This window comes from Bacillus bruguierae (assembly GCF_037104725.1).
Classification (GTDB): domain Bacteria; phylum Bacillota; class Bacilli; order Bacillales; family Bacillaceae_G; genus Bacillus_A; species Bacillus_A bruguierae.
In genome coordinates this window covers 1-57,422 of record NZ_JBAWSX010000024.1, presented here as the reverse complement: position 1 = coordinate 57,422, position 57,422 = coordinate 1, and the positions used below count along the sequence as shown (strand labels likewise).

Genomic DNA, 57,422 nt, shown 5'->3' with positions numbered 1-57,422 from the left:
ACAGTACAAATCTAAGAAAAAAGGAAAATATTACATCGTTGCGGATAAGTATTTTGCATCGAGTAAATTATGCAGTGAGTGTAATCACAAAAAAGGGAAGTTAAAATTATCTGAAAGAATCTATACGTGCGATAATTGTGGCACGAAAATCGATAGAGATTACAATGCGGGTCGTAATCTAAAATATTATGGCATTCGTATTCTGTACGAACAAAGTATAATCGCGTAGTTTGTATCGATTTTATTAGCGGTAGGGACGCCGCGAATTCAAGGCTTTGGACATGAGCCGCTAGGCTTGTGGATGAATTAGCAATAAAAGAGAAAGTCTTTTGACTTTTGAAGCCCCCACTTCAAACAGACAGTAAGGTCGTTAAGTGGTGGGTAGTTCACTAGTATCCTGACCTATATTCTTTTGGGCTATATTGTAAGCCCGACATAAATTTTTCTTGAATGATTTTTTAAAATCCATATTTAGTAAGTAAATGGATTTGACGATCCAGTAGGAAATAATGGTCTGAGTTCCAGCGTGTTCGTAAAGAGATTACAGCAAGCATTAAGTATTTTGCCGAAATAGGAAAATAGAAATTGATATAAAACATAATGTTAAAAGAAACTTCCTATCACCATGAGGAAGTCTCTTTTTATTTGAAAATAAAATAGCATTAGCTACCTTTGAAATGGATTGTGAAATATATTCTTCATATTGGCGAATAGCTGGCCATTAAACATAGCTATGATTTTAGTCTATTTTTCATAAAAATGGGAAAACGCATCTTTACAGCGTAACAGTGTTATGTTACATTGAATGAAAAGAAGGGAGAGCAAAATTTTGAGTCAGGACTTAATTTCGAAAAAAGATTTGCTAGATCTTACTGGAATCTCCTATGGTCAGCTATATAGGTGGAAAAGAAAAAACTTAATACCAGAAGATTGGTTTGTGCGAAAATCCACGTTTACAGGGCAGGAGACGTTTTTTCCTAAAGAAAAGATTTTAGATAGAATCGAAAAAATTCAAACGATGAAAGAAAATTTATCTCTTGATGATTTGGCGGATATGTTTTCACCAAATGTGAATGAGGTTTGTTTAACAAAGGAAGAAATTATACAACGTGGGATTGCTTCAGAATCAGTGGTCAGTTTTTTTATAGAGCAAAATCAAGAAATGAATAAATTTCGTTTTGCAAAAATCCTTTTTATTTATATTTTAGAAAAAGTACTTCAGTCTGGAGAGATTAGCCTTGAAGAAGGAAGAATGGTTTTACATGTTTTAAATGAGCACTATGAAATGATGAAGAACAAACATGGTGAGCTTATTTTTATTCGAAAGTTAGGTATTTCAACATGTTTCTTACTTTCGAGTGTAGAGGATTTATATTTTGATCAGGGTACTAAAATTGTTATACGTTTACCTTTAATGATTTGTACAGAAGAATTAAAAACAAAGTTGTTATGATGGAGGGAAAGTAGTGAAAACAGATGACTTATTAATTAATGGACATGGAATGTCGAACGGAGGGCAGTTTCGCAATGTACAATTAAACGGAAGAGGGACAGTAAATGGGGATTTAGAATGTGTGGATTTCGAATGTAACGGTTCTGGTCATGTAAATGGAGATATAAAAGCTGAGACAGTAAAAATAAGTGGTTCCGGAAAGATAAATGGAAAAATAGATGCCATGCAAATGAGCATTGAAGGCAGCGGCAGTATACAACAGGATGCGGTTGTAAAGAAAATAAAAATTTCCGGTAAAGGAACAGTCGGAGGAAATGTATCTGGTGAGGACATGAATATTCGCGGTAAAGCAATTATTGATGGGAATTGTGAAGTAGATACATTCAATTCAGAAGGACAATTTATCGTGGGTGGCTTATTGAGTGCAGATGATATTTTTATTGATATGCACGGAGAATGTAAAGCAAAAGAAATAGGCGGTCAAACGATTAACATAAAATATAAGAAATCCGCTTTAAGTTGGCTCTTCGAAACAATGTTTACTCCTCGAATGGAAACAGAGTTAATAGAAGGGGACAATATTATAGTTGAGTATACAAACACGAACACAATTCGAGGTAACAATGTTACGGTTGGACCAAATTGTGAAATTAATCTTATTGAATATACAGGGGTTTGTACAATCGATAAAAACGCTAACGTAAAAGAAAGTCGAAAAATTTAAATTTTTAATAGAAAGGGAAAGATAGCATGAAAGAACAGTATAACCTTAGTTTAAATGGTTCTGGTAATTCATCAGGTGGTACCTACAAAAATGTCAAAATTTGCGGAGAAGGAACAATTTTGGATGATATTGATTGTGATGCGTTTAAGACGTATGGAGCGAGTGAAGTGCAAGGAAATGTAAAAGCACACATGGTAACTGTGTTTGGAGAGACGAAAATTCGTGGAGATTTGCATTCAGAAAATGTGAAAGTTAACGGTAATCTTGAAGTTAGTGGTCCGGTAGAAGTGAAACGTACAAAAGTACGAGGGATGTTTGACATTGGTGAAAATTTTACTGGTGAAGAGATCGATATAACAGGTGGAATAAGTGTGAAAGGAAACTTAGAGGCAGAGAATTTCACATTAAATGGAGGCCTTACGATTACAGATATGCTGAATGCGGGAAATATTAATATCATTCTAAGATATGAGCACAGCAATGTAAAAGAAATAGGCGGCGAGAAAATTACAGTTCAAAAAAAATCATCGTTTTTTCCTTTCTCAAAACACGGAGGATATCTTCATGCCAATCTAATCGAAGGGGATGAGATTTATCTTGAATACACAAAAGCTGATGTTGTTCGGGGTAACAATGTTACGATTGGTCCAGAGTGTGAAATCGGTGTGGTAGAATATCACGAAAGTTACAAAAATGCAGATCAATCGATTGTGAAAGAATATAAACAAATATAGCGGGAGTACTGAAAAACATGATTTAAGAGCTATTTTATCCCGTATTAACGGGCAGTAATACTCCCACCTCAAAATTCAGCGAAAGCATTGTCCAGCTCCAGTGGCTAGAATGTTCGGTGGCTTCGCTTCTTCCTACGAGGTAAAAAACCCCTCTACGTCAGAAGCTCCATTCCCCTCACATTCTGAACGAGACACTTCCACTTTTTTCAAGAAGTTAGGTGGGAGATAAACTGCCCGTAAAAGCCCGATTGGTGAGGGCTGATAATCAGTGGGGGATGAAGAAAACCCCCACGGAATAAAGTTTCACTTTATTCCGTGTTTAACCTCAAGATTTAGAGAAAAGTTTAAGTAAATTGAATAAAAGCACTCCCTTCATATGAAGAGAGTGCTTTTATTTTAATGATTCAGAAACTACAAACTGGAATTATTCTTCAATAATTTCGTATTCTTCATCTGCTAATAATAAAATTTGTAATTTCTTACCCTTAGTATGTACTTCAATTACATCATACGTTCCTAAATTTTTTACTTTATTTGCTGAAGCATTTACCATTCCTTCAACAGAGTCGATTAAAATATCTTCTTCGATGTAAGATTCAGGTAAAGACATATCTTCAGTTTCTAATACACATGCATATAAATTTTGTAAATCAGTAGCTGATGGGTTTAATTCCTCAACATCAATTATATTTTTTACTGCATCTACATGCTCTTCTTTCGGTTGATATACTTTAATTTTAGCCATATTCTATTCTCCTTTATTTCTTAATCTAAGAGGCTATATATTATTATAACGTTTTTTATGAAAAACATGAAACAGTAACATAGCTATAAATAAAAAGTAATACAATTCTATAAACTTTTATCGATTTTTTATTTATCCCGATATTCGTGGGGGTCTTACTGCTCGTAAAAGCCCGATTGGGTGGGCTTTCTATCCGAGGGGGATGAAGAACCCCTCATCGGATGGAAGTTTCACTTTATACAAGTTAAAAAATGACATACCCTCTTTCTTTTTAAGGAGAGCATCTGGCCGCGCATAGAAACGGTCTTACCACATACAAGGTTTAAAACAAAAAGAAAAAACGAGTATAGGTTATGTTGTATTCTGCATAGAAACGACTTACAAAGAAAAGCGGAGCCGACTGTTTAGGCCCGTTGGCTAAGGTTCTTTCACACAGAAGGTGTTTTTTACCTTCTTGTGTGGAAGGTTCTTAGACATGAGGGCCTAGAAGGCAGAGCTAGACAAAGATGTCGGAAAATTAAAATGGATATATATTTTAGAAAAAATTCATTGTTGCTTCCTTGTGTGAATACAATATAGTAGAAATGTTATATATATAATTTTTCCCTTTCTTAATTTTTGTATTGCATATATAATTTAGAGGAGACGAATCGGACTGTTATGTATTTATAAAAGAATTGAGGTTTAACGAACAATGACAATAAAAATTATTACAGATAGTGCGGCGGACTTACCGAAAGAACTGCTTCATACTTATGATATAGAGGTTATCCCTCTTCGTGTATATGATGAACAAGAAAATGAATTTTTTGACGGGATAACACTAGATCCGATTGACTTACTTCGAAATATGAGAGAAGGAAAAGTATATAGAACATCATTACCTTCTTTAGAAAAAGTTCAAGAAGTATTTACTACATACGCAAAACAAGATGCTACCTGTATTTATATAGCTTTTTCTTCCGAGCTTTCTGGCACATATCAATCTTCTGTTCTTGTAAAAGAGGAAGTAAAAGAAACATATCCTAATTTTTCTTTAGATATTATTGATACAAAATGTATATCAATTGGTCAAGGATTAGTTGTATTAGAAGCTGCCAAACTGGCACAAAACGGAGCAACAAAAGAGGAAGTATTAAATCGTATTGCATTTATGACTAAGCATATGGAACACATATTTACTGTTGCGGATTTACAATATTTAGTTCGTGGTGGACGATTAAGTAAAGTAGCAGGGTTTATAGGTGGTTTATTAAATATTAAGCCTATTTTAAATGTAGAAGAGGGAAAACTTATTCCGCTAGAAAAAATACGCGGCCGGAAGAAAGCCTTTCAACATATAGTAGATATTATGGAAACAAGAGGTAAAGACCTTGAAAATCAAACAATTGGAATTTCACACGGCGATGATTTAGAAAGTGTAAACATATTAACAGAAATGATTACTGAAAAATTTGGATGCAAAGTATTTGTAGTAAATTCGATTGGTGCGGCTGTAGGAGCCCACGCCGGTCCGGGAACATTAGCTATCTTTTTCTTAAATGAAATATAAGAAGGAAAAAGTCTCTTAAAAATAAGGGGCTTTTTCTTTTTTATTTGTCATTTTGCTGTAACAAACACTAATTATAATCATAAATGGAAATAGAAGAAATGAGAGAGTATAATTAGTAAAATATATGTATTGTATACGGGGGAACAATATGAGGATATTAATTGCTGATGATGAACAAGATATGTTGAAAATTTTAAAAGCTTATTTTGAAAAGGAAGGCTTTCAAGTTTTTTTAGCTAAAGATGGAGAGGAAGCTTTACATACCTTCTATCATGAGAAAATAGATTTAGCAATTTTAGATTGGATGATGCCGAAAATAAATGGCTTATCTGTTTGTAAAGAAATGAAGAAAAATTCCAGTATAAAAGTTTTAATGCTCACAGCAAAAAGTGAAAATGATGATGAATTAACAGCACTAAATTGCGGAGCAGATGAATATGTAAAAAAACCATTTCATCCAGGAATTTTAATTACGCGAGCAAAGAAACTTCTCAATAAAGACGAAGTTGTTCGAATCAAAAATATAAAAATAGATTTGAATAAGTATAAAATATATAAAGATGAAGAAGAACTTGATGTAACAAAAACAGAATTTGAGCTAATCAAATGCTTCTTATATCATAAAGGAAGTATTTTAACACGAAAGAAATTACTAGATATGGCATGGGGATTCGATTATTTTGGAGAAGAAAGAACGGTTGATACTCATATTAGAAGATTACGCAAAAAAATAGGAGAAGGTATTATAAAAACACATCGAGGTTTAGGATATAGTTTGGAGGAACATAGTGAATAAACTTGGTAAAAAACTATTCATTAGTATATCGATTGCAATTTTTTTAATCTTCACCATTTCACTACTTTTAACGAATTATTTCTTACCAAAGTATAATTTATACAAAACGAAAGAGCAAATAAATAAAGTTACAGCTCAAATAAAACAGCAGTCAAAAGAAGAATTTATAAATGATATTTCAAGAATAGAACAACAGTACAATATATCTATTGTGTATGTGCCAATTAATAGTACAGCAGATGATATAAATTGGTCTTTACGTGAACGACTATCAAAAAAACAAATTACACTAAGTAAATTTTGGATTGTAAAAGAAGATTTAAAACATGTAAAAGAGGGAGGGAAAGTGAATACATTATATGATCAAGAAAAATTGAAAGCTAGCTTCTTTGCTAGTTTTATTGCTAAAGACGACATGCTTGTTTTAGTAGGTGTTTCTATTGCACATTCTAATGAAATTATACAAATGATCAATCAATTTAACCTATATATATTTGGTTTTTCAATTGTTCTTGTGATTGTATTAGTATGGGTGCTATCTAAAAATATAACAAGGCCGCTAAAAGAATTAAGTGATGTTGCAAAAGATATTTCAAATCTAAACTTTAAAAAAGCAAACATTAAAACAAATGATGAAATTGAAGATTTAGCAGTGAGTATTAATGTAATGAGCAATAAATTAAATAAGGCTCATCAAGATTTAACACAGAAAAATGAAAATTTAAAAGTATTTATGGCAAATATTACACATGAATTAAAAACACCTATATCGTTAGCAAAAGCTTATTCTTTAGGAATAAAAGATGGATTAGACGATGGAACGTATGTAGATACGATTATAAAACAAACAGATAATATTTCACATTTGATAGAAGAATTGTTACGTTTTTCTAAAATAGAACGAGATGCTATTAGTAAGGAAACATTTAATGTGGTCTCGCTTTTTTATTCTATATTACAAAAGTATGAAATCGAAATGCAGTCTAAAAATATAAAAATAGATATTGAAGCGAATCAAAGTGAGATGTTTATTACTGCTGATAAAAATAAGATGGAAATGATTTTCAACAATCTCATAACAAATGCTATTAAATACACAACGAACTACAAGATTATCGTGGAATTTAAAGAATTAGAAGAACAAGTATTATTTAATATTAGAAATGGTGTAGATCAACTACACATAAAAGATATTGAAAAGATTTGGGAACCTTTCTTTGTTTTAGAATCATCTAGAAGTAAAGAAATATCTGGTACAGGATTAGGTTTAGCCATTGTAAAAGGAATACTTGAGCGACATGGCTTTCAATATGGTGTGCGTACTTTTGAAAAGGAAATTCAATTTTATATGTATATGGAAAAGAGCTTATAGTATAGGCTCTTTTTTGTTTTAACATAAAGTATATACTGTGAGATAATTATTAAGACAAAATAGAGATTTTATTATATAATTTTCACATAATAAATATTGAAATTTAAACGTTTAAAATTTTTTTCAAGGAGATTTGTGCGTGAAAAACATTGATTTTATTCTTGAAAGTGATGAGGTATTAAAGCCGTCAGAACGACTTATTTTATTATTATTAGAAAAACATAGAATACTATATACAAATGATTTACTCGTTTTATCAAATTTATCGTATAAAACATTAGTAGATTCTTTAGCAACACTTATTATGAAGTCTTATATAATAAAGGAAACTGGAAAAGGACGCAAGCAAAACAGATATAGTTTAATATAATTTGATTATTGTAAACTAAAAGAGGGAGAGCTTATTTGATAGCTCTTCCTCCTTTTGTTTTAACCGCGCATGTAACAGAAAAGGGCCCTATTGCACGGCCAGTTACTCTCGTCCTACTCTAAAAAGAAAGAGATTTTTATGTCGTTTTTTTAACTTGTATATATAAAGAAAATTAAAACTCATCCTCGTGAATTAAAGTACCAGCGTCATGATCTTTCATTAATCGTTGCTTCAAATAATTCTCTTTCGTTGTTCTATCATCTTTATGACCAACAGTTGCTGCGATGATATGTGGAGGTAATTTCTTGTAATCGTATAAATATTGAACATAAAAATGCCGAAAGAAGTGCGGGGTTATTTTTTCATTCCTTGTAAACGATAAATCTGTTTCTTTTATAATTTTGGTAATATATTGTGACAGATAATTTTCTTTATATGCTTTGTGATTTTTTGTTTGAAAAATTGTGCCGCCATGCTGGATTCCTAACTCAATTGGCAAGCGGCGGCGTATTCGGAAAGCAATGACTCGTTCAAATACAGCTTTATTAATAGGTACAATTCGTTCAGAATTCCCCTTTGTATTTACATAAAGATAATAACGATCGCGTAATGCATCAAATTCTAAGTCTTCCCATCTTGCATGTGCAACCTCTGCAACACGTAATCCAGTTGTTGCTAATATGGAAAGCAGGGCATAATTGATAGGGTTATTTTTATAATAGGAAAGCAATTGTTTTACTTCTTCATAAGATAACTCTCTTCTTGGTTTATGTTTTTTTGTTATCGTTGTACTTAGTATATCAATGTACAAAGGTTCTTTAATGTATTCAATTTCATATAACCACTTTAAAAAAGAACGTATAATCCGTAACTTTCTACTTATTGTTGCTGGCTTATAAGTTTCATTTGATTGATAGGAAATAGCTTCTTCAGCAAGCCACTTTTGATAATTACGAATATGTCGTTTTCGTAAATTTATCCAAACTTTACCTTCTATGAAATGTTTCACATCCATTTGTAAAAATTCCGTATGTTCTTTAATAAAAAAATAAAATTGTGATAAATCTCTAGAATAGAGAAGACGTGAAGTATCTTTCACTCGTTTTTCTTTATCAAAATGCGTTTGGCGATTTAAATAATAGTACAAAATTTCTTCATCGGAAAAACCTTCATATGAATATGTATGTTGACGTTCATTTTGTTCTTTTCGATCTTCAGCTTCCTTTAAAAAATCTTCGTTCCAAATCGCAATCGTATTTGCGAATTTTTCTTTATTATTTTTACTATGTAATAACGAATATTGATTATGAATTGGTATTAAATTAAATGTCATGTTATATCAAATCCTTATTTATTTCTTTTATAGTATGAATGAAAGAAAATAAAATATATCTATTATTTATTTTAAAATGAGTGTATATAAAATACAATATTTATTCTAAATCATAGAAAATCACACATTTTCTATAGTTTAAAATTTATTTGTAAAATTTATATTTTGTAAGTTGAATTAAAATAATATAAATTTTAATTTAAAAACAAAAAGAAATTAAGTATGTTTGTAATATACTTATAGTTTCGTATTTATATGTGATATAATAAATTTATACTGTATAACATTTATCTTTTAAGTTCTATTTTCATATAAATTATATTTAGTTTTGATTAGAAAGGATTTATTTTTATGTACGATCAAACATACGAACAATATATGGATACAAATGAGGTAAAAGAATATTTACGTATTTCAAATTTCACATTTAAGAAATTAATGAAGGAACATAAATTAACGCCAATTAATAAAGATACGTGGCGATTGGATGGAAGTTTTTTGTTTCGAAAAAATGAGGTTACTGCATTACAATCTCAATTATGTATAGAAGGAATGACATTAAACCAAGCAAGTAAACAGTTTCATATTAGTATGTATCAATTATGGAAATGGATTGAAGAAGAGAAGTTGTCCTATACAATTCAAATGCATAGAAATAAAGAAACAAAGTTTGTACAAGAAGAAGATGTAAAGAATCTGGCTGAAAAATTAGATGATACCAATAGTCTTTATACATATTCTCGAAAATATAATGTTGCTTTATTTCAAAAGTTTATACAAGGGAATACAATTGCCCGCATAACCTCCATTCCAAAACGGGGAGATATTATCGTAACAGATGAATTTGGAAATGAAATGACATTGCAGCAGGCAAAAGAAGGGGGCTTTTTTGCAGCATATCAATTATCAGACAAGCCAAGAAGCCACCATCAAAAATTCGTTAAGTTTCGCTTTTTGAAAACACACAATTTACGAAGTGATATTTTTCAGCGAATTGATTTCTTATTGCAATATGTCTCACCACGAAACCTTCGAATTTCAGAAGAACACAATTTTTGGATCGTTGAAATTCGCCAATCGCTCATTCAAGTTCCAATACAAATTCAACAAGAGTGGATCGACTCTCTTATGCCATATATAATAGAAGGGAAATTAGCAAAACGCCCCAATAATAGTATTTACTTAGATAGCAATAGTGTTACGAAAAGCATTGTACTATCTTCATCAGAGTATCAATCTATCTCAAATATTGTAAATGAAGAAAAGATTTCAATAGAGGATTTTATTACTTCAGCAATCCGTGAAAAATTAGATCGGTACATGATGAAAAACTAAAAGGCTTATCATATTGTTGATAAGTCTTTTTATATACAAAAATATCCAATTATTATTAAGAATGACCTTTCAGATTCGTTTTTAAGAGGAAATGAAGTAGAAAGCAATACGATAAGGTTCAATTTCTATAAAATTCTTTAAAGGTCCTTATAGGAGCCTTAAATTAATTTTGTCCTGTTTAAACCCGCAAATGGTTTACATAATAATTTTATGTTATTAAAAGATTGAATGAAGTGGCAAAGAATAGATAACTTCCGGCCTCGATTTAGCTCTATGGATTATTGAACGTTTTGTAGGTTTTGAAGTAGCGTATTCTGTTGAAAAAAGACTGGAATATGAAAAAAGAGATACGGTATGGAGAAGAACATAACTTTAATTTGCAGAAGAAATAAGTAAATTTTTAAGGGGAATCAGTACTTTATAATGAAGTGCTGATTTTTTATTTATCGCGCTATTTATTGGCTACAAAAAAATGAAAAAGATATCTTTACTAATGAAAATATAGCTTTCTATACTTGAAAATAAATGATATAATTTCAAATAAAGTGTAATATTACACTTTATTTGAAAGGGGGAGTATATATTGAAAGGCGCTAAGATAATAATTTCTCTAGTGATATATACAAGTTTACTAACTGTATCTATACATTCATATACAAAACAATTAGCTCAACCTGTTATAGCAGATGCGGGGCGGTTACTTCCGACAAAAGTTAAGCGAATTGAGAGTGTTGAAGATGAAAAGAAATTACAACAATTTGTTCGGGATGCAAATGCTTCAAATGAAAAACTCTCTATTGCGGGGATGCAGCATACGCAAGGGGGGCATACATATTATCCGAATGGCACTGTTTTAGATATGAAAAGTTACAATAAAATATTAGAGTTCAATCCGGAGCAAAAAAGAATAAGAGTGCAGAGCGGTGCAACGTGGAATGATATTCAAAGAGTAATTAATCCATATGGTCTTGCGATTCAAGTTATGCAATCGCAAAATATCTTCACGATTGGTGGTTCTTTAAGTGCAAATGTACACGGGCGAGATATTCGGCATGATGCACTTATAGATACCGTTGCTTCATTTCGGTTATTAATGGCAGACGGTAACATTAAAAATGTAAGTAGAAGTGAAAATGCAGAGTTGTTCTCTCTAGTAATAGGTGGATATGGTCTATTCGGGGTTATTCTAGATGTAACATTAAAGTTAACGGAAGATGAACTATATCAAATACAAACTAAAATGTTAGACTATCGTGAATATACTTCCTATTTTAAGAAACATGTAGAAGGTGATGAAGGTGTGCGTATGCATTTAGCGCGTATTTCTGTTGCACCAGATTCATTTTTACGTGAGATGTACGTGACAAATTACGTTCTCGCTACGGATCAAGAAAAGCGAGAGCAATATAGTACTTTAAAAGAAGAGACAAATGTTGCTCTGCCAAAGTTTTTTCTTGGGTTATCTAGGTATAGTGACCGGGGAAAAACAATGTTTTGGAATATCCAAAAGAAATATTTTGAACATACTGATGGCTCCTATGAAACTCGTAATAACGTCATGAGATCAGATAGTGCATTCATGGAATATGAAAATCCGAATCGTACAGAAATTTTACAAGAGTACTTTATTCCAGTTGATAACTTTTCTATCTATATAGATGACTTAAGAGGCATATTAGAACGTGAAGAACTAAATCTTCTTAATATTACAATTCGATATGTGACAAAAAACGAAAGTGCGGTTTTATCATATGCGAAAGAGGATATGTTTGCTCTTGTCCTTCTTATCAATCAAGGACGTTCTGAAGAAGAAATAGAAAAAACAAAAAAAGTGATTCAGAAGATGGTAAACGTTACTTTACAACATGATGGAAGCTACTATTTGCCATATTATCAATATCCGGAAAAACAGCAGTTACAAAAAGCTTACTCGCGTTCAAATGAATTTTTTCAAAAAAAGAGGGAATATGACCCACAAGAACGGTTTGTTAATCTATTTTACAAGGAGTATGGTCAATGACATATACAAGATTTGTAGTTTCACAAAGTCTCATCATGATGGCAGGAAGTATGGTATTTCCTTTTTATGTATTATTACTAAGGAACGTAGGAAACAGCTTTTCACAATTTGGCTGGGCATATGGTTTATTTGCATTAACATCAGCGCTTTCCTATCCTCTAATCGGTAAAGTCTCTGATCGGTTTGGTGATAAAAAACTGTTAGTCGTATATTCCTGGTCAATGGCTGTTTTAATGCTATGTTTTCCAATCGCTACAGAAGTTTGGCATGTATATATTTTGCAAATTATGATGGGATTGTTAGGAGCTATGCAGAAAAATGCAGAAAAAACATCGCTTGCAAGAAAGGTAGAACGTCAAGAAGCTGGGTATGAAATCGGAAAATATCATGTTTGGACATCTTTAGGAGCAGCAATAGCTATTATTTTAACAGGATATTTAGTGGATTTTTTAACAATCGGAACGATTTTTTATGTTGCTTCCATTCTTTATATGATAAGTGGGATCGTACTTTGGCGTACAAACAATGAAACCATATATACCCGATAACATTTGTTTTCGGGTATATATGGTTTGCGCAGGTTTAATTCACATTTAAGTGCTGTAAAAACAATGTAGCTGATACGTAGCGCTTTGCTAATTTTTGTACATAAGCAGTATGAACAGATAACGTTGCAATAACAATTGCATTTCGAATTGCTTCGCGTTGTTCCTTGTTTATATGCTCAATTTTAGCTGCCAACTGATCAGCATTTTCTTTAATAGTTTGTTCAATGGTATAAATTGTATTCGTTGTATTGAATTGAATGAAACCTCGTTGATTTAATTTTTCAAATAGAGAAGAGTAAAAAACATATAATTGAATCGGGTTAATTAAATCGTCATTACGATCGGCAGGGTCATTCACGATAAGCTTTAACAACTTTCGAATGGAGTCAAAATCGAGCGCTGTTTTTAAATCTTCTACAATAAATAATAAGGCTGCTTGTTCAATTGAATATTTTTTTCCTTTTTGCGGAGAACCAATCATTTCTTTTATATCGCGTTTCACCCAATTTTGCAGTGCGGTAACAGAAAAGTTAGTATTTTCAATTTGATTCCCAAGAGCTACAATTTCATTTAAAGAGAATCCAATATCCGTTTCTTCTATTTTAATAAGCTTTTCGAAAATAGGTGCTAGTGCAGTTGTAATAATAGCTGTAAAACTTTGACCGTTCTCAATATCTTCTTTATGTGACTTTGCCCAGGCTTCTTGTAAAATTGCAAGAGGCTTTTTTGTATCCCATCCTCTAAGAGAAAGAAGGAGCATCGCCATTTCGTTTCGTGTGAGATGAAATGTTTCCATCTTTTCACCTCCAATAATATAAAAGTTCTTATGAACTTATATTATGCATTGCTATATGTAAAGTCAATTGTATTTTTATAATTTCTCTTATAGTTGAACAAATTAACAATCATAAAAATTTAATCTTGATTATTATAGAAAAAGTTCATATAATAAGTTCATAAGAACCTTTTGAAACACCTTAAAAACAATCTATCTTTTCATAATTTAAGAGAATGATAGATGTTATATACATTTATAGTAGAAGGAGAATGAATCGTATATGTTAAAAAAAATCGTTACAATATTGACAGCGTTTATGTTTGTCTTTGCTGCTAGTAGTTTCGTATCAGTAGATAGTGCTTACGCAAAAAGCTACAAATCTGGTAAAAAATCATATAGTCCAAGTTCAAGTCAAACACAAAAATCAAAAGTAGATTTGAACAAAAAAGATTCTAATGTAAATGCAAATAAAACAACAGATTCAAAAACAAAAGCAACAAATACGGCACCAAAAAGTAATAAAGGAAGCTTTATGAAAGGTCTTTTACTTGGTGGTCTTGGTGGTTTATTAATGGGAAGCTTATTTGCTAACATGGGAGCTCTTGGTTCTGTATTAGCATTTATGGTGAATATGCTAGTAATGGCTGGTATTATAATGCTAGCGGTTCGCGCATTCAAATATTTTAAAAATCAACGTAAGAAACAGGTGGAAGAAGCTGCATGGAAACGATAAAAATCTCTGAACAAGAGCTAATCAATGCACTCTGTGTATATATTGCCCAAAAACGTCAAGTTGCCCCGGAACAGGTGTCTGTGGAACTGATGTACGATGACGATTATGGTTTCTCGGCAGAAGTAGAAGTAAACGGTCGTCAGCAAATTTTAATTCAGGCAAATTTAATTGAGGCACTTCGCTTATGGCTTGATATGGAATATAACATTAATCCATTTGCTGCAAGATTACAGCTTGAATTACATGATGAAGAAGGTATTATCGCGTATGCGAATTTAAATAATTCTTATGAGTAATAAAAAAAAGCTGTTGAGATGTAACAATCTCAGCAGCTTTTTTTATGCTTGTAAAAGAACATATATGTTAGAAATCAAAAGGAATCTAGAAAACACCTTCATCATAAAAGCGTTTTGTTACTTATTATATATCCATTTTAATTTTTCGACATATAAATCGCTGTTATGCAAAATACAACATGACCGCTACTTGCATTCTCCTTTTGTTTTAAACCCTGCATGTGGCAGAAAAGGGCCCTGACCGCTTCTATGCATGGCCAGATGCTCTCATCCGCCTAAAAAGAAAGAGGGTTTTATGTCGATTTTTTAATTTGTATTTATGTAGATTGAATGAAATTATCTACTATTTTATTAAAACGGTCCGCTTCTTCTAAAAATGGACAATGACAGCTATCTTCAAAAATGATAAGTTGAGAATTTTTGAGGTGCTTGTGTAAATGCTCGCCTGCTGCAACAGGAATGAGCTTTTCTTCTCTACCAAAACAAAGTAAAGTAGGAATCGTAATTTGATCTAGGTAGTCTCGATAATCCACAACAGACTGATCGAACAAAATAGCACTTGCAATAGACTCTGGAATTGTAGTTACTTCTTTTAATATCCACTCAAAATCATCTTCAGAAAGAGGATGTTTGAACATTAATGATATAAATTCTTGTAGGAAGCCGATTCGATTCATTTGCATTTCCCGCATAATATGAATAAGGGCAGGGAAATCAAAAGCTCCAATAGGAAAATCATCCCATTTAAAATCAGAGGCTAATTCATCTACAATAACAGAGGCTTTCACATTGCTTTCTCCAAATTGTTTTACATATTCCCAAACAACAAATGCCCCCATAGACCAACCAACTAATACAACGTTCTCAAGAGATAATTTTTTGATAAATGCATGTAGATCGCGAGCATAGTTTGCAATGGTATGCCCAGATTGAACATGTGAAGAACGGCCATGACTTCGTAAATCCAGTGAAATCGCACGGTGATTTTTACTAAAATGCGGTAGTTGTTTATGAAAAAAGCGACTGCTCATCCAGACTCCGTGTACGAATATAATTGGGGTTCCTTGTCCTTGATCTTCATAATATATATTCACATCATTATCAAGTTTTAAATAAGACATGCGCATAAACCTCCTTTTCACAAAAAATAAGTTTATATATTCAAAAATATGCTTTATTCCAACTATGTATTCAAAGCTTCTTATAAAATCTAATACAATCTTTGATATTGGACTTTTTTTAGACGGAATAGTCTTATATATCGGTACAGAGTCTCTATTTTTCACGTAAATCCAAAAGAAACTGTAATTATTTCTAAAAAAATTCGCCTAAAATATTGTCATATCCTGTCCTTTAAGATATCCTTTTGTAGAGAGGTGAAATCATGGAAAAAATACTTATTTTCGGGCATAAAAACCCAGATACAGATGCAATTTGTTCTGCAATTGCATATGCAGAGCTAAAGAAAGAATTAGGAATGAATGCTGAGCCTGTTCGTTTAGGTGAAATCAGCGGTGAAACACAATTTGCTTTAGATTATTTCAAAGTAGAAGGACCACGTTTTGTTGAAACAGTTGCAAACGAAGTGGACAATGTTATTTTAGTTGATCATAACGAACGTCAACAAAGTGCAAATGATATCGAGTCTGTTCGTGTATTAGAAGTAATCGATCATCACCGTATTGCTAACTTTGAAACGAGCGACCCTTTATACTACCGTTGTGAGCCTGTTGGTTGTACAGCTACAATTTTAAATAAAATGTACAAAGAAAACGGCGTTGCAATTCGTAAAGAAGTTGCAGGATTAATGTTATCTGCAATCATTTCTGATTCTTTACTATTTAAATCTCCAACTTGCACAGAACAAGATGTAGCAGCAGCTCGTGAATTAGCAGAAATCGCTGGTGTAGATGCGGAAAGCTACGGCTTAGAAATGTTAAAAGCTGGCGCAGATTTAAGCGGTAAAACAATGGAACAATTAATTTCTCTTGACGCAAAAGAATTCCAAATGGGCGATGCTAAAGTTGAAATTGCACAAGTAAACGCTGTTGATACAAATGACGTTCTTGTACACCAAGCAGAATTAGAAAAAGTAATCTCTGCAGTAGTAGAAGAAAAAGGATTAGACCTATTCTTATTCGTTGTAACAGATATTTTAACAAACGACTCTGTTGGCCTTGCTATCGGTAAAGCAACACAAGTTGTTGAAAAAGCATACAATGTAACGTTAGAAAACAACACAGCTACTTTAAAAGGTGTTGTTTCACGTAAAAAACAAATCGTTCCTGTTCTAACAGAAACATTCCAAACTCTATAAGAGAAGTTTTGGACGAAAAGGAAAGAACAAGCAGATATACAGTCTACTTGTTCTTTTTTTTGTTTTAAGGAAGCATAAAATTTCGGATAGTAAAGTCTGTTATTTTAATGTTCGTATGGGAAAGCTGGAAATTGGTTAGGGAGAAAAGAAAAACCTGACATTTTTATCTGTGAATGAAAAATGTTATGATTTTATTTATAAATCCAAATTAAAAAACCGACATAAAACCATTCTTTTTCGGTGGGCGAGAGGCATCTGGCCATGCATAGAAGCGGTCAGTTCCCTTTCCCTGCCACATGCAAGGTAAAACAAAGGGAGAAAACAAGTGCAGGCTCCTTTTTTCTGCATAGCTGCAATCTTATATGTCGAAAAATTAAAATGAATTCATATAATTACTTGTGTCATTTCTTAAAAATAATAATGAAAAAATGAAGCAGATTATATAGGGTTGAAAGAGAAAAGAGGTAATAAGGTAACAATGAAAAGACTATGTATAATCCCATGTGGGAAAAAGAAGATTTGGGATAAGTGCCCTGATGAGGGGCCGACAGAAGCAAGAGAAGTGTACATTAGTCCATTCGGAAAAGCGTGCCAAGCGTATGCTTCTCAATTTTTTACACACTGGGTTATTTTATCTGCAAAGCATGGATTTTTACTGCCAACCGATATAGTGAAAGAAAACTATGATCTTGCTTTTCATTCGAAAAGTAGTGAGATTATGAATATAGAACAACTAAAAAAACAGATGATGGATAAAGACTTACTAGACTTTGATAAAATTGTTCTGCTTGCAGGAAAGAAGCATAAAAAAGTAGTGATAAAGTTATATCCAGAAGAGATCATTTCTTATCCATTAGAAGATTGTAAAGGGATTGGGTATATGTTGCAGAAGCTGAAGAAGGCAGTTGAAAATCATAAGGAGATTCAGTAAAAGATAATAGAATTTGATTTATGAGGAAGATTCATAAGTAGTTATTGAAAAATAAAGGGGCATTTGGGATACCCCCTTATTTTAAAGTTCTAAATGTTAGTAATAGTTTATCACTCGCTCCATAAGATTTCTTATCTCTTTAACGGGTGGTTTTTTATCGTACATATCAATATATGAAGAGTAATAATTTAAATTTCTAACAAGGCCTTTTCCGATTTTTTCCTTTAGGAAAGGGAATATTTGTCCGGTATAGTCTTCGAGAGATTTACAATAGTATTTTTCATCCAAATAAATGCTATATTTACATGTTAGCTCTACTAGTGGGTTACCTTCAGAATCATATACATCTTTAGATTCAAAAATGTCTATTAGTGCAAATCTATCATTAAGATAAACTTTTTTCTTCTTTTCAGGCTTATTAGAAAGAATAAAAGCGATACCTATTGCGTTAATCAATATGTTGCCTCCTATAAATATAAAGTGAAACTTTCAGCAGTGGAGGGGCTTCATCCCCTACTGATGGTTAGCCCGCCCAATTGGTTTTTACGGGCAGCACATCTCCCAACTAATTCCTTTGCCTTTGCTGAATTTTGAGGTGGGGGTCTTACTGCCTATTAATACGGTATAAAAAAAGATACTAATAAAATATATCGATATATGTTAAATGTAAAGGGGTAAAGTGGATTTGGAGAAGAATCTGTTCATTATGTTGGAGAAGCAAATAGTATATATATGTGATTTGTTTTCAAAAATTATGTTTATTACTTAGATAGCAATAGGAATAATCATAGCAAATAGCGAATGATTATTTTGATATTAATCATTTTTTCATTAATGTTATTGCTAAAAGTGGTTTTCTCTAGCTTTACATGAGTTGTTAATAATTATTCATAAGCATGCGAGGTGTTGGAGTGAAGTAGTGAGTACAATGACTTTTGACTAATGGTATAATATTAACAGATGAAAGACTAAGAAAAGCAGGTGAATCTTTTTTGTTTACAAAAGCACAAGAACTTTTAGCTTCTTATTTTGGCTACTCGTCATTCCGTAGAGGGCAGGATGAAACAATTAAAAATATATTGGATGGAAAAGATACCGTTTGTATTATGCCAACAGGCGGCGGGAAATCTTTATGCTATCAAATTCCAGCATTAGTATTAGAGGGAACAACATTGGTTATTTCTCCCCTTATTTCCCTTATGAAAGATCAAGTTGATACCTTAACACAAAATGGTATTCCAGCAACATACATTAACAGTTCTATTTCAATTACGGAAGCAAATCAGCGCATTCAGCTAGCGAAACAAGGACATTATAAATTGTTATATATTGCGCCGGAGCGCCTTGATTCGATTGATTTTGTTGATCAACTTATCGATATGAAAATCCCGTTAATTGCAATTGATGAAGCACACTGTATTTCACAGTGGGGACATGATTTTCGTCCGAGTTATTTACATATTCATCGTGTACTTGATTATCTTCCAGTTCAGCCAATCGTACTCGCATTGACGGCAACGGCAACGCCGCAAGTCCGACAAGATATTTGTAGTGCTTTAGACATAGCAGAACAGAATACAATTATGACAACTTTTGAACGAGAAAATTTATCGTTTTCTGTTGTGAAGGGACAGGACCGTGATGCTTTTTTATCAGGGTATATTCGTCAGAACAAAAAAGAAGCGGGAATTATTTATGCAGCAACGCGTAAAGTTGTTGATGGGCTGTATGAAAAATTAAATAAAGAAGACGTTTCTGTCGCACGTTATCATGCTGGTATGAATGATAACGACCGAAATGAACAGCAAGAACGTTTTTTACGAGACGAAGTAAATGTAATGATTGCGACATCTGCATTTGGGATGGGAATAGACAAGTCGAACATTCGGTATGTGATTCATTATCAACTTCCAAAAAATATGGAAAGTTATTATCAAGAAGCAGGACGTGCTGGACGTGATGGATTAGATAGTGAATGTATCTTGCTGTATTCACCGCAAGATGTGCAAGTACAGAGATATTTAATTGATCAGTCAACAGGAGCGTCTCGATTTTCTAATGAACTAGAAAAATTGCAGCATATGACAGATTATTGCCATACAGAGAATTGTTTACAATCATTCATTCTACAATATTTTGGTGAAGAGCCAAAACAAGATTGTGGCCGCTGCGGCAATTGTACAGACGATCGAAATAGTGTCAATGTTACAAAAGAAGCACAAATGGTACTGTCATGTATGATTCGAACAAATCAACGTTTCGGTAAGCAAATGATTGCACAAGTATTAACAGGATCAAAAAATAAAAAGGTAATGGAATTTAATTTTCATACATTACCAACGTACGGACTTCTATCAAATCAAAGTGTAAAAGAGGTTAGTGAGTTCATTGAGTTTTTAATCTCAGAGGAACTTATTGCAGTTGAACATGGCACGTATCCGACATTAAAAGTAACAGCAAAAGGAAAAGATGTTTTACTTGGGAACCAACTTATTTTCCAGAAAGAAAGAGTAGAAACAAAACAAATAGTGAAAGATCATCCATTATTCGAAGAGTTACGTCATGTGCGTAAAGAAATTGCCCAAGGAGAAGGGGTACCACCATTTGTTATTTTTTCTGACCAAACATTGCAAGATATGTGTGCAAAACTACCGAAAACACTAGAGGAAATGCTAGGAGTAAAAGGAATTGGGGATCATAAACTTGATAAATATGGAAATATATTTTTACAAGTTATCACAAATTTTCTCGAACAGCATCCCGATATAGATGCGATGATTACAACCGAAGTTATATCAGAACGAAAACAGTCAAAAAAGGCAATGAAAAATTCTCATCATGCTACATATGAAATGTATAAACAAGGGAAAGAACTTTCTCATATTGCCGATGCACGAGAACTGTCTTTGCAAACTGTAGAAAATCATTTAATTCGTTGTTTTGAAGAAGGAATGGAAGTAGATTGGTCAAGTTTTGTTCCGAAAGAATATGAATCTATGATTGGGGCCGCTATAGAGCAAGCTGAGGGTGGATTGAAGGCCATTAAGGAACAACTTCCTGATTATATTAGCTATTTTATGATTCGTGCTTATTTACAAATGAAGAAATAGTAGTGTGATAGTAAGAGGGAATAACATGTATGAAACCATTTTTCTTTACAAGTAATGACGGATTTGTATAAAGTAGAATCAATATTTATTTTATGTGTCTTCTAATGTACCAAGATTTTTCATATATTAAGGAATGAAGGAATTTTGAAAGGGGAGTAAGGTATGGATAAACTAGTATTTAAACACCTTAAGATAACAAGAGGTTATTTTATTAAAAATGTGGAGTCACTTTCGAAGGAAATAGTAAATGTGCAGCCAGACGGTTTTAACAACACGATCCAATGGCATATCGGCCATGTATTAACGGTTGCTGAACAGTTTATGCTGGGCTTTCCGCATAAAACGACCTATCTTCCTGCAAATTATATCGAATTATTTGGAAACGGTACAAAGCCGGCTGATTGGAAAGAAGATGTACCTACCGTAGATAAACTCATTATCGAGTTGAAGGATCAGTTAGTTCGTCTTCAACAAATTCCTGCTGAACGGTTAAATGAAACGCTGGAAAAACCATTTATGGGACTTGAAACTTTCGGAGAATTAGCCGGCCTTACATTAATGCATGAAGCTAATCACTTAGGACAAATTCAAGCGATGAAGCGCATCATTGAACAGACAGGAGTAAAAAATTAGTAAACTCCCGAAAAATAACTTAGTGACTTTTAAAAGGAGCTATTCTCAGAGAGATAGCTCCTTTTGATTATGGACTTTAGTCTGTTGAGACTGAAGAAGGGATGCCTAATGGGTACGGGTGTGTACCTTATTAGTCTTGGCTTAATGACCTGGATTATTATAACTACAATCTTTTACAGGTTTAATAGCATGTCCATTTGAATCTGTACACCAAGATTGAGATTGGAATGCTAAAAATATTCCTACCCATCTATTCTCTTCTTCAAAGTGAATTAGAATGCCGCCATCTTGCCAGATTCCGTCGTCAGATTTCCATCTAGCGATATTCCCTTGATTCATATGAATGTCATGTATACCGCTACCAGGGACAAAATTAAAATATTTATCTGGCTCATTTTCCTCTGGTCCCCATGCTTCACCGAAAGCATATAAAGTTGCATTTTTGTTCATGGCTTCATCCATATAGCCTTCTATTTTTTCTTTTAAATCGTTATTAGCTCCTGGCTTATCATGAGGAAGAGGAATCATTTTCGTATGGTCAAATAACTTTCCTCTAACATAATCTAAAGCAATATCCCTATTGTCGCTAGTTATTGAAGTAAATCCAGAATTTAATTGTGGTAATTTTGTGATTTGTTCTGAGTTGAAATTCTCACTAGCAAAATAAAGAACTTCCGATGGACGGGATCCGGACTCAATGTTAACAGCAATTCTGTAATCATGTTTTTGGTCATCTTTAATATGAATTTCGAAATGTGGTTTTCCTGACTTGGCTATGTCCGTATCAACTGCTTTTCCTTTTAAAACTGTATAATTTCTTAATGGCATATGTATATCCTCCAAATCGAATTATTTTGTAACATCAATAGAATTTGCAGTTAGTACAGTAATATTCAAAAAAAGCTCCTTTATATTCTGGTAATTATATTCTGGTTTGTTTGCAAAAAAATAGCACGTATAATACACGTGGTATAAAAAATGTTAACAAATTTGCTAATACCTATACAAAAAAGATATAAAATGTTGTTGATATATCACTTATAAATAGTATAGTTATTCGTTTTTTCTCTGAAAATCCCTTCTAAACACTTGACTTATAGGTTTCCTTTTTAATAAAATTAATCTTCGACTGAAAATTTCAACGAATGGGAGGGAATTACGAAGATGAAAGACATTTATGAACTAGAGTTAGAGAAATTAAATCATACGCTTTCGCAAATTAATCATCAATTGAATAAGCTAGAGAGTATCCCAGTTTATCATGGAGAAAATTTTACAGAACAAGTGCTTGAAACTATGCGAGAATCTAGTCGTCAAAAACTACGCATTGCCAGCGAGGAACCTTATTTTGGACGATTAGATTTTCAGGAAGAAGGGCATGCACAGCCAGCGCCTATTTATATTGGTAAAGTTGGTGCTTCTGATGAAGAAACGCAGCAACCAATCGTTGTCGACTGGCGGGCGCCTGTTGCCAGTATGTTTTATTCATTTACAGGAGGAGAAGATGAAGCTTTTTATGATTCTCCAGAAGGAATCGTTGAAGGAATTGTTCACTTAAAACGCAATATTGCTGTTAGGAAGCAAATACTTGAACGTGTTGTAGATACATATGTAAGGGGAAGTGAGGATCTGTCACTAGCAGATGATTTTCTTCTCTATCGCTTAGGGGAAAATAAAGATAACAAATTAAAAGATATTGTTTCAACAATTCAAGCAGAACAAAATGATATTATCCGTGCTGAAAAAAATGTTCCTCTTATTATTCAAGGTGTTGCAGGTAGTGGAAAAACAACGATTGCTCTGCATCGTCTTGCTTTTTTAATTTATCAATATCATGAGCAGCTCAAGGCTGAGAAAATGATTGTTTTTGCACCTAACAGTATATTTCTCGATTATATTTCCAGTGTCTTACCAGAACTTGGTGTTGGTGATATTCATCAAACTACGTTTCAAGACTGGGCATTACATACTTTAGAAAATAGTATTTTTGTAAAGAATACTGATGCACAACTACAACAAGCATTCTCCATTCATAAAAACAAGCATGAGATTATGGCTGGTAAATTAAAAGGATCAATCGAGTTTCAACTCTTTATTAAGCAAAGTCTATCGTGCTATGAGAAAGACATAGTGCCAACGAAAGATTTTGAAGCTTGGGATGGTTCAGTATTACAAGGAAACGTAATTCAGCAATGGTTTGAAGCAGAATATAAACACTATCCAGTTGGAAAGCGAAGAGAGCGAATTGTAGCTCGTATGAAGCGTTGGATTGAGATGGAACTCAAGATGATTTCAGACACAAATAAAAAGAAACAACTGAAAAAACAAGCAACGCAAAGACTGAATGGTTATTTAAAATGTTGGCCGAAGATGACCGCACTATCCTTTTACAGTATGCTAATGAAACAGGATGATATTTTAAGTATGTTGCCAGCTGAACTTGTCCAAGAAACAGCAAAAAACTGCCGAAAAAAAGAAGTGGCATTAGAAGATTTAGCACCGCTCATTTATATTCATCACTATCTAGAGGGCATAAAACTTGGACAAAAATTTCATCATGTCGTAATTGATGAAGCGCAAGATTTCTCACCATTTCAACTTTCCATTTTAAAAGAAATAACACTTGGTAATTCGTTTACTATTTTAGGTGATTTATCACAAGCTATCCATGAGTATCAAGGTATCGATGATTGGAAACAGTTTCAAGATGTATTTAATCAAAATGCACAGTACTATGAATTAACAAGAAGTTATCGCTCAACAAAAGAAATTATTTATTTTGCAAATGAAGTGATTCAAACAGCAAATATTCCAGTAGGTCTTGCTAATCCTGTGTTTCGCAGCGGTGAAAGTGTAAAAGTCGTCTCAACAAAAGATCAATTTCAATCTATTTTATCTACTATAAAAACTATGCAAGAACAAAATGTAAAAACGATTGCGATTATCGGACGAACAGAGGAAGAATGCCGTGAGATATATGGAAAACTCATAGAAGCTGGTATTTCTACAAATATAATAGAAGCTAATCAAAGCAAATATGAAGGTGGCATTTCAGTCGTTCCTGTTTATTTAGCAAAAGGATTAGAATTCGACGCAGTACTACTTATCGATGTAGATGCAACTCACTATAAACAAACAAAACAAGATGCCAAATTGTTATATGTCGGATGTACTCGCTCCCTACATGACTTATGGATTTTTTATTCAGGAATATGTTCACCTTTAATTCAACAAATTCCAAAAGAGTTATACGAAGAAAGGATAGATGTTTAATTAAGAAGGAAATGAATTTAGAAGCTATAACTCTAAAAGCATGTTATGTACAATGTTACTTTTAGAGTTATAGCTATATACATACAAATTAAAAAGCCGACATAAAAACCCGATTTCTTTTTAGACGGGCAAGAGCATTTGGTCATGCATAGAAGCGGTCAGGGCTTTTTCTGTCACATGCAAAGTTTAAAACAAAAGGAGAAAACAAGTAGCGGTCACGTTGGATTCTGCGTAGCAGCGACTTATATGCCGAAAAATTAAAATGGATATATTTTTTTCGTGAGTTGTTTCTTCTGAGAATGAAGTTTATAATGCGTTTACTATATAAATACAAATTGAAAAAATGGCATAAAAACATCTTTCTTTTTTATGTGGACGAGAGCATCTGGTCGTGCATAGAAGCGGTCAGGTCCTTTTCCTGCCACATACAAGGTTTAAAACAAAGGGAGAAAGCAAGTAGTGGTCATATTGTATTCTGCATAGCAGCGACTTACATATTGAAAAATTATATAGTTAATCTTCAACTGGTCTTGGTCCAGCGTTCATTCCTGATGTCTCTACTGTTAAAATAGGACGCACTGTCATATCTGCATTTACGTATACTTGACATGAGAGACGTAAATGATCTTCTACACCTTTTTCAGCACATGCAGACTTTTCAATCTTATCAGGTTCACAAAAGTCACCTTCTAAAATTTCCACACGGCAAGTTGTACATTTTACTTTCCCGCCGCAGCGATGAAGAATGTTCACACCATTATCTTCTAACGCCAATACTAATTTTGTTCCTGCTTTCACTTCAAAAGTTCCTTTTCCTGGAACGGTTATTTTTGGCATTTTACACTCTCCTCATATAAAATATGAATAACATAATTATCACCTTACCCTGTAAAAGGTAAACATAAGAGCAGCAATATTTCCTAGATGAAAAACTTATTAAAAAAATTCATAACTCCCGTAACTTTTTTCTTTAGTTAATCGTTTATTAAATAAGCGCGCTTAAAAGGAGTGATCACTTTGAATACAAAAAGAAAGATGATTTCACAATCTAATGTAGAAATGCAACAATTAAATAGATCTATCATTATTAAACATTATGCGGAACTGAAGCGTTATTGTACATTTTTAACAAAAAGCACATGGGACGGAGAAGATCTCGCACAAGAAACGATTTGTAAAGTGTTAAAAAAATATACGGATACGGAATGGAAGCAAAGCATTTGTTTAACGTTGCTGTACAAAGTAGCTCGCAATCAATGGCTGGATCAAATGCGGACAAAAGCATATGAAAAAGAAAGTAATAAAGAAGCTTCTTATGAACCACATGAAAACGTTGCTGAATTATATGCTTTAATCGAAACGATGCTATCTTGTTTAAATGAAATGCAAACTGTTATTTTCTTATTAAAGGATGTGTTTGAATATAGCTTAGCTGATATCGCGGCCATTACTTCTATGTCAGAAGGAGCAGTAAAAGCTTCTTTGTTTCGAACACGTAACAAACTGAAAACGATCAAAGAAGAGGAACGTCTTGTAACTTCAAAAGATATGGAAGAAGAAACTGAAATACTCGTAAAAGCAATTCGGCAACAAAGGCCAGAGTTATTAGTAAAACTCATACCAACACTGCAATTTTCAAAAATCTCACTACAACAACCGTTACTTTTATTACACAAAAAATCTTCTTACAACTGTTTCTTATGTGCTGCTTAAACTAAAATAGTGGAGGGATTTTTCATGAATGCGATTCCTTATGTGATAGAACAAACGAAACTTGGAGAACGTTCGTATGATATTTATTCTAGGTTACTAAAGGATAGAATTATTATGATTGGGCAAGAAATTAATGATCAAGTTGCTAGTAGTGTTGTGGCACAATTATTATTCCTAACGGCAGAAGATGCAGAGAAGGATATATCTATTTATATTAACAGTCCTGGTGGTTCAACTTCTGCGGGTTTTGCCATTTTAGATACGATAAATTATATTAAGCCGGATGTGCAAACCATTTGCATTGGTTTAGCAGCCTCGTTCGGAGCGTTATTGTTATTATCGGGAGCAGAAGGGAAACGCTTTGCTTTGCCAAATAGCGAAATTATGATTCATCAGCCACTCGGCGGAACGCAAGGGCAAGCAACTGAAATTGAAATTTCTGCAAGACGGATTTTGAAATTAAAAGAACATATCAATCAAATTATTGCCGATAAAACAGGACAGCCAGTTGAGAAAGTAGCAAACGATACAGAACGGGATTATTTTATGAGCGCAGAAGAGGCGAAAGCATATGGCATTGTAGATGGGATTATCGGTTAAAGCTGAAGAGAGGTTATTGAACCATATTGTTCAATAACCTCTCATGCTGTTAAAAAACAATTTATATAAATCCAAATTAAAAACCCAACAAAACCATTCTTTTTATGTGAGCGAGAATATCTGGTCATGCATAGAAGCGGTCAGGACCTTTTTCTGCCACATGCGAGGTTTAAACAAAGGGAGCAAGCAAATGCAAAGCCACTGAAAAAGGCCACTGAATAAGAAAAAGGGAAATCGAAAGGAAGAAATCCTTGAGGCATTGAATTTTAAATAGGAATGAGTTATTATTTGAGTAAGTAATCAATCAATAACAAATTTGAAGGAGTTGACATATAATGAAGCAGAGCAAGGAAAATCGAAAGGAAGAAATCCTTGAAGCTGGGTTAGAGGTATTTGCAGAAAAAGGTTATTATAATACCACTACAGCATTAATTGCAGAAAAAGCTGGTATTTCTCAGCCTTATATATTTAGATTTTTTAGAACAAAAGAAGAGTTGTTTGTCGCAGCTTTGGATAGGGCATTCGAAAGGATACTTCAAACGTTTAAAAATGTGGAATCAAGCCCCGAGCAAATCGTTATTAAAATGGTTGAGGCATATGAAAAATTATCTATATCACACCCTAATGAAATTGCCTTGCAGGTGATAGGACTTTCAGTTACAGAAGATGCAATAAGAAATTGTACAAAAATTGGTTTGTCTCGTATTAGAAGCTACATTTTGGAGAGGTTCCAATTAGCGAATGTTCCAAATGGAGAAAGGGAGGTAACAACTTTCTTAGCTAGAGGAATACTTTGTAACATTTCCTATTACTTAGATTTACCAGAACTTATTCATAACTGAACAAAATAAGATAACCGATTCATTTCGGTTTTTTATTGCAGCATTAGTTATTGATTGATAAATAAATAATTAATATAAGGGGGATTTATAAAATGAAAAAAGTAATTGTTTTAGGAGCAACAGGTGGAACAGGTCAAGCAATTGTTTCAGAATTGCTATCCAGAGATATACAGGTTATTGCGTTCGGACGTTCAGAAAATAAATTAAAAGAATTAATGAAAGAGCATGATTCTACACCACTGTTAACTTATAAGTTGGGGGATATCTTCGATTATAGGACCATCATAGAAGCCGCAAAAGATGCAGATGTCATATTCCAATGTGCGAATGTTCAATATCATGAAATGGCGGAGAAGCTCCTTTTGCTTGGAGAAAATGTAATGAAGGCAGCAGATATTTTAGGTAAGAAAATAGTTATTGTAGATGGAATATATGTTTACGGCCGACAAGTAGCTAAGGGAGATGAAAATCATCCAAAACAACCTCATACAAAAAAAGGGAAGATTAGGGTGGGATTTGAAAATTTAATATTTGATAAGAAATGGAAACATGCAAAAGCATTAATCGTTAGGTTACCGGACTATTATGGTATAACTTCTCAGAACTCTTATTTACACCCTACATTAACTGGAATGGCAGGAAATAAAATTTCTATTTTTATTGGGAATCTAAAAACACCACGAGAATATGTCTATTTACCAGATGCCGCAAAGATGATTGTGGAAATAGCAAACAAAGATGACTCTTATGGAGAGAATTGGAATATACCTGGTGCTGGTTTGATTTCAGGGAAAGAAATAATAAAACTTGCACGTGAAATTACTGGGAATAAAAAATTAGTTATTCCGTTAAATAAAAATGCAATTCGTATAAGTGGATTGTTTGATCCAGTTATGAAGGAAGTAGTAGAAATAATGTATCTTACAGAAGAAGGATTTACTCTAAGCGGAGAAAAATATGAAAATAGAATAGGTAAAATTGTAGCTACACCTTATAAAGATGGGTTAAAAGAAACATTAACTTTCTTAATGGAAAAAAATAAAAAGGCAGAGAGTGAAAATCAAGACTAAAACTATAAGCATAGAATAATGATTTATTTAAAATTAATTATTAGTTATTGATTGATCACTAATAATTGAACGGATTATAGGAAAAAATAGGTTAAAATGCCCTTTATCCTGCATTAACGGGCAGTAAGACCCCCACCTCAAGATTCAGAGAGAGTATTGTCCAGTTCCAGTGGCTAGAATGTTCGGTGGGAGATAAACTGCCCGTAAAAGCCCGATTGGTGAGGGCTAATAATCAGTGGGGGATGAAGAAAACCCCCACTGATTAAAGTTTCACTTTATAAGCAAGAGTATTTATATCGAGAGGATGTAATCACATTTATTTAGGCTAACGGATGCAGATTTAGTTACATTTTCTTCTCCATAATAATGATTAAAAACTGAATGAAAGGGCATGATTGTTGAGCAGAATAAGTAGAAAATAATCAAACTTTATTTCAAAGTTGCAACAGTGCTTGTCCATGAGAGGAGAAATTCTGCGTTCTGTTTGTCCACTAAGTTTCGCATATATAAAGAACTTCACGGTTTGCGCTATGCACGGTACCGTGGAATTCAAAAGGTTAAAGCGCAAGTAGTGAGAGGTTATTGAACCATATTGTTCAATAACCTCTTTTTTAGAATGAAAAACAATTGAATTTTCTCAATTTATGGAATAAGATGAAAATATTATATATTTCTTCGTATTAATATATAAAATACATATTATTTAAGGGGTCTACAATGCAAAGAAAAAGACTAAGAGATTTAGATATTAATATTGGAAAATTAAAACCAGGAACATGTAATGCGATTACAGATGTAGAGGGTGTAATCGTCGGTCACAAAACGATTTTAGATAAGGATGTTTGTTCCGGACTTACCGTTATTCTACCTAACAACGGGAATCTAGCTGGATCGCACTTTCCAGCAGGATTTTTTTCTTTTAATGGAACGGGTGAATTCACAGGAAGTCATTGGATTGATGAAACAGGTACTTTAGTAACACCGATTGTTTTTACTGGTAGTCATTTACTTGGATTAGCACATCATTTTCTTTCACGTGTTACAAGAAGAATCGAAAATTTAGAGCCTTTCTCAAATGGAATAGTAGCAGAGACGTGGGATGGATGGTTAAGTGATTTAGAAAAAACATCCATGACATACGAAGATTTAGAAGAAGCAATCCTTCATGCTAAATCTGGCGTAATCGAAGAAGGAAATGTTGGCGGCGGTACAGGAATGATTTGTTTTGAATTTAAAGGCGGTATCGGTACTTCTTCTCGCATTATTGAATGTGAATCCGGGACTTACACAGTTGGTGCTCTTGTACAAACCAATTTTGGTAGAAGAGAAGATTTTATTATGAATCATAAACCTGTTGGCAGTATATTAAATGAAATGGAAGTACCATTACCGTGGAGTACCCCAGAAAATGCAGGTTCTCTTCTCGTTACAGTAGCAACGGATGCACCGTTATTACCTTCACAATGCGAAAGAATATCAAAAAGAGCATCGCTAGCAATGGCTAAATTAGGTGGTATTGGAGAAGAAGGGAGCGGAGACTTCTTCCTGACTTTTTCAACTGGGAATTGCTATTCTTACGATAATGAAACACCTTATCCTATCAATATGTTTCCATCAGAACAGTTAGATTTTATTTTTGAAGCAGCGATTGAATCTGTTCAAGAAGCAATTGTTAATTCTATGTGTATGGCAGAAACTATAACAGGACAAAAAGGGAGAAAAGTACATGAACTGCCGTTAGAGCGATTGGTAGAAATCTTAAAATCTTAAATTGGCAATGTATTATCATCGACAAGGGGGACTTTATGTTTTATAGACGAAAGTTTTATATTGTAAAAAGCGAATTTGTCGAGATTTTTAACAGGCACTTTAATGAAACAAACTTACCGAATCAATTGAAATATGGTTCACGGCTAGTAGGTCGATGGATGAAGGATAATGAAAATGATACCGTTGAAATTTTTGCTATATGGGAATATGACAGTTACGAGGATTATGTAGAAATTGAATCCAAAATTAGAAGTGACGAGGCTCACCTGAAACGAATTCATGACTGGTACGAAAAAAACGGTGGAAGAGAGCATGTGTTGAATGAATTTATACTGGAAATGAGAAACGAGGCTTTAGAATCAACTGTAATGGACGATGAGTGACATATAAACAAGGATGTTATACGTTTTTCGATTTTAAGAATTGGAGGGGCATGTATGTTTTCTCATGATCAAAACTGCTTTATTTGTCAGAAACATGAAGGAAATATATCCGTACCAGGCGGTGTCATTTACGAAGATGACTTTGTCTATGTTGGACATGTTTATTGGGAGGAAGAGGAAACATATTTAGGCTATCTAATGATCGATACGAAAAGACATACACCAGGATTAGCCGAATTAAGCGAAAAAGAAGCGCAGGCATTTGGGCTCATTGTTAGTAGAGTGAGTCGTGCCTTAAAAGAATGCGAAGGTGCAGAACATATTTATGCATTTGTATCTGGAAATGGTGTACCGCATATGCATATGCATCTTATTCCGCGCTATCCGAACACTCCGAAAGAATTTTGGTCTCCAACAAAAGTTGCAACTTGGCCAGGGGCGCCTCTAGGAAGAGAAAAAGAAATCGAACAATTATGTGAAAGGATTAAAATGTATTTGGTGAATGAATATGAATATAATGGATAAACCTCAGCAGTTTTCATGGGTAGGGAATAAAGAGATGTGTATCGATCAAATAAAAATTGATCAATGCAGCAATGTAATCATCGGGAGATATGGCGGAAACAAAACCGCTGGTGCTAAAAAGAACGAAGACGGAGCATTAGTATGGGCACATAACGACTGGGAACTCGCTATGATTTTAGATGCTCATTATAGCGCGGAAAGTACAGCATTATTAGTGCAAACGATGCAAAATGAGTTTTCTAATCTAAAAGTCTTGTTAGACGAACCGATAGAAACAGTATTTAAATCTGTGGAAAGACATATATTATCTGTTTTTCAATCTGAATCATTTCAACAATCTTGTCAGCGTATAAAAGGAGAGACGGCTTGTTTAATTTGTGTACGAAAAGCAAATTATCTCTGGTGGTTATCCGTTGGGGATTGTTTAGTATATCTTTTGCATGATGAATTACATAAATTAGGTCAGTACACTCTGAATCAACGAAACTTCTATGAATGGGTTGGCTTTATCAATACATTTTCATTACCAGTTCCTTGTTATTCATCTGGAGTTCGAGAGTTGCGAACAGGGCATAGCCGTATTGTAATGGTAACAGATGGTCTATTAGAATGCGGGGAACAATATTACGAAAAACCATTTAATTTATATACTGATCTTTATGCAAATAAAGAGAATATCCAGCTAACCGAGTGTATTGAAAAAGCATTACAACATGTACACCAGCAGCATGGAAGAGATAGTGCGACTATTATAAGTTGGGATTATATAAATTCTTTACCATCTACTTATCCAAGCGATCAAATATTTCAAAAATAAAGCTTAATTCTTATAAAGAAGGGGAGTAACATGGATTTAGAAATAGTTTTTGAAGAATTTCCGATTTTGGAATCTACGAATTTAGTATTAAAGAAGATTGAAGATGTTCATTTACAGGACGTATATGCAATCTATAGTAACGATAAAGTATTTGAATACTGCGGAATTATCCCGAAACACAATTTGAAGACGGTAAGTAAGATGATTCAACACTTTGAGAGAGACTATAACAAACAGAGTAGAATTAAGTGGGGAATTTTTCAAAAGAATAATAGTGATACATTAGTTGGAATTATTGAAGCGATGGATTTTAATCGAAAGGTAAATATGGTCACAATCGGATACTTTTTAGCTGAAGGATACTGGGGGAAAGGGATTGCATCTGAAGCGGTTCATGCAGTTGTAAAGTTTTTATTCGAGGATGTCCATATAAATAGGATACAAGCTGAGGTTATGCCAGCAAATGATATATCAAAGAAAGTGCTTTTAAAGAACGGATTTATAAAGGAAGGATTATTAAGACAAGCTACATTATGGTCTGGGAAGGGAATTGTTGATTTAGAAATATATAGTGTTCTTCAAGAAGATTATAACTGATGTAGATAAATTGTAACTACTCATTTCCTCTATGAAAAAAAGGCAGAACAGCATTTTTCTAAATGGTGGAGAGGGACTGGCTATGTATAGGAGTGGTCAGGGCCTTTTCCTGCCACGCGCAAAGTTTTAAAACAAAGAAAGATAGCAAGGTGCATTGCCATTTTTATCTTCATAATAGCAATCTATATGATGAAAAATGAAAATAGCTTTCTATAGGTAATAAGAAGCGTATTTTCGCTGGAATCATACTCCTTACCAAACTTCTAAATGAAATGTATGGCTGAGTAGTTACGATAAATTTGTAATACCCTGGAAAAACAAGTGATGACCTTTTTCGTGAAGTTAACTATGTGATAAGAAACAGTCATCATTTATTCTAGGCGTTTGTAATAAAATGATACAAGAACATTCATGGTCAACTACCCACCACTTAAACGCTAACACGTTTTGAAGTGGAGGCTTGAAAGAAGCCTTGGTTGTCTAGCCTCAGTCTTTTGTGGACTCCGTTCGTAGGTTGCATACCCAAGAATGATTCCCTAGTTCTTGGCTCTATGGTGGCTCTGTAACAGTTCTGATTGGGAAGGAACGGTCAACCACAAGCCTTCTTTTATAAGAAGTTGCCAACATCTACAAACATTGGCGAAGGGAAACAAACTCTTAGGAGGGACAAAACATATGTGTATTTGTCAAAAATTTAAGGGGAGAACCGCTCATGCCTTGCAGTCATCGCAGGGCACGAATTCTTCTCGAACAAGGAAAAGCAAAGATTGTTGGATACACTCCGTTTACAATTCAATTGCAATATGCAACAGGTGAAGCGGTGCAACCCGTCACAATCGGTATTGACAGTGGTGCAAAGCATATCGGCATTGCAATTACCACTGAAGACAAAGTATTAACAAAAGGGATCATCCAGTTGCGTCAGGACGTCAAAGAAAACCTTACATTGAGAGCTACATTACGCAGAGGGAGAAGACAACGAAAAACAAGGTATCGCAAAGCACGTTTCCTCAATCGGAAAAAGAAAGAGGGATGGTTACCTCCATCGATTCAAAGTAGGGTGGATAACCAAATTCATTGGATTGAAATCTTTTGCTCATTATTACCATCTCCAAAAGTGATTGTCGAAGTAGGAAAATTTGATGCACAAAAGCTAAAAAATCCCGATATACATGGAACAGCATATCAACAAGGAGATGCTTTGGGCTTTTGGAATACGAGATATTACGTATTTGCAAGAGACAATTACACCTGTCAAATTTGTAAGAAGAAAGGTGGCATTTTGCATACGCATCATATCATCGAACGCTGTAATGGTGGCTCAGATATAGCAGATAACCTTGTCACAGTACATGAAGAATGTCATCAAAAATTCCATCAAGGGAAACTTAAACACACTTTCAAGAAACCAAAACAATATAAAGAGACTGCTTTTATGAATATACTGCGTTTACAAATCATGAATCGTTTAGATTGTGACATTACGTATGGGAGCTACACAACATTGAAACGAAAAGAATTAGGTTTATCAAAAACACATGTAAATGACGCGATTGCGATTACTAATCCAACACAAATACAAGGATATGATCAAAGCGGTGAATTTTGCATCAAGCAATTTAGAAAGAAAAAACGTTCTCTACATGAAGCAACCGCAAGAAAAGGAAGGAAAACAAAGAATACAAGTGCAAAACGGAACAAGAAAAACACACCGCATGTAAATGGAATCTATTTAGGTGATAAAGTGAAAGTATTTGGACAAGTAGGATTTGTGGCAGGGTTTACAGGGAAAATGGTATACGCACAAGATATACATGGACACTATATACAAAATCCTGTGAAATCTTATAAGCAAGTGAAGGCATCAGATATAGAATGTATACACCATACGAACAATTTGCAATTCTTACAAATCAGTTAGGCGATGCCTAACCGAAATTCATCCCCACCTTACCGCGGGGCTCTTGCTCGTCACGCGCTTGAAGATAGGGACTTCTTTCGAAAATACGTTAAACGGAGGAAGAAGAATGCATCAAAACGATCGGAAAAAGAAATGGAACGACTTTTCCAAAATAATTCCGCATTCTCTTTTAGATGTAAAAAATGAACTAAAGAAAAAATGCGAACAAAAACAACTTCCCGTTAAAACATGGAAGTTAACAGAAGAAGAAACAATGCTAATTCATAAAATTAAAGAACAAACAAGTGAACACAACAAAAATAATGTGACGCGAACACATGCTTATTATCGTTTTTACCGCCGATACCCAGAAATACAATGGGCATTGCTTGGGCATATGGTATCGCGTAATGGCGGTTGGAATATGACCGATTTAAGAGGGGAGTTATATACTAGACTATTGTCAGAAAAAGATCAATTCACCTTCTTTTCTTTTTTAGAACGAGGGAACTGGTTAATCTTCCAGGATGTATATCCGCAATTTTTGTTGTACGAACAAAGTGTAAAAAGATCAAAAAATTTGTTCTATCTTCTACCTTTTTTTCATGTATCAACGTTTATGGAAACGATATGGAACTATTTTTGGAGCACAGGTGACCGCTATACATTAGCCATTGCCACCGTTATTAATGAACAAAGCTATTTAGAAAAAAGGGTTATTCAAAATGAACATTTTAAAAAGACTGTACTGAATAGTATTACATTCAAACTTTACGATTTTTTCCGCTTTAATCATATCCTCTTTCCATTTTATAAAGATGAGACTAAACAAAAAACATTGCTATTTGGTGATACGATGAAACATTTTACTTCCCTCCATGAACGAATTCTACTCGGAAAACGATTATACTCACTATTATTTCGCCGCGAGAACATCTTACGAAGAGTAATAAACTGGGCTCATGATCATCCACATACTGGTTCACGAAAAGACTACTGGCCGCATTTGTTTTATGATGTAAACGAATCATTTTCCCGTGCATTTTATGAACGTCGAATAAAAAATTGCCAATTAAGAAAAGGTGCGAGCCGCTTATATAGCCCGCGGTTAATATATGCATGGAAAGATCGTAATCATGAAGAAGCGGAAAATAATGATTGGTTTGAAGACTGGCGCATAATGGATTATTTGATTGATAAGGGAGAAAGTATAGATGGAGAGATTTATAACGAATACTGCAAAACGCTTGAAAAAATTGAGCTTGCCATCTTGGTCAAAAAAAATGTCTTGCTCCGAGAAGAAGCAGAGGAAGAATAACTATAAAGCTATTGTAGCCACGATCCTTCTTTCTTGTTTAATCGGAACATATTTAGACTTATTGTTTGTCAGTAAACAAATGTACGCCTTTCCAGTGAGGCCATTCCCGCATATATTTACAATTAATATCGCATTTACGTTATTCATATTACCTATTTCCACTGCTCTTTTTGTGTGGATTATGAAGATGTTACCTACATTTTCAAAAATCATATTTATCATTTTGATTGGACTTTGTATGAGTATTTCTGAACGATTTGCGGAACAGCTAGGATGGTTCACTCATAACGAATCATGGCATCATTCTTATTCCATTTTTGGATACATGATTTTCCTGCTGTTTATATGGAAGTTCTATCGTTGGTTTCAATAGGATATGTATGAATATTGTCGGTTTGAAACAAGGATTTACTGTTAATAAGAAATTCGTATCGTTTTGAAAAGAGGAATAATTTATTCAGATAAAGAATATTGAGAAAAGTGACGATAAGGGGGCGATTGTATAGCTAATCATGTAGAAAGTCTATATAACTATCATGTATGGGCAAATCAACGGATTTTTAATCATCTTAAGACACTTTCTCCTGAGAAATATCAAGAAGAAATAAAAAGTGTCTTTTCCTCTATCTCAAAGGTTTTGTCTCATATCTATTTGTCAGAATATCTATGGCTTAATATCCTTGAAGGTCATAGTATGAATGAGGCGATGCAATTATCACTTCAACTTCAAGAAAAGATTGAGAAACTATCCATCGAAGATTTAGAAACAGAATTTCACACTTTAACGACTCGTTTTATTTCCTTTTTGAACAGACAGGAAGATATAGAAAAGAGCATTATGCTGGATAATCCATATGCAAGAGTAAGAGAAACAAGTCTATCTGAAATGGTCTTACACGTTGTGAATCATGGAACCTATCATAGAGGGAATATTTCAGCTATGTTGCATCAGTTGGATGCTTCTTCCGTTATGACTGATTATGCTTTTTATTGGTATTCAGAAGATGCTATTCATCAAAAATAGGCAAGAGAAGAGTAATCGATTTTTTCTTAAAAAATCGACATTTGGTTCGGATTGAGAGTTGTTTATACGGCTCTTTTTTAATAAGTATGATTATTGCGTAAAACATCTAGAAAATGATCAAACTTTTTATAAAAACTAAATTTAAAGCTATATTAATCCTAACGGTGTAAAAGTTATAAATATTAAAGAAACAACAAGAATAGAAAAAACAGTGAGCTGTAAACTCACTGTTTTTTCAAAATCAATAGGCTTTGTTAAGTAGTATTGTTGTTTTTCAGGTATAAAATACGGGAACGTCCGATTTGGACGTTCCCGTTCTTATTCCATTAAAGCACCCTATAATGGAATAACTGTAAAGCTAATGAAGCTTTTTAAAAGCTGCGTTTCCCTGCCCAAGCTCCTTGCATTTTACTTAGGAATACAATTTGCCCAATATGATATGCGTCGTGCAATGCTAAACTCTTCAGTTCAAGCACTAATGATCTTTCTCCAGGGATGTGTCTATACAAATCTTCATATTCTGATTTTGCTAGTATTTTTTCAAGTTCACGATGAACATAAAAGTATTCTTGTTTTGTTTTCTTCCAATTTTGAAACGTCTCAGTTGGTAATCGAAATGTAGATTCATTATCTTCTGCCTGGGGTTCATTCGCTGTTTCACCAAGAAATCGCATCAGAAGTCTCTTTTTATAGAAAAGTAAATGACAAACTAATTCCCAAATGGAATTCATTTTCCCCTCAACTGGTTTCCAAATTGCCTGTTCAAAAGTAATATCCTCTAGCACTTTTTCAAGTGGTGGAAACCAGTCTTCTTCATCTAAGCAGCTTGCCCATTGTTGTAACAAAAGTGTCTTTACATCCATTTTCTATTCCCTCCAATTTAATCCCTTTAATAGATAATCCCTTTGGTCAAAATTCATATGCGGCGTGTTGTAGATAGCTCACTAATTAAGGTGTCATGCCAATTCATTGTTCAATTAAACTGGCCCTTTAACAGAATAATGAACGTTCTGTTGTTTTGAAAATTCTGATAATATTAGTTTATCATAAGTTGTGTTAACTGAGAAAGAACAACTGTCTAAAACCATTTTGGTTATCGTAAAGTTATCTTTTATATGTTTGATGGTGTCTTCATTATGGGGATCTTTTTGAATACTTAAATGCTTAAATTGCCGGTTTGAAACAAAGATGAACCGTTTGTAAGAAAGTCGTCCCGTTTATAAAAAAGATGAACTGAAATAACTTATCTAAATGGTATTTATTGTATTTTTTTGGACAGTTGTGCTAAAATATAACCATGAGTATAAAAAATAAAACAAACGAGCAAAAAGAAATGTCATTTATCGGAAAAGCCCGTAGAGCTCAAATTGTGGAATGTGTGATTGAGACAATCACTGAAGTTGGTTATGCACAAGCTTCTTTGGGACAAATTGCTAAACGAGCAAAAATAAGTAAGGGGGTTATTTCTTATTACTTTACAAACAAAGAAGAACTTCTCGAGCAAGTTGTAATTGATTACTATATAGCTTGCCAGTCCTTTATTTGGCCGCAAATCGAAGCTCAAACGTCCCCAAAAGGAATGCTTCAAACGTATATTGAATCCAATCTGAAATTTATAGATGAAAATCGAAAGCATGTATTCGCTGTTATAGAAATTGTTTCGAATGAAAGAACAGATGAAGGAAAACTTCGGTTTGCAGCGAAACATGATGATACTATTTTTCTTCCCATTGAAAATATTCTACGTTTAGGTATGCAAGAAGGAGTATTTCGAGAGTTTTTCGCAATGTCCTCAAGGGTAATGGCGTTAACAATCAGGCATGCTATCGACGGGTTTAGCCTGGAACTAATGAGAAATCCGGATCTTAATGTTAAAGATTACACTAAAGAACTTATCACGATCTTTGAGCGGGCAACTCAAAAGTAACGTATCACCCTAAGGAGGGGGAAGTACATGATATTTTATGAGGTTATTTGTTTTTGTTGTAAAAATGTATTTCGGGTATATGAAGGAACTAAAAAATATAAGCAATTCAAAAAAAATCCGAAAGGGAAATATTGCTGTGACGAATGTAGTCATAAAATACAACTTGAAGCAATAAAACATTTTTTTAGATAGTGGTAATATCTACTAGGTCTCATCATACATTGCCATCAACTTAAGAAAACAGATTGACCCTTATAAGAAAAATTGAGTCAGAACGCTCATATAAAGATATGATTTTAGCTCTGGAGAAAATGGATGAAACAGATGTCCAATCATTAATTCGATACGGAAGAAATAAAATGAAATGTAAAACCTGTTGTTTTCATACAATTTGTTATATTATGAATAAGGGCGCCGCAAAAATAAAAAAGGGGTGTCAAAATGTATGGAATCATAAATTATGAGGTGTTTTTAGTCACGGGAATTCTTTTAAATTTAATACCTGGTGCAGACACAATGTATATAGTAGGGAGAAGTATTTCACAAGGTAGAAAAGCTGGTGTTTATTCTGTTTTTGGTATTATTACTGGTTCCCTCGTTCATACATTATTAGTTGCTTTTGGCTTATCAATCATACTTACAAAATCTATTATTCTATTTAATACGATTAAAATTATTGGTGTGATCTATTTAGTCTATTTAGGAATTAGAATGATGATTGATAAAACAAATGTCAATTTTCAAGCTAGTGCACCTAACAAACTGAACCTTAGAAAAATATATGTACAAGGACTTTTAACAAGTATTACGAATCCAAAGGTTGCTTTATTTTTCATTGCATTTCTCCCGCAATTCATAGATACAAAAGTTTCTAGTCCTGTATCCTTTATCATTTTAGGACTTACATTTACAATTACTGGATTATTTTGGTGCCTATTTATTGCTTATTTTTCTTCCCATGTTACAAAAAAACTAAGAGGAAATGAAAAAGTGGGAATGGTGCTAAATAAAATAACAGGGATAATTTTTATCGGTATGGGGTTGAAGCTGCTTCAAGCAAAAGCTCCTCAATAAACCTGGACTTTAAAGAAATGCCCCCTTGTAGGAGAAAGAAAAAGCCTCTTTAGTTGAACTTTAAAGAGGCTTTTTCTTTGAAGATATTGTAACTAAAACATTTATTTTACTACTTCTTAAGTATAATAATCATACATTTTATACCTAAGTATTGGATTTTATAACTTAACTCGCTCTACAAGATTTTGAATTTGTTCTTTCGCGTTATCCTTATATACGCCTCCGTGATAACAAATGACTGATTCAATATCAAAATCTAAATATTTCTCTAAAGAAGCAAGGGCTGTATTCATGTCTAACGTTGTTCTCTGAACAGGTCCTTGTAAAGAACCATCTACACATATCATCGCATCACCGGCAACAAGGGTTTTGCTTTTCTTTACATACAGGCTAACATGTCCAGGAGTATGTCCCGGTGTATGAATCACTTGAATACCTCCGCAATACGGAAGTTCTTGTCCGTTTTCTAAAATCTGATTTACATTACATTTAGGAGGGTTCGTATATAACAATTGCATTTCTTTCGGAAGAGATGCCCATTCTTCTTTGTTCATACGTTCAGGGTCTGTTTTTATAAGTGGGAATTTCCCCTCGATATATGGTTTATCAAGCTCGTGTGCATACACATTGATTTGATTAGTGGCTGCTTGTAGTAGTTCTGGAAGACTTCCGATATGGTCTATATCTTGATGTGATACAATGACTGCCTTTAATTTTTCAAAAGGAACTCCTAGATCATTCATCGCAGTACGTATTTGTTCTAACTGACCAGGCATACCAGAATCAATCAAAACAGCTTCTTCATCATCCCAGATAAGTGTAGGATGTAAGGCGAAACCTTGTATGTTTAATTCAAGTGTTGCAACTCCATTTGAAACCTTCATTGATTAAGCCTCCTTAGTAAATGTGTTTGTATAGTAGTTAACTGCTACATAGGATAATTTACCACGCTTCACGACTCTAATCAACAAATAAATAATAATAATAACATAAATAAAAATTTTTGTCAAGTATTTTGTTTGTTTTTATTGTTAAGTTTAAATAAAGAGGATTTCCAAACCATATATAGAATATGAAAAAGATATTTTCACACAAGGAGATGTTCACATGGATCTTATATCAAACGTTAAAGGAATTGTTTTAGACTTAGATGGTACGTTATTAAACTCACAAAAAGAAGTATCGAAAAGAAATTTACAAGCTATCCTCGCATGTTATAAAAAAGGAATAACTGTTATTTTGCGACAGCAAGACCCCCGCGTTCAGTAAAAGCCTTTCTTCCTCAGGAACTTCAAGACATGGCAGCGATTGTGTATTATAACGGCGCCTTAATCATCGATAATACATCAGAGTACAGACAACATTATCCAGTTGAATCAGCTATTACAGATGAAATTGTTGAATATGTAATTACTCATCATTCAGATGCTTGTCTTTCTATTGAATCTGAAGATACATGGTATAGCAACAAGACGCTAGATTATAGTAAAGCTATGAATGCAATTGTAAATCCAATTGTAGTTTCGTTAGATGAATTGAAAGAAATTAAGGCTTCAAAATTATTAATCACACAATATCCGTATTACGAGAAATTACAAAAGAAATTTGAACATAAAGTAAACACTGTATGTACCGATTCGGGAACTTTAATTCAAATTATGGCCAAAGGCGTTTCTAAGAAACAAGCCGTAATGGATCTTTGCATTCAAAGTCAAATACCTATGAACAACATAATGGCATTTGGTGATGATTGGAACGATTTAGATCTTTTTCATGCGTGCGGCTTTCCGGTCGCTATGGAAAATGCAATACAAGAATTAAAAGAAGTTGCATATGTCGTTACGAGATCCAACGATGAAGATGGTGTAGCGGAGGTGTTAGAGAAGTTAATTTGTACTGTTAGTAAGGGTTAAAAATGTATTGGAAGAAGGGAATTAGCAAGTGTGGAAAAGAGAATTGAACAAATAATAGAGTTTTTACGGATAATATAGCATAAGGAATAAAACCTCAAATAACATGTTGACAATAGCTATTGTCAACGCGTTAAATACTATGTTAATTTTGATAAATCAAAAGGATAATTGTAATTTTATGTTAAAATGAATATAGAAATTGTGAAGAAATGTACTTAAATTAATGAGACGGTTATCTTGAACAAAGGGAGTAAGGAATTGGACGAAAAGAAACTATTAAAATTAGTTTTAGAAATTCAAGAGCTACAAGATTTTGGGAAAGATTTTGAACATAAACTTACTGTATTTGAAAATAGTGTTCCCTATCCAAATGCAAAAGAATTATTTTTTGCTGACTACGGTGCAGAATACATTGTAAAAAGAGCTATTAATCATAAAACTATAAAGTTAGGTGAGTTAAGTAAAGACGAGTTAGTTACCTTGGTTCAAAAACTTATGGATGGGGAAGGAGAAGAATGGGAGCTGACAATTTGGTTGGACATGCTTACATCGTCTGTTGTTGACCCTAAAATAAGTGATTATATTTTCTGGAGTGATGAAGAATTAACCGCCAGAGAAATTATAGACAAAGCATTGGCTTATAAACCATTACACTTATAAAGTGTGTTGCTCCAAGTAGAGTTAACGCTCAAGGGGACTTTAATTGAATAAGACAATAAAAGACGCTCAGAGTTTTTTTCAACTCTGGGCGTTTTCATATGCTAATTATAATGTGATTTTGCAGGTCAATTCGGTTTCTAATTTTATTGTGAATTTATCTTCTAAGTATAATTTTGTACTTCAAAACTGAACCCGTTAGTCTTTTGAATCAACTCCATCTTATATGTTCACTGATATATCGGCGATTCGAAAATGTTCGGCATTGCGAGTGTACCAGTAGGAGCTGACAGTAGTCCATTTTCGAGTCAGTTCTCTTGTTTTTTTTACACTATTTAAAACGCCTTAAAACAAGAAATTCCCACCATTTCCACGGTAGTATGTTCTTTATGAGCATCATTAATTTTACACCTTTTCCAATTGGATAACGTAAAGTTGGATGCTGTGATTGTGCAATACTTACTATTTTCTCGGCAACATCTTGCGGGTCTCCAAAACTCTCATTCCCGTTTTGAATATGTTGTTCAATTTTTTTCATGTAATCTTTATAAGGTGACTGAGATTCGGAAGAGGTTTCCGCAAGTTTTTGTCCGATTTCCCATATGTTTGTGTTATATGATCCTGGCTCAATTAATGAAACATCGATTCCGAATGGTTTAACTTCTAGACGAAGGGACTCACTCCAGCCTTCAAGGGCATATTTAGATGCAACGTAAGGGGAGAGGCCGGGGAATCCAATTTTTCCGCTGATGCTACTAACATTAATGATTTTTCCATGTTTTTGTTTTCTCATTATTGGAAGAATAGCTTGTGTTACGGAGATGGCCCCGAATACGTTTGTCTCAAATTGTTTCTGATACTCTTCAAGTGGAATTTCCTCAACAAACCCACCGCTTGCATAGCCAGCATTATTCACAAGTATATCTATTCGTTCAAGAGTGTTTATAAAAGATGTAAAATTCTCAATAGACTTTTGGGAAGTGACATCAAGTTGTTGAATTTTTATATTACTCTCTATATGTAACGTCGCTGCCTGTTCAAGCAATTTTGTTTGTTTTTTAACATTCCGCATCGTAGCGATGACAAGATAGCCTTTTTTAGCAAATTCTAATGATGTAAGAAGCCCAAATCCGCTTGATGAACCTGTGATAATCGCAATTTTTTCTGTCATTTGTTTCTCACTTTCTATTGAATTTCAGTTTGATTTCATCATATCGAAAGAAGGAAGGGAGATTCAATAGATTATTTCATAGACGTATTTATATTCTTATATAAAAAAGTAGATTTATAGGGAAATTCCCTTTTATCTGTCAGAATATGCGCTTACCAGGGAAATAAAAGGGAAATGCTATTTCCAATAGATAACCTAGAAATACGAGAAATGAAAGTGTACGGTATAGAATATACACTTTAAAAGGCCTGTTTTATACGGTACATTTTAAGAATAAAGCCCTCCCATATACATTTCCGTTAATGTATGTACAATGTCTTCGAGAGAAAAGTCTCGTTCATTTCGTACAATTTCCCATAAAAACATTTCATTCGCAAAGAACCAACTTCTTGCTGCTAAAAAACAATTTAAATCTTTACGTGCTAAACCGCTTCTTTGTGAATATGTAATATCTTGAACAATTCGTTCAATAAATCGTTCTCGAATAGCATCCCATTTGTTTCGAACTTCTTTAGAAGTACCGATTGCTTCTTCAACAACTTGTAATAGTTGTCTTTCTGTTTCTGCCATTTGTAAAAATGCATGAACTTGCTTTTGAATCATACTGTGAGCTGCTTGCTTTGTTACCGGATGAAAGACACGTTCTGCAATTGTATAAAACTGGTTCATCACATCGTCCATTAAAACAATGAGCAAATCATCCTTATTTTTAAAGTATACGTAAGCTGTTCCATATCCTGTTTCTGCTTTTTTTATAATTTGGGAAATTGTTGTTTTTTGAAATCCTTGTTCTATAAATACTTCACGACCAGCTGATAATAATTTCTTTTTTGTTTCTAGCGAACGGCGTTGTCTTGCCGAAAAAGTATCTTTAGTCATATGTACCACACCTTTATACTGAAATATCAGAAAAATTAACTTTATTGTAGGGGAAATAGTAATATACTGTCAACTGACATTATGTCATTGACGTTATGTCAGTTTTGGTGATATATTTTAACTAATTAGAATTAAGAGAAAATTCAAAGGAAGGTGACAGAATGTACGCAAAACCATTTGAACCATCTTATGAGTATGCTTGTCAATGTGATCGTTATGATGAACTTGCATCGTTTCAACATGAATTCTATAAAAAAGACGGAACCATTTATTTAGATGGAAATTCGCTTGGACTTTTATCAAAACGAGCTGAGAAGTCTTTATTAACATTGCTAGATTCATGGAAACAATCTGGCATTGATGGCTGGACAGAAGGAGAGCATCCTTGGTATTTCTTATCTGAACAATTAGGAGAATTAAGTGCTCCTCTTATTGGCGCCACGCCCGAAGAAGTAATTGTAACTGGTTCTACGACGACAAATTTACATCAAGTTGTTGCTACGTTCTACGAACCGAAAGAAGGAAAAACAAAAATCCTTGCTGATGAATTAACATTTCCATCTGATATTTATGCTTTGCAAAGCCAAATTCGTTTAAAAGGATTGGACCCTGCACAGCATCTCGTTCAAGTGAAAAGCAGGGATGGAAGAACGTTAAATGAAGAAGATATCATTGCAGCGATGACGGAAGATATTGCACTCATAGTACTTCCAGCCGTGTTATATCGAAGCGGACAAATTTTAAATATGAAACTTCTTACAGAAGAAGCACATAAACGCGGGATCCATATTGGCTTTGATCTTTGCCATTCAATCGGTTCCATTCCGCACCATTTCGAAGAATGGGACGTCGATTTTGCAGTTTGGTGTAATTATAAATATTTAAATGCTGGTCCAGGCGGTGTTGGCGGCTTGTACGTAAATAAAAAGCATTTCAATCGTCTACCAGGATTAGCAGGTTGGTTTGGCTCTCGAAAAGATAAACAGTTTGATATGGAGCACGAACTTACACCAGCTGAACATGCCGGCGCCTATCAGATTGGAACACCGCACGTATTAAGCGTTGCACCACTGATTGGTTCTTTAGAGATATTTAAAGAAGCGGGCATTGATCGACTACGACAAAAGTCTTTGCATATTACACGTTATATGATAAACCTCATAAATTATGAATTAAAAGATATGGACTTTATACTTGGTAATCCATTAGAAGATGAAAAACGAGGCGGACATATTTATTTGGAACATAAAGAAGCAGCACGTATTTGCAAAGCATTAAAGGCAAATGGAGTTATTCCTGATTTCCGCGCACCAAATGGAATTCGTTTAGCTCCTGTTGCTTTATACAATACGTATGAAGAAGTGTGGAATGCTGTCCGAATTTTAAAGAAAATTATGGTGGAAGAGGAGTATAAACAATTTGAAAATAAACGAGAGGTTGTGGCGTAAAGATGAAAGAAAACAAGTGGATTGATATTTCTCAACCTCTAAACAATGATATTGCCACTTGGCCTGGTGATACACCTTTTTCCTATGAAGTTTCATGGACAAAAGAGCAAAGCGGCTCTGTTAATGTTGGTAAAGTTTCGATGAGTATTCACACCGGCACACATATTGATGCTCCGTTTCACTTCGATAGCGACGGTAAAAAAGTAAGTGATTTAGACATTAACGTCTACATTGGCCCTGCTCGAATTATAGATGTAACAGGTCACGAAAGCATCGGAGCAAAAGAACTTAAAGCCCATGATTTAGAGGGGGTTAGTAGATTATTATTGCGGACCTCATCAAAAATAAATCCACATGTATTTCCTGAAACGATTCCATATTTACGTGCGGATCTTGCACCTTTTCTTTATGAAAAGGGAATATGTTTAATTGGTGTTGATGTTCCGTCTGTGGACCCACTTGATGATAAAGAACTAGCAGCACATCATGAGTTATTTAAACGCGGTATTCATATTTTAGAGAATGTTGTGTTAGAAAATGTACAAGACGGAGACTACGAACTTATTGCCCTGCCGCTTTCACTAACAGATGCAGACGGTAGTCCAGTGCGTGCCGTACTAAAACCATTATAAAAATAAGTATATACTGCATAGAGAGGATGTTCACGCATGAATGAAAATGAAAAAGTGATTATGGAGAAGGGGATTCATACAGATTTTCGTAATAACATGACATACGGGGAATATTTACAACTTGATAGTTTACTATCGAGTCAAAAGCGGCTGTCTAATCATCATGATGAAATGTTATTCATCGTGATTCACCAAGCAAGTGAACTTTGGATGAAATTAATTTTGCATGAATTAGAAGCAGCTATTGAATCCATTAAAAATGATAATCTTGCTCCTGCTTTTAAAATGCTTGCACGTGTTTCAAAAATTCAATCGCAAATTATTCAGTCGTGGGATATTCTTGCTACGCTCACACCGTCTGAATATATTGAATTCCGTGATTCACTTGGTCAAGCATCTGGATTTCAATCTTATCAATATCGCATGATTGAATTTGCACTCGGTTATAAAACACCACATGTTCTTAAAATCTATGAAAAAGATGCAGAGTTGCACGCTCGTCTACATAAGGCACTTCATGCACCGAGCCTATATGACGTTGCGATTCAATCACTTGCAAAAGAAGGCTTTCCAATTAATAAAAGCGTTCTTCAAAGGGATATTACACAACCATATGAGGCGGATGCAACAGTAGAAGCAGCATGGTTAGAAGTGTACTCAGATGTGAAGAAATACTGGGATTTATATCAATTAGCTGAAAAGCTAATCGATATTGAAGATTGGCTGCAGCAGTGGCGATTCCGTCATATGAAAACGGTAGAACGTATTATTGGGAATAAGATGGGCACTGGCGGATCTTCAGGCGTTTCGTATTTAAAACGTGTACTTGATCAATCATTTTTCCCAGAACTTTGGGCTATTCGGACAAAACTATAAACGATTAAACAATAAGCATAAAAGTTTTCTTTATGAAAAAAGCTTTTATGCTTATTTGCATATTTTTAAATTGAAATTATGTATTATAGTATTGTTATACGAAATAAAGTAGGTGAAAAAATTATGTTTAGTAAGCAAAATTTCTTTAAAAAGACATTCATAACATTTTCTGCAATAGGAGGATCTTTTGGAATCCTTTCATCAAATGTTGAAGCGGCTCCCAATCCATCTGCTTATTTAGCAACACTTCAATTTGATGGAACAGATTGGATGGATACAGGGGAAAAAAATTTCCCTCACGCTTTTCGTTTCCAGTCTTATGATAACGATATTGAACATAATAAAGAAAATGAAATTCGTTTCAAAATTGGAAATGCCGTAACAGGAATAGGATCAACAGGATTAACAAATCGTGGTCCAAATAATCAACAACCAGCTGTCTATTTTCATATCGCTAAAAAAGGAGAATATGAAATATATGAGTATTGGCTTTATTATGCCGATAATGATTGGATTAACAACCATGAACACGATTGGGAAAAGTATTTTGTTTACTTGAAAAATGGCGTTCCAACACATTTGCTTATATCGAGTCACAATGGTTATAAAATAAAGCCATGGGCAGAAGTTTCAAAAGATGATGGGCATCCCTTAATTGGTGTTGATGGAGGAGCTCATGCGATGAAATGGGATAAAGAAGATGGAGTCCAAATTCGTTATAATGGAGACATTACAAAAAATAATGGACGTCTTGATGAAGGGGATCAAACGAATCAACCATGGATTCTCTATAGCAATGATCCAATTGATGGTGTAACAAAATATGTAGCTGCTCCTGATACGTTTTATTACGGTGATCCAGCTTATCTTCTCTATTCAAACGAACATAGCGACCCTCGCCAAGCACCTTGGAAACGCGAAGAATGGGATAATCCGCCGCTCCCTTAAACATAACGTTCATATGAATACATATAAAAAGAGTAGAAAAAATCTACTCTTTTTTGTTTCTCATTTCAAATTTCGTTATAATAAGTCAAATTAGTGCTAAGTAGTAATGGAGGGGTGTATATTGAACTTATCAGAATTGGAACATACATTTAAAAAGAAAAAAGTAAATGCTTTCCTCGTCTATCAAAAAGGAGAAATCGTTACAGAATATTATAAAACAGAGAAATGTGCACAAAACGTATATAAAATTAATTCGATAACGAAAAGTATTATCTCTATTCTAATTGGCATTGCACTTGAAAAAGGGTATATCCATAGTATTCATACACCTATTGTAGAGTGGATTCCAAATATGCCAAAAGAAAAACAGCTACTAACGATGTATCATTTATTAACGATGACAACGGGAGAAGACTGGAAAGAGTTTGGTGACGGTGTTATTTTCCCAAATGATTTCGTAGAGTCACAAAACTGGATTGACTATATTCTTAATAAACCGATCACCAAGCAACCGGGTACAAAAATGAACTATAATTCTGGTTCTTCACATGTATTAAGTTACATTTTGCAACTTGTGACAGGAATGACAACAGCAGCGTTTGTTGATAAATATTTATTTGAACCGTTACACATTACGAGCTATCAATGGCAACAAGATCCACAAGGAATTTTTGTTGGCGGTTTTGGTATGAAAATGAAACCAAAAGATATGTTGAAAATTGGTCAATTATGTCTACAAAACGGCTATTGGAACGGACAGCAACTCGTGTCTTCAAACTGGATTGAACAATCGCATCAAAAGAGATTTACAACGTATGAACGTGTTGGAGCATACGGATATCACTGGTGGATCTTAGATAGAGAGACATGCAACGTGCCATATCATACATATTTTGCAATGGGATACGGCGGACAGTATATTTTAATTGTACCTCAATTAGAACTCACCGCAGTCATTAGCAGTCAAATGCCTAAACGAGGTTTAGTACCACTCAAACTGTTTGTGAAATATTTACAAGAAATGCACTGAAAAACAGACTTTGTTTGTCCAAACATATTGTAATGCAACAAAACCGCTCACTGAATTTGTTGCGATGCTTACATACGATTTTAAAGCCATGATTTCCATACTTACGTACTACCAAAATATAAACTCCTTTAATGGAATAGAGTTCACCTTATATAATACTTACCATGAAAATAGCTTCTTCTTTTGGCATGGCATGTCGCTTTTCTTATCTTGGAGTTTCTTTGAAAGAAATGCTAATAAATTTTTCTGTTTTTGTGTCAAATTCTACATCAACAAATACTCCAAATTCTTTTCCGTTTTTCTCCCGCAACCACAACTTAAATTTTTCAACTGATATATTTACTGTTTTTGGTCTTCTTCCAATATGAAGATAATCGATAATATCAGCTTGCGGGTATTTTTCTTTCGTCTTTTGCACCGCAATCTTTCCCCATTTCGCATATGGAGGCTGCGCATGAACAGCAGGAAAAGGTTTATAAATAAATAAAACAATTGCAGCAAGGCCGATGCATATAAATAAACGAGTCATATTAAGCTCCTTTATAGCATTTTTTATAGTATTTACATTTAGGCATATTCATATGAATGTGCTTTTTTTGGTCTTCATTACATAAAATCGCATTATTTACAAAAAATAACCTTGAAATCATCGTCAAATTCAAGGAGGTTGAACTATGCAGTGTAAAGCTTTCTTCAAAGTACCGCTTCTACTCATTACGGTGGCGATTACTTTGTTGGTAAGTAGTGTTCATGAGAAGCAGGTAGGGGCTTTTTCCAATCAAGTCATCCAAAAGGGAGCTTCTGGAGAAGATGTAATCGAACTACAATCAAGACTCAAGTACATTGGATTTTACAATGGGAAAGTAGATGGTGTCTTTGGGTGGGGTACATATTGGGCACTTCGGAATTTTCAGCAAAAATTCGGATTAAAGGTTGACGGACTTGTTGGTACAGCGACAAAACAAAAGCTCGTTAAAGCTACAAAATACGAAAAACAATCAAGTAACACAGCGAACAACCAAAAGAATAAACCAGCACAAAATAATAAACCGGCACAAAACAAAGGCACAAATGTTCCGAATGGATACTCGCAAAATGACATTAAAATCTTGGCAAATGCTGTATACGGAGAATCGCGCGGTGAACCTTATATCGGACAAGTTGCCGTCGCAGCTGTTATTTTAAATCGCGTTAGCAGTCCATCTTTTCCAAACACAGTCGCAGGAGTTATTTATGAGCCGCGCGCCTTTACTGCTGTTACAGACGGCCAAATTAATTTAACACCAAATGAAACAGCAAAAAAAGCCGTGCTTGATGCAATTAACGGATGGGATCCTTCTGGAGGAGCAATTTATTATTTTAATCCAAATACTGCAACAAGTAAGTGGATTTGGGGTCGCCCGCAAATTAAGAAAATTGGAAGACACATTTTTTGTAACTAGTTAGGAGGTGGATGAGATATGTTTAGAGGTTTAATTATTGTTTTATTAACAATCGGAGTTGTAGGCACAGGATATTGGGGATATAAAGAGCACCAAGAAAAAAATGCGGTATTAATTCACGCTGAAAATAACTACCAGCGTGCTTTCCATGATTTAGCCTATCAAGTTGATTTATTACATGACAAAATTGGGACAACATTAGCAATGAATTCACGAACATCATTATCACCTGCATTAGCCGAAGTGTGGCGCATCACATCTCAGGCACATTCTGATATTGGTCAATTACCACTTACGTTACTCCCGTTTAATAAAACAGAAGAATTTCTATCAAATATCGGAGAATTTAGTTACCGTACAGCTATACGTGATTTAGATAAAGCACCATTGAATGACCAAGAATATAATACACTCCAGCAACTATATAATAATGCTGCAAATATTCAAGATGAACTGCGTAAAGTACAGCATCTTGCTCTAAAAAATAATTTACGTTGGATGGATGTTGAACTAGCGCTTGCTTCTAATAAAAACCCAGCCGATAACACGATTATAGACGGGTTTAAAACAGTAGAAAAAAACAGTAACGCTTATTCAGAAAAGCGTTTTGGACCAACGTTTACAAGTTTGCAAACAGAAAAAAAAGGTGAGACGCACATATCTGGTCCAAAAATTTCAAAAGACCAAGCGATAAATATCGCAAAATCTTTCCTTAGCTTAAAGGGATCTGAAACGATTTCTGCTGAAAAAAGCAGCAAGGGAGCAAAAGAAAAATTTTATAGCATTACAGTAAAAGATCCTAAGACGAATAGTGAAACGAATATGGACATTACTGAACAAGGTGGCTATCCAATTTGGGTGATGAACAGCCGTGAAGTCAAAGAACAAAAGATTAGCTTAAATGAAGCAGGAGAAAAGGGACTTTCCTTTTTAAAACAAAATAAATTCAAAGATATGGAGTTATATGAAAGTTCACAATACGACTCTATCGGTGTTTTCACATTCGTAACGAATCGGGACAACGTGCGTATATATCCAGAATCCATTCAAATGAAAATAGCGCTTGATGACGGTTCGATTGTTGGCTTCTCTTCTAAAGACTATTTAGCAGCTCGGAAAGATATAAAAATTCCAAAACCAACACTATCGGTTTCGGATGCGCGGAAGAAAATTAATCCTAATTTAAAAGTTATGGAAGAGCGTCAGGCAATCGTTGTAAATGACTTGCATAAAGAGGTACTATGTTATGAATTTTTAGGAACACTTGGGAAAGACACCTATCAAATCTTTATTAATGCCGATAGTGGTACTGAAGAAAAAGTGAAAAAATTGCAAAGTGTAGAACAAATTTTTGATTAATGAATAGGAGTGACACCTTTGAGGAAAACCTTATATTTTTGTATCTGTTTACTTCTATTAGCAAGTTGCAGTACAAAAAAGAATGATAATGCAGCTAATCCAAAACCAACTTCAAATATAAATCAATATAAAACAAGAAACGTAACAAATAAAGAAAATACTCGCAAATCAGATGAAACAAAGGCTGATCATCTTGCAAGCATTGCTTCAAGTATACCTGGTGTAAGAGATGCAACGGCTGTTGTTCTTGGTAAGTATTCCATTGTCGGCATTGATGTAGGTGCTAAGTTAGATCGTACAAGAGTAGAAACAATAAAATACTCCGTTGCAGAGAGCTTAAAACATGATCCACAAGGTTCAAACGCAGTTGTTGTGGCCGATTTAGATACGTACGAGCGCTTAAAAGAAATTGGAAAACGTATTCAAGAAGGAAAAGCTGGTGAAGGAATTCTCGATGAACTTGCGGCAATTGTAGGGCGTGCGATGCCGCAAGTTCCAAATGATTTATTAGAAACAAAACAGAACAATCCAGTTAAAGAAAACGATCAACAATTACAAAAAGGCGAACAAAATGAATTAAAACAAGAACAAGTTGACCAATCGAATCAACAATTAAAACGATAAAACAATCCCCGTGTTATGTAGCACGGGGATTGTTTTATCGTTTTTAAGACTGAAAATTTCATTTATTCCTAAAAATATTGTATGATTTTGTATGGAAGGAAACATATGTTTTTAGAACTGGGGGATTAAAAGTAATGAAAATGAATCAATCTATTCAACTTGTTCCGTATACAGAGGAATATAAAGAAGCGTTACAAACCTTTACTTTACCAGAAGAACAAGTACAATTCACAGCTCATCCAATGGAACTTTTAGACAAAGCACAGCAGGATCCAACTCGAAATCCTATTGTTATTTTAGCTGATGACAAGCCAGTTGGTATTTTTGCGTTGCAATCAGGAAGTCGTGTGCAAGAATATACAAACAAAGAAAGCTCTTTGTTACTTACTTCATTTTCAATCAATTACATTGAACAAGGAAGAGGATATGCAAAGCGAGCATTGCATTTGCTACCAAATTATGTAGATGTATACTTTCCAAACATAGAAGAAATTGTATTAGCCGTCAATGAAAGAAATATTCCTGCACAAAAATTATACATAACAGTCGGATTTGAAGACAGAGGACAACGCCGAATAGGACCAATTGGACCGCAACTTGTTTTATATTTACCTGTCAAAAAATAAACATTCAAAAGTTAGCGGAGGATCTTATGCAAATCAAATTAATACTTGCCGGTTATGGAAACGTTGGAAAAGAATTTGTAAAACTTATTCACGAGAAAGCGTCATGTATTCAAAAAGAATATGGTTTAGAGTTACTCCTTGCTGGAATTATTGGACGTGATGTGAAGTTATATCGCCCAGAGGGGCTTTATACCGATACTTTACTTGCATTAGGCGACGGATCAGCAGCTTTACATAGATATATAGAACAACATCCGGTGTATAACGAAAACATGGAGGGGCACGTTTTAATTGAATCTACACCAACCAATATTGAAAGTGGGGAACCAGGAAAACAATATATATTACAAGCGATTGAAAATGGAATGGATATTGTTTCTATTTCCAAAGGCGCACTTGTAACATCGTGGAAAGAAATAAGCGAAGCAGCTCGAGTCGCAAATGTAAGCATCCGCTATAGCGGTGCAACAGCTGCTGCACTACCTACATTAGATATCGGTCAATTTAGCTTAGCGGGGTGCAAAATTAAACGCATTGAAGGAATTTTAAATGGGACAACCAATTATATTTTAACAAAAATGTATGAAGACAACACTTCATATGAAGAAGCATTGCAACAAGCGCAAAGCAAAGGAATTGCTGAAACAAATCCTGTATTAGATGTAAGCGGAATGGATAGCGCATGTAAATTATTATTGTTATCAAATAGTTTATTACATACAGAATATACACTTGAAGATATGAGTATGAAAGGAATAGAAAACGTATCAAAACAAGATATACAAAAAGCAAAAAAGCAAGGAAAACAAATCAAACTACTAGCAAGAGCATCTACAGACGATGACGGAAAAGTGCAGCTTGAAGTACAACCATCTGCAGTAGACTTGAACCACTCACTAGCAGGTGTTACAGGAACCGAAAAAGGAATTACTTTTTATACAGACACGATGGGATCAGTCACTTCCATTGGCGGAGCTTCCAATCCAAGAGGAGCGGCAGCCGCAGCTTTAAAAGATGTGATCAATTTGTATCGAAAAGATAGGATATAGCCTTACATACGCTGATGTGAGAATCCCGCTTATTTGGAAGAAGCGGGATTTGTCATTCCCTTGTATAAAAGTAGTAATCTATTGTCAATTATCGTTATACTTTTTTATTTACTTTTTATCATCAGTAGGATTAAGATATTTTTTAAGTATGTTATTTTTACATATACAAAACAGAAAAATACTATTATGCTATAGAGGTTAGAAAACTGAAAGGGATTGAGAATTGTGAAAAAACTTGATGTACTGTTAATGGTGCTCAGCGTCCTGTTCCCAGTTACAGGTATAATGAAACAAATGCCGCTACAATTATCATTATATATAGGCGGGTTATTGTTTTTAACTAGTTTTGGGAGTTATCATGCAAAACGAATGCATTCACGAATATTTAGTTGGGTAGCATACGCAGCATTTATCACACTCTTGCTGGCAATTTGGAATCAATACATAACAGTCGATTCTTTAATTGCAAACGCAAAAATCGCTGCATGTATTGCTGTAATCCCGTTTTTATTCCGATTCCGTACATATGCCATTACGCTAGGATTACTCGCATTATGGGGCGCAATGCTTTGGGATGTAAAACAAATTCAATCATTAGCAGTTCTTCAGCGAATGATGAACCTACTCACATCAGAAAAATTGTATTTAGTCATTTTAGTGGCAGGTTTCTTACTCGGTGGATTGCTTGCAAACGCGCTGCATCGTGATAACAATAAGCAAGAAAAAACAAACACATTTAAACAAAAAAAGAAGCGAATGAGACCTACATTTAAAATTCGCATTCCAAGTTTACCGAGATTAAAATTTAAAATGCTCAAGTTCGGTAAAAAATCTTCTAAACAAAGAGACACTCGTCCATATGAACGAAACTATGAAGAGCAAACACCAACTTACAGTGCAACACAAACGGAGCAACATAATGATACTGGAACAGTGCAAGGACAGACGAGAATGGAGCGAAGAAAAAACCGTTTTAACGCATAGGGAATAATAAAAGTCAAAGAAAACGGGTGTTATTTATATCGTGCAATTGATTGAGAAGGATCATGCCCTATATAAACGGAGACGAAGTCTTTAAATAGATTTCGTCTTTTCGACGTACAATGAATCATAACAATTACTAGCGGCTGCATAATATTTAGTCATACACGTTGTTGACCTATGTCTATCTCTTGTGAAATTTTGTAACAGAACCCTATTATCAAAATATAGTAATAGTGACGGGGTCACTGCTTCCTCCCAAAGCAGTAGCGGTAATCATTACTGTCCCAGTTCCATCACTGACTGTAAAAATGGCAGTAAAGTTGCCCGATGCGTCTGTAAAAGCAGGATTAGGAGATATAGTACCAAGAGCAGCATTATTCACTGAAAAATTGACCGGTGTACCTGCTGAAGGGGGACTTCCATTCACCAATACTTGACCAGTAAGAGTTGAGGTAAATCCTATTCCTAGAATAATAGTAGTTGGATTAGCGTTCAGGGTAATCGTTGTTGTGGATGGAGGAGGAGTAGGAGAAATAGTCTCTAATAGATCCAGAACATTTTCAAATTTGAATTCAAGCAGCATTTCCTTCTTGATGACGTCACGAAGAGTTCTTTGCACGCTCGAGTCGATAGCAAGAAGATTGGATATCGTAACCACCGGAGGAGAAAGTGTCGTTCTTCCTGGTGGTAATGTTCCGAGAACAAATTGAATTTTCTCTGCCTCAGCATTGATAATGTGAGCCAAAGCTAATTCTTCTAGGGCAATGGAGCTTAAAAGTAATGGAATCGTCTGTGCAGTCGTAACAGAAATAGTGGGAGTAATATTAGGGATGTTAGGAAAAGACAATATATATGCATCCTTTCTAGAAAACCTTCGAATCATCTGATTCTGTACATCGGTTTCCCTCGTTTTTATTTTTTCTTCTTTTATAATCAGTCTTATAATTGATAAAGGTTGGTATAATAATGGAATTAGATAGTAATAACCATTCAGTATTCTTATTGTATTATCATCTTGTATTAGTCGTGAAATACAGAAGGAAAGTATTTGATGATACCATATCTGACTATGCAAAAGATATGTTTGTAAGACTTTCAGAAAACTACAATATAACGTTAGTAGAATGGAATCACAATGTTGATCATGTACATATCTTGTTCCAGGCACATC

Annotated in this window: 59 protein-coding genes and 2 pseudogenes; 48 read left to right on the top strand and 13 right to left on the bottom strand. The window is 34.1% G+C overall.

The genetic code is table 11. The features are described 5' to 3' along the window. The 4 genes from WAZ07_RS24405 to WAZ07_RS24390 all read left to right on the top strand — a co-directional run. Positions 1–229 (top strand): zinc ribbon domain-containing protein (locus tag WAZ07_RS24405; protein ID WP_336474487.1); only part of this gene is annotated, 229 nt, incomplete at its 5' end. 600 nt (positions 230–829) lie between these two features. Beyond that, entirely contained in the window at positions 830–1,453 is a 624-nt protein-coding gene (locus WAZ07_RS24400; RefSeq protein WP_336474486.1) for a YhbD family protein, read from the top strand. A 13-nt stretch (positions 1,454–1,466) separates the two neighbouring features. Then, positions 1,467–2,177, top strand: coding sequence for a polymer-forming cytoskeletal protein (locus tag WAZ07_RS24395; protein WP_336474485.1), 711 nt, complete (start codon positions 1,467–1,469; stop codon positions 2,175–2,177). 26 nt (positions 2,178–2,203) lie between these two features. After that, positions 2,204–2,911, top strand: coding sequence for a bactofilin family protein (locus WAZ07_RS24390; RefSeq protein WP_336474484.1), 708 nt, complete (start codon positions 2,204–2,206; stop codon positions 2,909–2,911). A 424-nt stretch (positions 2,912–3,335) separates the two neighbouring features. On the opposite strand, the gene WAZ07_RS24385 is transcribed toward WAZ07_RS24390, so the two are convergent. After that, complete coding sequence (locus tag WAZ07_RS24385) at positions 3,336–3,656, bottom strand: hypothetical protein (protein WP_336474483.1); 321 nt, start codon at positions 3,654–3,656, stop codon at positions 3,336–3,338. Between the two features lie 694 nt (positions 3,657–4,350). Between WAZ07_RS24385 and WAZ07_RS24380 the strand changes: the two genes are divergently transcribed. The 4 genes from WAZ07_RS24380 (at position 4,351) to WAZ07_RS24365 (ending at position 7,746) form a co-directional block, all read left to right on the top strand. After that, a complete protein-coding gene (locus WAZ07_RS24380) occupies positions 4,351–5,208 on the top strand; it encodes a DegV family protein (protein WP_336474482.1) in 858 nt (285 codons plus the stop codon). 148 nt (positions 5,209–5,356) lie between these two features. Beyond that, entirely contained in the window at positions 5,357–6,004 is a 648-nt protein-coding gene (locus WAZ07_RS24375) for a response regulator transcription factor (protein ID WP_336474481.1), read from the top strand. Next, on the top strand, positions 5,997–7,376 hold the full coding sequence (locus WAZ07_RS24370) for a HAMP domain-containing sensor histidine kinase (protein ID WP_336474480.1): 1,380 nt from the start codon (positions 5,997–5,999) through the stop codon (positions 7,374–7,376). The genes WAZ07_RS24375 and WAZ07_RS24370 overlap by 8 nt, the downstream gene beginning before the upstream one ends. A gap of 139 nt (positions 7,377–7,515) precedes the next feature. After that, positions 7,516–7,746, top strand: a complete 231-nt coding sequence (locus WAZ07_RS24365) for a hypothetical protein (RefSeq protein ID WP_336474479.1) — start codon at positions 7,516–7,518, stop codon at positions 7,744–7,746. A gap of 172 nt (positions 7,747–7,918) precedes the next feature. Here the strand turns inward: WAZ07_RS24365 and WAZ07_RS24360 are convergent, their stop codons facing one another. Then, positions 7,919–9,079 carry a tyrosine-type recombinase/integrase gene (locus tag WAZ07_RS24360; protein WP_336474478.1) on the bottom strand — a complete coding sequence of 387 codons (1,161 nt, stop codon included), beginning with the start codon at positions 9,077–9,079 and terminating at the stop codon, positions 7,919–7,921. 351 nt (positions 9,080–9,430) lie between these two features. Between WAZ07_RS24360 and WAZ07_RS24355 the strand changes: the two genes are divergently transcribed. From WAZ07_RS24355 to WAZ07_RS24345, 3 genes are all read left to right on the top strand, one after another. Next, the gene (locus tag WAZ07_RS24355; RefSeq protein WP_336474477.1) at positions 9,431–10,414 is read left to right on the top strand and encodes a DNA-binding protein; all 984 of its coding nucleotides are present in this window, start codon (positions 9,431–9,433) and stop codon (positions 10,412–10,414) included. A gap of 583 nt (positions 10,415–10,997) precedes the next feature. Beyond that, positions 10,998–12,434: an FAD-binding oxidoreductase gene (locus WAZ07_RS24350; protein ID WP_336474476.1), complete on the top strand. Its 1,437-nt coding sequence runs from the start codon at positions 10,998–11,000 to the stop codon at positions 12,432–12,434. Continuing rightward, complete coding sequence (locus WAZ07_RS24345) at positions 12,431–12,982, top strand: MFS transporter (RefSeq protein WP_336474475.1); 552 nt, start codon at positions 12,431–12,433, stop codon at positions 12,980–12,982. Before WAZ07_RS24350 ends, WAZ07_RS24345 begins: the two co-directional genes overlap by 4 nt. 34 nt (positions 12,983–13,016) lie before the next feature. Here the strand turns inward: WAZ07_RS24345 and WAZ07_RS24340 are convergent, their stop codons facing one another. Continuing rightward, a complete protein-coding gene (locus WAZ07_RS24340; RefSeq protein ID WP_090914776.1) occupies positions 13,017–13,778 on the bottom strand; it encodes a DUF1836 domain-containing protein in 762 nt (253 codons plus the stop codon). A 262-nt stretch (positions 13,779–14,040) separates the two neighbouring features. On the opposite strand from WAZ07_RS24340, the gene WAZ07_RS24335 reads away from it, so the two are divergent. After that, complete coding sequence (locus WAZ07_RS24335; RefSeq protein ID WP_336474474.1) at positions 14,041–14,493, top strand: hypothetical protein; 453 nt, start codon at positions 14,041–14,043, stop codon at positions 14,491–14,493. Then, on the top strand, positions 14,481–14,789 hold the full coding sequence (locus tag WAZ07_RS24330; protein WP_306197517.1) for a YxcD family protein: 309 nt from the start codon (positions 14,481–14,483) through the stop codon (positions 14,787–14,789). The genes WAZ07_RS24335 and WAZ07_RS24330 overlap by 13 nt, the downstream gene beginning before the upstream one ends. A gap of 317 nt (positions 14,790–15,106) precedes the next feature. Here WAZ07_RS24330 and WAZ07_RS24325 read toward each other — a convergent pair whose 3' ends face one another. After that, entirely contained in the window at positions 15,107–15,910 is an 804-nt protein-coding gene (locus tag WAZ07_RS24325) for an alpha/beta fold hydrolase (protein ID WP_336474473.1), read from the bottom strand. A 263-nt stretch (positions 15,911–16,173) separates the two neighbouring features. Between WAZ07_RS24325 and ppaC the strand changes: the two genes are divergently transcribed. Both ppaC and WAZ07_RS24315 read left to right on the top strand, forming a co-directional pair. Continuing rightward, positions 16,174–17,106 (top strand): manganese-dependent inorganic pyrophosphatase, encoded by a 933-nt coding sequence (gene ppaC / locus WAZ07_RS24320; RefSeq protein WP_336474472.1) that lies wholly within the window; start codon positions 16,174–16,176, stop codon positions 17,104–17,106. 478 nt (positions 17,107–17,584) lie between these two features. Beyond that, the gene (locus WAZ07_RS24315; protein ID WP_336474471.1) at positions 17,585–18,037 is read left to right on the top strand and encodes a DUF6884 domain-containing protein; all 453 of its coding nucleotides are present in this window, start codon (positions 17,585–17,587) and stop codon (positions 18,035–18,037) included. Positions 18,038–18,133: 96 nt separating this feature from the next. Here WAZ07_RS24315 and WAZ07_RS24310 read toward each other — a convergent pair whose 3' ends face one another. Continuing rightward, complete coding sequence (locus tag WAZ07_RS24310) at positions 18,134–18,493, bottom strand: cytoplasmic protein (protein WP_336474470.1); 360 nt, start codon at positions 18,491–18,493, stop codon at positions 18,134–18,136. 536 nt (positions 18,494–19,029) lie between these two features. Here WAZ07_RS24310 and recQ point away from each other — a divergent pair. Continuing rightward, positions 19,030–21,147 carry a DNA helicase RecQ gene (gene recQ, locus WAZ07_RS24305; protein WP_336474469.1) on the top strand — a complete coding sequence of 706 codons (2,118 nt, stop codon included), beginning with the start codon at positions 19,030–19,032 and terminating at the stop codon, positions 21,145–21,147. A 162-nt stretch (positions 21,148–21,309) separates the two neighbouring features. Further along, positions 21,310–21,780 (top strand): DinB family protein, encoded by a 471-nt coding sequence (locus tag WAZ07_RS24300; protein ID WP_336474468.1) that lies wholly within the window; start codon positions 21,310–21,312, stop codon positions 21,778–21,780. 141 nt (positions 21,781–21,921) lie between these two features. Here WAZ07_RS24300 and WAZ07_RS24295 read toward each other — a convergent pair whose 3' ends face one another. Next, entirely contained in the window at positions 21,922–22,608 is a 687-nt protein-coding gene (locus WAZ07_RS24295) for a YukJ family protein (protein WP_336474467.1), read from the bottom strand. 336 nt (positions 22,609–22,944) lie between these two features. Between WAZ07_RS24295 and WAZ07_RS24290 the strand changes: the two genes are divergently transcribed. Continuing rightward, positions 22,945–25,053: a HelD family protein gene (locus WAZ07_RS24290; protein WP_336474466.1), complete on the top strand. Its 2,109-nt coding sequence runs from the start codon at positions 22,945–22,947 to the stop codon at positions 25,051–25,053. A 513-nt stretch (positions 25,054–25,566) separates the two neighbouring features. Here WAZ07_RS24290 and WAZ07_RS24285 read toward each other — a convergent pair. Continuing rightward, on the bottom strand, positions 25,567–25,890 hold the full coding sequence (locus WAZ07_RS24285; RefSeq protein ID WP_336474465.1) for a 2Fe-2S iron-sulfur cluster-binding protein: 324 nt from the start codon (positions 25,888–25,890) through the stop codon (positions 25,567–25,569). A 180-nt stretch (positions 25,891–26,070) separates the two neighbouring features. Here WAZ07_RS24285 and WAZ07_RS24280 point away from each other — a divergent pair, with 180 nt between their 5' ends. The 13 genes from WAZ07_RS24280 to WAZ07_RS24220 all read left to right on the top strand — a co-directional run bounded on the left by WAZ07_RS24280 (position 26,071) and on the right by WAZ07_RS24220 (position 37,612). Continuing rightward, entirely contained in the window at positions 26,071–26,766 is a 696-nt protein-coding gene (locus tag WAZ07_RS24280; RefSeq protein ID WP_413788945.1) for an RNA polymerase subunit sigma-70, read from the top strand. Positions 26,767–26,790: 24 nt separating this feature from the next. Continuing rightward, positions 26,791–27,366, top strand: a complete 576-nt coding sequence (gene clpP / locus WAZ07_RS24275; protein WP_090914748.1) for an ATP-dependent Clp endopeptidase proteolytic subunit ClpP — start codon at positions 26,791–26,793, stop codon at positions 27,364–27,366. Positions 27,367–27,701: 335 nt separating this feature from the next. Next, the gene (locus tag WAZ07_RS24270; RefSeq protein ID WP_336474464.1) at positions 27,702–28,208 is read left to right on the top strand and encodes a TetR/AcrR family transcriptional regulator; all 507 of its coding nucleotides are present in this window, start codon (positions 27,702–27,704) and stop codon (positions 28,206–28,208) included. Positions 28,209–28,300: 92 nt separating this feature from the next. Continuing rightward, positions 28,301–29,278, top strand: coding sequence for an SDR family NAD(P)-dependent oxidoreductase (locus WAZ07_RS24265; RefSeq protein WP_336474463.1), 978 nt, complete (start codon positions 28,301–28,303; stop codon positions 29,276–29,278). Between the two features lie 717 nt (positions 29,279–29,995). Beyond that, on the top strand, positions 29,996–31,048 hold the full coding sequence (locus WAZ07_RS24260) for a P1 family peptidase (protein WP_336474462.1): 1,053 nt from the start codon (positions 29,996–29,998) through the stop codon (positions 31,046–31,048). 35 nt (positions 31,049–31,083) lie between these two features. Next, positions 31,084–31,431, top strand: a complete 348-nt coding sequence (locus tag WAZ07_RS24255; protein WP_336474461.1) for an NIPSNAP family protein — start codon at positions 31,084–31,086, stop codon at positions 31,429–31,431. Positions 31,432–31,485: 54 nt separating this feature from the next. Continuing rightward, the gene (locus WAZ07_RS24250) at positions 31,486–31,956 is read left to right on the top strand and encodes an HIT family protein (RefSeq protein WP_090914743.1); all 471 of its coding nucleotides are present in this window, start codon (positions 31,486–31,488) and stop codon (positions 31,954–31,956) included. After that, on the top strand, positions 31,940–32,773 hold the full coding sequence (locus WAZ07_RS24245) for a protein phosphatase 2C domain-containing protein (RefSeq protein WP_396550238.1): 834 nt from the start codon (positions 31,940–31,942) through the stop codon (positions 32,771–32,773). Before WAZ07_RS24250 ends, WAZ07_RS24245 begins: the two co-directional genes overlap by 17 nt. 30 nt (positions 32,774–32,803) lie before the next feature. After that, positions 32,804–33,370, top strand: a complete 567-nt coding sequence (locus tag WAZ07_RS24240; protein ID WP_336474459.1) for a GNAT family N-acetyltransferase — start codon at positions 32,804–32,806, stop codon at positions 33,368–33,370. A 673-nt stretch (positions 33,371–34,043) separates the two neighbouring features. Beyond that, positions 34,044–35,291 (top strand): RNA-guided endonuclease IscB, encoded by a 1,248-nt coding sequence (iscB, locus tag WAZ07_RS24235; RefSeq protein WP_336474490.1) that lies wholly within the window; start codon positions 34,044–34,046, stop codon positions 35,289–35,291. 106 nt (positions 35,292–35,397) lie between these two features. Further along, positions 35,398–36,588, top strand: a complete 1,191-nt coding sequence (locus tag WAZ07_RS24230; RefSeq protein WP_336474458.1) for a DUF2515 domain-containing protein — start codon at positions 35,398–35,400, stop codon at positions 36,586–36,588. Then, complete coding sequence (locus tag WAZ07_RS24225; protein WP_336474457.1) at positions 36,554–36,961, top strand: CBO0543 family protein; 408 nt, start codon at positions 36,554–36,556, stop codon at positions 36,959–36,961. Before WAZ07_RS24230 ends, WAZ07_RS24225 begins: the two co-directional genes overlap by 35 nt. Positions 36,962–37,090: 129 nt before the next feature. Continuing rightward, positions 37,091–37,612, top strand: a complete 522-nt coding sequence (locus WAZ07_RS24220; RefSeq protein ID WP_336474489.1) for a DinB family protein — start codon at positions 37,091–37,093, stop codon at positions 37,610–37,612. Positions 37,613–37,983: 371 nt separating this feature from the next. Here the strand turns inward: WAZ07_RS24220 and WAZ07_RS24215 are convergent, their stop codons facing one another. After that, positions 37,984–38,475, bottom strand: coding sequence for a DinB family protein (locus WAZ07_RS24215; protein ID WP_336474456.1), 492 nt, complete (start codon positions 38,473–38,475; stop codon positions 37,984–37,986). A 434-nt stretch (positions 38,476–38,909) separates the two neighbouring features. Here WAZ07_RS24215 and WAZ07_RS24210 point away from each other — a divergent pair, with 434 nt between their 5' ends. The 3 genes from WAZ07_RS24210 (at position 38,910) to WAZ07_RS24200 (ending at position 40,613) form a co-directional block, all read left to right on the top strand. Beyond that, positions 38,910–39,539, top strand: a complete 630-nt coding sequence (locus WAZ07_RS24210; RefSeq protein WP_336474455.1) for a TetR/AcrR family transcriptional regulator — start codon at positions 38,910–38,912, stop codon at positions 39,537–39,539. A 27-nt stretch (positions 39,540–39,566) separates the two neighbouring features. Then, entirely contained in the window at positions 39,567–39,731 is a 165-nt protein-coding gene (locus WAZ07_RS24205; RefSeq protein ID WP_090914723.1) for a DUF2197 domain-containing protein, read from the top strand. A 249-nt stretch (positions 39,732–39,980) separates the two neighbouring features. Next, complete coding sequence (locus WAZ07_RS24200; protein WP_090914721.1) at positions 39,981–40,613, top strand: LysE family translocator; 633 nt, start codon at positions 39,981–39,983, stop codon at positions 40,611–40,613. 158 nt (positions 40,614–40,771) lie between these two features. Here WAZ07_RS24200 and WAZ07_RS24195 read toward each other — a convergent pair whose 3' ends face one another. Next, positions 40,772–41,497, bottom strand: a complete 726-nt coding sequence (locus WAZ07_RS24195; protein ID WP_336474454.1) for an MBL fold metallo-hydrolase — start codon at positions 41,495–41,497, stop codon at positions 40,772–40,774. 223 nt (positions 41,498–41,720) lie between these two features. Between WAZ07_RS24195 and WAZ07_RS24185 the strand changes: the two are divergent. Continuing rightward, positions 41,721–42,526 (top strand): annotated as a pseudogene (locus WAZ07_RS24185) (Cof-type HAD-IIB family hydrolase). A gap of 237 nt (positions 42,527–42,763) precedes the next feature. Further along, on the top strand, positions 42,764–43,186 hold the full coding sequence (locus WAZ07_RS24180) for an e9imm peptide (RefSeq protein ID WP_336474452.1): 423 nt from the start codon (positions 42,764–42,766) through the stop codon (positions 43,184–43,186). Between the two features lie 328 nt (positions 43,187–43,514). On the opposite strand, the gene WAZ07_RS24175 is transcribed toward WAZ07_RS24180, so the two are convergent. Together WAZ07_RS24175 and WAZ07_RS24170 are read right to left on the bottom strand one after the other, a co-directional pair. Beyond that, positions 43,515–44,354, bottom strand: a complete 840-nt coding sequence (locus WAZ07_RS24175; RefSeq protein ID WP_336474451.1) for an oxidoreductase — start codon at positions 44,352–44,354, stop codon at positions 43,515–43,517. Positions 44,355–44,621: 267 nt separating this feature from the next. Beyond that, on the bottom strand, positions 44,622–45,233 hold the full coding sequence (locus WAZ07_RS24170) for a TetR/AcrR family transcriptional regulator (RefSeq protein ID WP_090914711.1): 612 nt from the start codon (positions 45,231–45,233) through the stop codon (positions 44,622–44,624). A 161-nt stretch (positions 45,234–45,394) separates the two neighbouring features. Here WAZ07_RS24170 and kynU point away from each other — a divergent pair, with 161 nt between their 5' ends. The 5 genes from kynU to WAZ07_RS24145 all read left to right on the top strand — a co-directional run bounded on the left by kynU (position 45,395) and on the right by WAZ07_RS24145 (position 50,167). Then, entirely contained in the window at positions 45,395–46,681 is a 1,287-nt protein-coding gene (gene kynU, locus WAZ07_RS24165) for a kynureninase (RefSeq protein ID WP_336474450.1), read from the top strand. Positions 46,682–46,683: 2 nt separating this feature from the next. Next, a complete protein-coding gene (gene kynB / locus WAZ07_RS24160; RefSeq protein ID WP_336474449.1) occupies positions 46,684–47,313 on the top strand; it encodes an arylformamidase in 630 nt (209 codons plus the stop codon). A 36-nt stretch (positions 47,314–47,349) separates the two neighbouring features. Further along, entirely contained in the window at positions 47,350–48,189 is an 840-nt protein-coding gene (gene kynA / locus WAZ07_RS24155; protein WP_336474448.1) for a tryptophan 2,3-dioxygenase, read from the top strand. A gap of 123 nt (positions 48,190–48,312) precedes the next feature. Then, a complete protein-coding gene (locus WAZ07_RS24150; RefSeq protein WP_336474447.1) occupies positions 48,313–49,137 on the top strand; it encodes an NPP1 family protein in 825 nt (274 codons plus the stop codon). Positions 49,138–49,258: 121 nt separating this feature from the next. Continuing rightward, on the top strand, positions 49,259–50,167 hold the full coding sequence (locus WAZ07_RS24145; protein ID WP_336474446.1) for a serine hydrolase domain-containing protein: 909 nt from the start codon (positions 49,259–49,261) through the stop codon (positions 50,165–50,167). A 205-nt stretch (positions 50,168–50,372) separates the two neighbouring features. Here WAZ07_RS24145 and WAZ07_RS24140 read toward each other — a convergent pair whose 3' ends face one another. After that, entirely contained in the window at positions 50,373–50,696 is a 324-nt protein-coding gene (locus WAZ07_RS24140) for a YqzG/YhdC family protein (protein ID WP_336474445.1), read from the bottom strand. Between the two features lie 145 nt (positions 50,697–50,841). On the opposite strand from WAZ07_RS24140, the gene sleB reads away from it, so the two are divergent. The 6 genes from sleB (at position 50,842) to WAZ07_RS24110 (ending at position 56,251) form a co-directional block, all read left to right on the top strand. Continuing rightward, positions 50,842–51,609, top strand: coding sequence for a spore cortex-lytic enzyme (gene sleB / locus WAZ07_RS24135; protein WP_336474444.1), 768 nt, complete (start codon positions 50,842–50,844; stop codon positions 51,607–51,609). 18 nt (positions 51,610–51,627) lie between these two features. Next, positions 51,628–52,968 carry a germination protein YpeB gene (ypeB, locus tag WAZ07_RS24130; RefSeq protein ID WP_336474443.1) on the top strand — a complete coding sequence of 447 codons (1,341 nt, stop codon included), beginning with the start codon at positions 51,628–51,630 and terminating at the stop codon, positions 52,966–52,968. 18 nt (positions 52,969–52,986) lie between these two features. Then, positions 52,987–53,592: a YhcN/YlaJ family sporulation lipoprotein gene (locus WAZ07_RS24125; protein ID WP_336474442.1), complete on the top strand. Its 606-nt coding sequence runs from the start codon at positions 52,987–52,989 to the stop codon at positions 53,590–53,592. 134 nt (positions 53,593–53,726) lie between these two features. After that, positions 53,727–54,218 (top strand): GNAT family N-acetyltransferase, encoded by a 492-nt coding sequence (locus WAZ07_RS24120; RefSeq protein WP_413788943.1) that lies wholly within the window; start codon positions 53,727–53,729, stop codon positions 54,216–54,218. A gap of 26 nt (positions 54,219–54,244) precedes the next feature. Beyond that, entirely contained in the window at positions 54,245–55,267 is a 1,023-nt protein-coding gene (locus WAZ07_RS24115; RefSeq protein ID WP_336474441.1) for a homoserine dehydrogenase, read from the top strand. 225 nt (positions 55,268–55,492) lie between these two features. Further along, a complete protein-coding gene (locus WAZ07_RS24110) occupies positions 55,493–56,251 on the top strand; it encodes a DUF3959 family protein (RefSeq protein ID WP_336474440.1) in 759 nt (252 codons plus the stop codon). A 529-nt stretch (positions 56,252–56,780) separates the two neighbouring features. Here the strand turns inward: WAZ07_RS24110 and WAZ07_RS24105 are convergent. After that, positions 56,781–57,098: pseudogene (locus WAZ07_RS24105) on the bottom strand (hypothetical protein); the annotation flags it as partial. Positions 57,099–57,217: 119 nt separating this feature from the next. Here WAZ07_RS24105 and tnpA point away from each other — a divergent pair. Then, positions 57,218–57,422 (top strand): IS200/IS605 family transposase (tnpA, locus tag WAZ07_RS24100; RefSeq protein WP_336474439.1); only part of this gene is annotated, 205 nt, incomplete at its 3' end.

Excerpts from the sequence above, each read along its gene's own strand:
- WAZ07_RS24240 (WP_336474459.1), top strand. The coding sequence starts at position 32,804 with ATGGATTTAGAAATAGTTTTTGAAGAATTTCCGATTTTGGAATCTACG.
- WAZ07_RS24340 (WP_090914776.1), bottom strand. The coding sequence starts at position 13,778 with ATGGAAACATTTCATCTCACACGAAACGAAATGGCGATGCTCCTTCTT.
- WAZ07_RS24295 (WP_336474467.1), bottom strand. The coding sequence starts at position 22,608 with ATGCCATTAAGAAATTATACAGTTTTAAAAGGAAAAGCAGTTGATACG.
- WAZ07_RS24390 (WP_336474484.1), top strand. The coding sequence starts at position 2,204 with ATGAAAGAACAGTATAACCTTAGTTTAAATGGTTCTGGTAATTCATCA.
- WAZ07_RS24315 (WP_336474471.1), top strand. The coding sequence starts at position 17,585 with ATGAAAAGACTATGTATAATCCCATGTGGGAAAAAGAAGATTTGGGAT.
- sleB (WP_336474444.1), top strand. The coding sequence starts at position 50,842 with ATGCAGTGTAAAGCTTTCTTCAAAGTACCGCTTCTACTCATTACGGTG.
- kynU (WP_336474450.1), top strand. The coding sequence starts at position 45,395 with ATGTACGCAAAACCATTTGAACCATCTTATGAGTATGCTTGTCAATGT.
- ypeB (WP_336474443.1), top strand. The coding sequence starts at position 51,628 with ATGTTTAGAGGTTTAATTATTGTTTTATTAACAATCGGAGTTGTAGGC.
- WAZ07_RS24285 (WP_336474465.1), bottom strand. The coding sequence starts at position 25,890 with ATGCCAAAAATAACCGTTCCAGGAAAAGGAACTTTTGAAGTGAAAGCA.
- WAZ07_RS24260 (WP_336474462.1), top strand. The coding sequence starts at position 29,996 with ATGCAAAGAAAAAGACTAAGAGATTTAGATATTAATATTGGAAAATTA.
- WAZ07_RS24270 (WP_336474464.1), top strand. The coding sequence starts at position 27,702 with ATGAAGCAGAGCAAGGAAAATCGAAAGGAAGAAATCCTTGAAGCTGGG.
- WAZ07_RS24200 (WP_090914721.1), top strand. The coding sequence starts at position 39,981 with ATGTATGGAATCATAAATTATGAGGTGTTTTTAGTCACGGGAATTCTT.
- WAZ07_RS24385 (WP_336474483.1), bottom strand. The coding sequence starts at position 3,656 with ATGGCTAAAATTAAAGTATATCAACCGAAAGAAGAGCATGTAGATGCA.
- WAZ07_RS24250 (WP_090914743.1), top strand. The coding sequence starts at position 31,486 with ATGTTTTCTCATGATCAAAACTGCTTTATTTGTCAGAAACATGAAGGA.
- WAZ07_RS24255 (WP_336474461.1), top strand. The coding sequence starts at position 31,084 with ATGTTTTATAGACGAAAGTTTTATATTGTAAAAAGCGAATTTGTCGAG.
- WAZ07_RS24245 (WP_396550238.1), top strand. The coding sequence starts at position 31,940 with ATGAATATAATGGATAAACCTCAGCAGTTTTCATGGGTAGGGAATAAA.
- WAZ07_RS24230 (WP_336474458.1), top strand. The coding sequence starts at position 35,398 with ATGCATCAAAACGATCGGAAAAAGAAATGGAACGACTTTTCCAAAATA.
- WAZ07_RS24345 (WP_336474475.1), top strand. The coding sequence starts at position 12,431 with ATGACATATACAAGATTTGTAGTTTCACAAAGTCTCATCATGATGGCA.
- WAZ07_RS24355 (WP_336474477.1), top strand. The coding sequence starts at position 9,431 with ATGTACGATCAAACATACGAACAATATATGGATACAAATGAGGTAAAA.
- WAZ07_RS24375 (WP_336474481.1), top strand. The coding sequence starts at position 5,357 with ATGAGGATATTAATTGCTGATGATGAACAAGATATGTTGAAAATTTTA.
- WAZ07_RS24205 (WP_090914723.1), top strand. The coding sequence starts at position 39,567 with ATGATATTTTATGAGGTTATTTGTTTTTGTTGTAAAAATGTATTTCGG.
- kynB (WP_336474449.1), top strand. The coding sequence starts at position 46,684 with ATGAAAGAAAACAAGTGGATTGATATTTCTCAACCTCTAAACAATGAT.
- WAZ07_RS24265 (WP_336474463.1), top strand. The coding sequence starts at position 28,301 with ATGAAAAAAGTAATTGTTTTAGGAGCAACAGGTGGAACAGGTCAAGCA.
- WAZ07_RS24140 (WP_336474445.1), bottom strand. The coding sequence starts at position 50,696 with ATGACTCGTTTATTTATATGCATCGGCCTTGCTGCAATTGTTTTATTT.
- WAZ07_RS24330 (WP_306197517.1), top strand. The coding sequence starts at position 14,481 with ATGGAAACGATAAAAATCTCTGAACAAGAGCTAATCAATGCACTCTGT.
- WAZ07_RS24325 (WP_336474473.1), bottom strand. The coding sequence starts at position 15,910 with ATGTCTTATTTAAAACTTGATAATGATGTGAATATATATTATGAAGAT.
- WAZ07_RS24290 (WP_336474466.1), top strand. The coding sequence starts at position 22,945 with ATGAAAGACATTTATGAACTAGAGTTAGAGAAATTAAATCATACGCTT.
- WAZ07_RS24210 (WP_336474455.1), top strand. The coding sequence starts at position 38,910 with ATGAGTATAAAAAATAAAACAAACGAGCAAAAAGAAATGTCATTTATC.
- WAZ07_RS24195 (WP_336474454.1), bottom strand. The coding sequence starts at position 41,497 with ATGAAGGTTTCAAATGGAGTTGCAACACTTGAATTAAACATACAAGGT.
- WAZ07_RS24360 (WP_336474478.1), bottom strand. The coding sequence starts at position 9,079 with ATGACATTTAATTTAATACCAATTCATAATCAATATTCGTTATTACAT.
- WAZ07_RS24225 (WP_336474457.1), top strand. The coding sequence starts at position 36,554 with ATGTCTTGCTCCGAGAAGAAGCAGAGGAAGAATAACTATAAAGCTATT.
- WAZ07_RS24335 (WP_336474474.1), top strand. The coding sequence starts at position 14,041 with ATGTTAAAAAAAATCGTTACAATATTGACAGCGTTTATGTTTGTCTTT.
- kynA (WP_336474448.1), top strand. The coding sequence starts at position 47,350 with ATGAATGAAAATGAAAAAGTGATTATGGAGAAGGGGATTCATACAGAT.
- WAZ07_RS24215 (WP_336474456.1), bottom strand. The coding sequence starts at position 38,475 with ATGGATGTAAAGACACTTTTGTTACAACAATGGGCAAGCTGCTTAGAT.
- WAZ07_RS24170 (WP_090914711.1), bottom strand. The coding sequence starts at position 45,233 with ATGACTAAAGATACTTTTTCGGCAAGACAACGCCGTTCGCTAGAAACA.
- WAZ07_RS24300 (WP_336474468.1), top strand. The coding sequence starts at position 21,310 with ATGGATAAACTAGTATTTAAACACCTTAAGATAACAAGAGGTTATTTT.
- clpP (WP_090914748.1), top strand. The coding sequence starts at position 26,791 with ATGAATGCGATTCCTTATGTGATAGAACAAACGAAACTTGGAGAACGT.
- WAZ07_RS24380 (WP_336474482.1), top strand. The coding sequence starts at position 4,351 with ATGACAATAAAAATTATTACAGATAGTGCGGCGGACTTACCGAAAGAA.
- WAZ07_RS24115 (WP_336474441.1), top strand. The coding sequence starts at position 54,245 with ATGCAAATCAAATTAATACTTGCCGGTTATGGAAACGTTGGAAAAGAA.
- ppaC (WP_336474472.1), top strand. The coding sequence starts at position 16,174 with ATGGAAAAAATACTTATTTTCGGGCATAAAAACCCAGATACAGATGCA.
- WAZ07_RS24150 (WP_336474447.1), top strand. The coding sequence starts at position 48,313 with ATGTTTAGTAAGCAAAATTTCTTTAAAAAGACATTCATAACATTTTCT.
- WAZ07_RS24120 (WP_413788943.1), top strand. The coding sequence starts at position 53,727 with ATGAAAATGAATCAATCTATTCAACTTGTTCCGTATACAGAGGAATAT.
- WAZ07_RS24175 (WP_336474451.1), bottom strand. The coding sequence starts at position 44,354 with ATGACAGAAAAAATTGCGATTATCACAGGTTCATCAAGCGGATTTGGG.